Below are 49,521 nucleotides of genomic sequence, written 5' to 3'. Positions count from 1 at the left end.
CCGCTTGCGCAGGTCCCCCACCACCCGCACCAGGTGTGGGTTGCCAGCCAACCCCACCAACTCCAGGTGAAACCGGTGGTCCGCGTCCACGTACTTGATCACATCACGCCGCCGCGCCGCCGCCACGATCGCCTTCGCCAACGGCCGCAACGGCTCCAACTGCTCCCTGCTCGCCGTCCGCGCGATCCGCGCCACCGTCGGCACCTCCACCAACGCCCTGATCTCAGTGAAGTCGTCCAGGTCCGCCTCCGACAGCTCCGTCACCCGGAACCCCTTGTTGCGCACCACCTCCACCAGGCCCTCCTTGGCCAGGTTCAGCATCGCCTCCCGCACCGGCGTCGCCGACACCCCGAACTCCGCGGCCAACAACGGCGCCGAATACACGATCCCCGGCCGCAACTCACCAGCCACCAACGCCGCCCGCAACGCGTGCGACACCTGCTCACGCAGGCTCCGCTGCTCCTCGACCGACCTCAGCTTCAGGCCGCTCTGGGCGTCCGCCAGCACTCCACGCTGTCGATCGACGGTCACTCAAGGCCTCCCGGGTCCGGCCGGTCGTTGGCCCGAAGTCTAGGCCGAGCGCCAACCACGAGCGCCAACCAGCCGACGCCGACGCGCAGGTCATTCCGGCTGAAGCGGAAATGACCGCGCTCTGATCGAGGCGTGCGCATCATGCGTCATGAACGGCTGCCGAGTCGACACCCAGGTGCCCCACGAGCTGGCGGACGTCCTCCAGTACACCGTTCGGATGGTGCTGCTCGACCGGGGCGAGCCCGGCCTGCGCGAACTGTTCCACGGCTACCGCCGCGCGCACACCTACCAGCCGAGGGTGCTGCGGGAGGCCGCCGACTTCGTGGCCTACCTCGCCGAGCACGCCGCCGACATCCCGCACCTCGCCGAGGTCGCCGAGTACGAGCTGGCGCTGCACCGGATCGCCGACGGCGGGCCCGCGCAGCGAGTGCGGTTCAGCTGCGAGCCGACCGCTCTGCTCACCGCCCTGGCCGAGCTGCGGCTGCCGGACCGGCTCCAGCCGGGCGACTACGAACTCGTGGTGATGCCGTAGCGCTCACGGACGCGGCGTGACCCAGCCGAGGTGCGCCGCGCGCAGGCCGGCCTGGAACCTCGTCTTCGCGCCCACCCGCGCCAACAGGGCGTGCAGGCGGCGCTGGAACGTCCGGTGGCTCAGGCCCATCTGCTTGGCGATCGACTCGTCGGGCATCCCGGTGGTCAGCAACGCCAACAGCCGCCGCTCCTCCAGCGTCGGCCCCGCCGGGCTGTCCGCCACCGAGTTCAGCGGCAACGGCATCGCCTGGTCCCACAGCGTGTCGAACAGCGCGCACAACGCGTCCAGCAGCGCCGACCGGTGCACCACGATGATGCTCTCGATCGCGGGCGGCGCGGCCTGTAAGGGAATGAGGCCGAGCCGGTCGTCGGCGACGCACAGCTTGATCGGCGCGTCGGGCAGCACCCGCGCCTGCTCGCCGTGCGCGAGGCTGATCTCCAGTTCGGTCGGCAGGTCGTGGAACCGCTCGAGGCCGCTCGGGTCGTAGATCACCCGATAGGAGATGCCGCGCCGCAGCATCTCCAGTTCCACCGGGTGGTTGGCCAGCGGCCCCGCCGCGTACGGCGGTTTGTCGATCGCGCGGATCTCCCTGGTGGCGCTGCGCTGGATCTGTTCGAAGTGCTGGGCGATCGCGGCCGGGCCGCTGATCACCTCGACCAGTGTCGCGGGATCTCCGGTCGCACTGGCCTGGTGGTAGATGGCGGTTAGTTGCTCGGCGAACAACCGGCCCCGCCGGATTCGCTCCTCTTGTTCCAGGAAAAGCACCTCCAACGCGACGTTCGGGGTCGTGGTGGCCCAGCGCACCGGGGATCCCGGCACGCGGCTGACCAGGCCACGAGCCATCAGGCGATCCAGCACGACGGACAGTCGGCCGTTGTTGATCGCCAGGGCCGAGGCGATTTCGTCGTGGGTGCACGGGGACGCCGAGACAAGGTGTTCATAGAGCGCCTGTTCCGTCGGATCGAGTCCTATGACGTCAAGCATGGCGCAACGTTACGCCCGGCATGACATAGGCACTGGCGGGAACTCGCCAACGGCCACTTTTCGCCGCGACAAAGACTTTCGGACCCGGATCCGGACACTCATCCTCATTTCTCACCACCACATTTCACCCTCGCCCGTATTCCTGTCGTCCGCTCCGAGAGGAGGGTCGTCATGACCCTGCACGCACGCCATCACTGGCGACGCACGTGGTTCGCCGTGGCCGCCGTCGCCGTCACGACCGTGGCCGTGACCGTCGGCGCTCCGGCCACCGGCGCGCCGGCCACCGCCACTGGCGCGACCGCGACACCCACGCACTCCGTCACGCTGATCACCGGCGACCGGGTGTCCTACGGCGAGCGGCCGGGAGCCTCGCCGCTGGTCGAGGTCACGCCGGCGGACCGGTCGGACGGCTCGACCCCGTACTTCCTCACGATGCGGACGGCCGACGGCGTGTACGTGCTGCCCTCCGACGCGCGCCAGCAGGTGGACAGCGGCGCGCTGGACCGGGAGTTGTTCAACGTCAAGGAGTTGGTGCGGGAGGGCGTGGCCGACAACGCCACGAGTGTGCCCGTGATCGTCACCTATCGGGACGCGAGGTCGTCGGCGCGGCAACGGTCCTCGGCCCTCGCGGCCACCACCTCGGTCCGGGAGCTGCCGTCCGTCAACGGCGCGGCGATGCGCGTGGACACCGCGCGCGCCGCGCAGTTCTGGGCCGCGCTGCACTCCTCGATCCAGGCGCGCAGCGCCACCCTGCCGGTGGCCAAGGTGTGGCTGGACCGCAGGGTCTCGGTGCGACTGGACCAGAGCGTGCCGCAGGTCGGCGCGCCCGCCGCGTGGCAGGCGGGCTACGACGGCACCGGGGTCACCGTCGGCGTGCTGGACACCGGCATCGACGCGACGCATCCCGACCTGGCCGGCAAGGTCGTCGCGGCCCAGGACTTCACCGACGAGGGCACCATGGCCGACGGGGTCGGGCACGGCACGCACGTCGCGTCCATCCTCGCGGGCACCGGGACGGGTTCCGCCGGCAGGTACAAGGGAGTCGCGCCCGGCGCGAGGCTCGTCGTCGGCCGCGTGCTCGACAGCAGCGGGTACGGCCTCGACTCCTGGGTGATCGCCGGCATGGAGTGGATCGCACCCCAGGTGCCGGTGGTCAGCATGAGCCTCGGCGAGGACTCGCCGACCGGCGGCGGCCCGGTCACCGACGCGGTGAACGACCTGACCGCGAAGACCGGCACGCTGTTCGTGGTGGCGGCCGGCAACAGCGGTCCCGCAGTCTCCATCGCCAGCCCGGCCGACGCGGACGGCGCGCTCGCCGTCGGCGCCGTGGACAAGAAGGACCAGTTCGCGCCGTTCTCCAGCCGGGGACCCCGGTTCGGCGACGGCGCGGTGAAGCCCAACATCAGCGCGCCGGGCGTCAACATCGTGGCGGCCAGGGCGGCCGGCACCTCGATGGGCGACCCGGTCAACGACCTGTACACCTCCGCGAGCGGCACCTCCATGGCGACCCCGCACGTGGCGGGGGCCGCGGCGATCCTGGCCGAGCAGCATCCCGGCTGGCACGCGGCGGACCTGCGCCAGGCGCTCGTGTCCAGCGCGCAGGACGTCGGCGGGCCGTGGCACGAGGAGGGATCCGGGCGGCTGGACGTCGCAAGGGCCGTGCGGCAACAGGTGCGCGCCACCGACGCGGTGTCCTTCGGGCGACTGTCCGGCGACGCGGCCCCGGTGACCGCGCAACTCAACTACACCAACGACTCCCCGGACCCGGTCACGCTCGCCCTCGCGCCGTCGCTCGCCGCGTACACCGGCGCCGCGCTGCCCGCCGGGACGGCCGTGCTCGCCGCGTCGAGCGTCACCGTGCCGGCGCACGGCGCGGCCGCCGTCGGGCTGACCGTCGACGCGCGCACCGCCTCGGTCGGCTCCCTCGGCGGTGTGGTCACCGCGCGCACCGCCGACGGCTCGGTGCAGCTCCGCACGCCCGTCAGCGCCTACCGCGCGCCGGACACCGTGGCGCTCACCCTGCGGATGACCGACTTCCGGGGCAAGCCCGTCGCGGACGGCCTGGCCACCCTGCTCGACCTCACCGCGCAGCCGAGCGCCTCGGCCGACCCGTTCGCGGTGGTCGGCTACTCGGTGCCGATCCAGGCCGGTGTCGGCACGGTCCGAGTGCCAAGGGGCGACGTGTACTCGGCGATGATGTGGACTGCGGCGGTCGGCGTGGACGTGCGCCGGTACGACGTGTTGGTCAGCGACGAGATCACGCCGACGACAGACGCGACGCTGTCCGTCGACGGCTCGACGGACGTCCCGCTCGGGGTGTCCGACCGGCAGCCGACCGACCAGCTGTTCCATCTGGCGCAGGTGATCCGCGGCGGGGCCGAGGTGGAGGCGAGCATCGGCGCCGGCACCAACGCGGAAGGCAGCCTGTTCACGCCGGGCTACCGCTTCTACGTCACCCCGGTCGGCCCGGCGCGGACGGGTTTCCTCACCCTCCAGGAGAAGTGGGTGTTGGCCGATCCCGCGCTGACGGCCCGCACGAGTCCCGCCGGCACGGTGCTGCACCCCGACTACCGGCCGTTCGCGGTGCGCGCCGCGCTGCCCGGCTATCACGAGCTGCCCGTGGTGCTCGCGGGGCAGGGTGCCGACGTGCGGGGCAAGCTCGTCCTGGTGCCCATCCAGGTCCCCGCCGGGATGGATCCGGTGAGCTATGCCAGCACGACCGCCGTGCAGGCCGCCGCCGACGCGGCCGCGGGCGGCGCGTTGGCCACCGCGCCCTACGTGCAGCAGGCCGGCGCGCTGCCGATCACCGGGCTGCGCGACCAGCCGTTGGCGCAGCTGTCCCTGAGCGACGCGGAGGGCGAGGCGCTGCGCGCCCAGCTCGACGGCAGGACCGTCACTGTGCAGCTGAACAGCCAGAGCGCACCGGGGTCGATGGTCGACCTGTTCTACCACCAGGAGAACACCAGGGCGGTCGAGCATCCGGTTGACCGGTCGCGGCTGGTGCGGATCCCGACGACCTACCACGCGAACAGCCCGACGACCTACGTGCACTCGTGGTTCGCGTTCGGTCCGCACGCCGCCGTCGACTTCAGCCCGCTGACCAGGTTCACCGCGCCGGCCGGCATGGTCGAGTTCGTCGGCCCTGCGGACAACACCGTGCTGTGGCACCGGGAGACCGGCGCCGTCGGCGGCGGCCAGCAGTTCGCCATGGAGACGTTCGACCGCTATCCGCCAGGACAGGACGCGCGGCCCGACGAGCACTGGTTCCGGTCGCCGGTGTTGCAGTACGCGGTGGAGTCCGCGTCGTCGGGCAATCCCATCGGGATCCCGTGCGGGCTGTGCCGGAGCGGGCCGGACGGCAACCTGTTCATCCCGCCGTGGTTCTTCCAGGACAGCGACCCGAGCCACTACATCCAGTCGTGGCCGGACTACCAGAGCACGGTGCGGATGTTCCAGGGCGGCAAGGAGATCGCGGCCAACCCGATGACGGTCACCAGGCCATACCCCACCTTCACGCTCGGCGCGGGCCCCGGTGTCTACACGCTGGTCGACGACGGTCCGGTGCCGGCACAGCCCGGGGCGGTGCCGCTGCCGCAGCGGGCCAGCACCACGTGGACGTTCCACTCCGACCAGCCGACCGCCGCCCAGCACCCCGACGCGTCCTGCCAGACCGAACAGGGTTCGCTGTGTGTGTTCCAACCGCTGCTCCAGTTGCGCTACCAGCTCGATCTCGGCCAGGACAACACCACGCCGGGCGGCCGCCCGTTCACCTTCGGGGTCACCGCCGGCATGCACTCCGGCGTCCCGAATCCCGCTCCGGTGACCGCGCTCCAGGTGTCCGCCAGCACTGACAGCGGCGCCACCTGGCAGCCGGCGCGGGAGGTCTCGCTCGGCGACGGCCGCTACGACGTCACCGTGGCGCAGCCAGACCTGCCCATCGCGCAGGTGTGGCTGCACGTGCGGGCGTCCGACGCGGCCGGGAACACCGTGGACCAGACCGTGCAGAACGTCTACCGGCTCACCCCGGCCGGCAGCACCCACCACGGCCGGGAGAGGTAGCGGGACACCGGTCGGGCCGGGTCGTCCGCTCGGACGACCCGGCCCTCTGTGCGGCCATGCGGTGAGTCGATATCCCGTGGTGCGAGGAACGATCAATCAGTGACTAGCCGACCGAGCTCTGGTTGCGCTGGAAGGTCGACGGGCCGTAGAGGACGAAGTCCTGCTGGTTCACGCCGGTGTTCTGCACCCGCAGCGAGGCCTGGTCGAGGTTCGCGTTCTGCGGCACCGCAGGCGTCCTGGACGCGCACGCGTTGCTGGAGAAGCCCACCGAGTCGATCTTGCTGCCGAACTGGTTGGCCAGCATCACGCCGCCGGAGTCGGGGATCGTGATGAAGAAGTCGGCGTCCTCGCCGACGGCCCTGCTGTATCCGGTCGGGTTGACCAGCAGCAGGTACGAGCTGATCTGACCCTGCGGCTGGAGCATCGTGCCGGCCGGGAACGTCAGTTCGGTGACGACCTGGGTGCCGGCGAGGCATGCCTTGACGGACCAGTTGGACAGCGACACGGGCTGCGCGCTGATGTTGTGCAGTTCGATGTACTGGTCGTTCTGACCGGCCGGTCCCCTGGTGGCGATCTGGCTGATCGTGATGGTGCTGGAGACCACCTTGGGGGCGATCTGCTGTTCGCTGGCCGAAGCCGCGGGGCCGCTGAACATGGTGCCCAGCGCCAACACCGCGAGTGCGGCGGACGCCAGCATTCCCTTGCGCATTAGCCTTCTCTTTTCTCATTCGGAGAAACACAATTGGGGACACCGTTTTTGGAGTGTCCACTCCGACCCACTGTCGGAACCTTTTCGGCCCTCGTCAGCGGCTTTCGGAGTCGTTGCCAAGCATGGACCGACCGCAGCGGAACCGGACAGTGCCCGCATTCCCGGACCTTCCCCCGACCAGCGCCAACAGGCCCTCCCATCAGGCTTCACCCAATCTGTGGAAGATCTTCGAAATATCGCTGTCAGACAGTAGTGTGCGCAGTTCAATTGCGTTTCAGAAAGACGTCGAGAAGCGAACAGGATGGCAGCTCGAATTGGCCACGGGGCCGCTTTCTTGGGTTCCATCGGACGATACTGGCAACCTCCGCCCGGGTGGCGCGTCCTCGTCTTCGGTACGACGAACGGCCGACGGCGACGCGCTTTGGGGGAGACGGACTTGATCACACGCAGGAGGCTGCTCATCGGCGGCCTGGTCGCCGGCGTCGGCGCGGTCGGCGCGGGAGTCGCCGTGATCGAGGACGTGCTGCCGGGCGGGCCTGCGCTGCGGCGCAGGCTCGGCATGACCGGTGAGGACGGCGCGGTGCCCGACGTGCCGCCGGTGCCCATCGCCGAGCACACGATGCGGTCGGCCGCGCGGGGCCGCGACGTGAACGTGGTGACCGCGGCGCCGACGGGTGTCGACCCGGCGACGCTGCCGGTGTGCCTGGTGCTCTACGGCAGGGGCGGCAACGCGCACGTCGCGGTCGACACCACCCTGGCGAAGTTCCTCACCGCCGCGCTGGGGGCAGGCGTGCCGCCGTTCGCGCTGGTCGCCGTCGACGGCGGCACGGACTCCTACTGGATCGCCCAGGACAAGGGCGACGACCCGCAGGCGATGCTGCACGACGAGCTGCCCCGGTGGCTGACCTCGTTGGGGCTGACCAGGTCCGGCGGCGTGCCCGCCGCCGCGCTCGGCACCTCCATGGGTTGCTTCGGCGCGCTGGTGTACGCCAGAAGGCGCGCCGCGGCGCCGCCGGTCACCGCCCTGCTGAGCCCGGCGCTGTTCCGCGAGTGGGGCGACGCGAGCACCGTCAACGCGTTCCACACCGAGGCGCTGTGGGCCGACAACGAGCCGCTGCGGCACCTCGACCAGCTCGACCCGACGCTGGCGCTCGGCGTGTGGTGCGGCCAGGAGGACCCGTTCTACCCCTCCGCGCGGCAGCTCGCCGACCGCGCGCGCCCCGAGGTCGCCTCGTTCGACCACGGCGACCACAACGCGGGCTACTGGAACCGGGTCACCCCGGACGCACTGCGGTTCGTCGGCGAGCGGGTCCGGCGGGCCTGAGCGGGGCTGGCCTGAGCGCGGCTGGCAGTCAGCTGCCCGGCCGGATCAGGCCGCTCTCGTAGGCGAACACCACCGCGTGCACCCGGTCGCGCAGCTCCAGCTTCGCCAGCACCCGGCCGACGTGCGTCTTGACGGTGCTCTCCCCCAGGTACAGCTGGCTCGCGATCTCCGCGTTGGACAGTCCCTTCGCGAGCAGGCCGAGGACGTCGCGCTCCCGTTCGGTCAGCGCGTCGAGGCGGCCGCGGTCCACCGGCTCCGCGCCGATCACGAAGCGCTCCAACAACCTGCGGGTGACCGAGGGGGACACCATCGCGTCACCGCGCAGCACGCCCCGGATCGCGACGAGCATCTGTTCGGCCGGCGCGTCCTTCACCAGGAACCCGCTCGCGCCGGCCCGCAGCGCCGCGTAGGCGTACTCGTCGAGGTCGAAGGTCGTCACGATGAGGATGCGCGCGTCGGGCAGTGCGGCGCCGATCCGCGCGGTGGCCTCGATGCCGTCAAAGCCCGGCATCTGGACGTCCATCAGGATCACGTCGGGCCGCAGGGCGACGGCCTTCTCGACGGCGCTGGCGCCGTCGCCCGCCTCGCCGACCACGGTCAGGTCGGGCTGGCTGTCCACCACCATGCGCAGCCCGACGCGCATCAGCTCCTGGTCGTCGCAGATCAGCACCCCCGCCGGGGCCGACTCGGTCACGCGGCGCCCTCGTCCGAGGTGATCGGCAGCATCGCCCGCACCACGAAACCGCCGTCCCGGCCGGGACCCGCGTCGAGCGTGCCGTGGAACAGCGCGACGCGCTGCCGCATGCCGGCCAGCCCGTGTCCCGAGGACGGCAGTCCGCTGCCCGCGGACCGGGCGCCCGCGTCGTTGACGACCTCGATCCGCACGACCCGCGCCCGCCCCGGCAGGCCGAAGTCGATGCCGACGCGCGCGCCGGCGTCGGGCGCCGCGTGCTTGATCACGTTCGTCAGCGACTCCTGCACGATGCGGTAGGTCTGCAACGCCGCGCTCGCCGGCAGGTCCTCGGGGTCGCCGACGATGTCCAGCGCGATCGCGGAACGCCCGGCGCCGGCCCGCGCGACGAGTTCGGTCAGCTCGGCAAGGGACGGCTGCGGGCCGCGGGTCGTCTCGTCGTCGTGCAGCACCTCGAGCAGCCTGCGGAGCTCGCCGAGCGCGGCCCGCCCCGTCCTGCTCACCGTGTCCAGCGTGCGGTCCACCGCGCTGGGATCGTTGTGCCGCATGAGTTTCGCTCCCTCCGCGTTGACGACGATGACGCTGATCGCGTGCGCGACCACGTCGTGCAGCTCGCGCGCGATGTGCGTCCTCTCCTCGGCAACAGCGGCCCTGGCCAGCGCCGCCCGCTCCGACTCGGCGAGCGCGGCGCGGCGCTCGAACTCCTCGACGTAGTCGCGCCTCGCGCGGATGAACTCCCCGAGCAGCCAGGCGATGGCGGCCTCGGCCACCACCGAGACGACCAGCAGGTACCAGCCCTGCGGCAGCTCCCTGAACCAGGTGAGCGACCAGGTCACGGCGAGCACGAGGCCGACCGAGGTCAGCAGGGCGGCCTGGCGCCGCCTGCCCTGCACCACGAGGGTGTACAGCGCCACCGCGACGACGAGGTCCGTGCGGTGCCAGTCGCTGCCCCACACCATGGCGAAGTACTGCGCCCAGGCCACGGCCATGATGACCGCGGCGGCCCCGAACGGATGCCGCCGTCGCCACAGCAGCGGCAGCACCAGGCAGAGACTGAAGGCCAGCTGCACCGAGACCGGCTGGTAGTCGGGCCGGTCGGTCAGGCCGGGCGGCACGAGCAGCACCAGGTACAGCGGCAGGTCCGTGAGCCACGGGTGCTCGCGCAGCAACAGGTTCAGCCGGTGCACCAGGCGACCCTACGGCGGCCCGACGTGCGCCGACGTCCTCCCGGAGTCCTTTTTCGATCATCCCTGCGGAGGATGCGCTCGGCCGCGTCGACGGATGTGCGGCCACCCGGCGGATTCCTAGCGTCGAGTCATGTCGATCACCGCAGAGTTCTTCCGCCATCCCCTGCTGACCGGCGCGATCGCGGCCAGCTCCCCGCAGTTGGCCGAGGCGATGACCAGCGATCTCGGCCTGGAACGCGCGAAGGTCGTCGTCGAGCTCGGTCCGGGCACCGGCGCGTTCACCTCGGCCATCCTGGACCGCATGGCCCCGGGCGCGCGGCTGGTCGCCGTCGAGCTGAACGCCGTGCTCGCCGGCGAGTTGACGCGGCGGTTCCGGGGCAGGCCCGTCGAGGTGGTGCGGGGCTCGGCGGCCGACCTCGGCAACCTGGTGCCCGACCAGGTCGACGCGATCGTGTCCGGTCTGCCGTGGACGGTGATGTCCGAGCAGCAGCAGCACCGAATCCTGGACGCGATCGGCGGCGTGCTGACCGACTCCGGCCGGTTCACCACCTTCGCCTACGTGCACGCCGCGTGGACGCCGCCGGCCCGCCGGTTCGCCGCGCAGCTGGCCGCGCGGTTCGCCGTCGTCGCGCGCGGCCCGGTGGTGTGGCCGAACCTGCCGCCCGCGTTCGTGCACCGGGCCGCGCTGCCGAGGGTTCGCGCCGCGCACCCCTCGACCGTGCACCCCTCGACCGCGGCCTGACCCGGCGGGGCCGGCAGCACCCGCCGCCGGCTCCGCCCCGGGGTCAGCCCGCCGAGTCTGCGCGGTTGGGTCCGCCTGCCAGCTGGCGCAGCGACCGGTCCCGGCAGCCGGGGACGGCCGATCCCGCGACGGCGGATTCCACGGCAGAGACCGACTGCTCGGCCGCGTCGACCAGCGACGCGGTCAGCCGTTCCCGCGCGTAGGCGCGGAACAGCCTCGGCATGCAGTAGGCGTCGTTGGTGAGGGTGGTCTGGAGCAGGCCGCCGTCGAGCAGGACCTCGAGCAGGTCCTCGGCCGCGTCGACGGGAATCTCCAGCAGCAGCGCCAACTGGCTCGCCCGCACGCCGGGGCCGGGCAGCTCGGCGAGGTGCCGGAACGCGCGCTGGGCGAGGCCGGAGTCCAGCCGCCGGTAGCCCCGGCGCAGCCTGGACCGCAGGCCGACGTCCCCGGTGCGGATGCGGTCGAGGCGGTGCGCCGGATCGCGCAGCTGAGACACGGCGTGCGCGACGGTCCACCCGGGATGCGCCGCGATGCGGGTGGCCATGATGCGCAGCGCGAGCGGCAGATGGTCGCAGAGCTCGGCCAGCTCGATGATCGCGTCGGCCTCCTCGACCGCCCGGTCCGGGCCGATCACCGCGCCGATCAGGGCGAGCGACTCCTCCGCAGGCAGGGTGTTCAGCACCAGCCGGCAGACGCCGTCCAACCCGGTCAGCCTGCCGCAACTGGTGATGATGACCTGGCTGGCCGGCGCCTCCGACAGCAGCGGGCGGACCTGCCGTTCGTCGGCGGCGTCGTCGAGCACCACGACCACCCGCCGCTGCGCGAGCAGCGAGCGGTACAGCCCGGCGCGCTGCTCGCAGTCCGACGGCACCCGCTCGGGCTGCACGCCGAGGGCGCGCAGGAAGTCGCCGAGCACGTCGTAGGCCGACACGCTGGCGCCGAGCGCCGCGTAGAGCTGGCCGTCGGGAAAGTGCGTGCGCAGCTGCTGGGCGAGGCGCACCGCGAAGGCGCTCTTGCCGATCCCCGCAGGGCCGCTGACCACCACCGGGGCCCGACCGGCCGGGCCTGCCGGCTCCGTGAGCACCCGCATCCGGGCGAACTCGGCGTGGCGGCCGACGAACTCGCGGGTTCCCGCCGGCAGCTGCGCGGGCCAGGACAGGTGCGGCGGCTGGCTGCGGGCCGCACCGCTCGGCCGCTCGCCGGTGCGCGCGCCCTGCTGCGGCACGACCACCTGCGGGCCCGCCGGCATGCCGATGATCTCGGCGACGGCGTGCCACCGCCGTTCCCAGCCGGCCTGGTCGCCCCCGCACGCCTCCACGAATGCGAGGGTGACCCGCAGCGTGGGCAGGCCGAGGCCGCCAGCGGCGGTGGACAGCACCGACGGCGAGAACAGCGCCCGCTGGGCGAGCTCTCGGTAACTCGGATTCCCGGCTCCCTGTCGCAGCTCCCGCAGGTCCATCGCGAAGGCCGCGACCGGACCGGACGCTGGATCCAGTGGTCGTTCGGGTCGCCCCATCTCAGCTCTCCCCCAAGACTTCTCCGTGCTTGCTTCAAGCCGGTCGCATAATTTGAAGTTTGACCGGACAAAAAATCAACCCGGGCAGCCGGATCCCCTCCGTCCGGAGCCCTGGACCCACTTTGTCACAGTGCCCTGTCAAGGCAACGGGAGACAGCTCACAGCTGCCGTCCCCAACAAATCTGCCAACACTGTCGAAGCAGGTCAGGGCGATTGTTCGAACATCGTGCGACAACCGGTCGCGCGCCGCCCATGATCCACGATACCCCGATCTCGCGCCGCACAGTGTAGGCGAATTGAGCTTATCGGCCGACTCGGTACGCCCACCCGGACCAACACGAAAGTCAGCACCAAAGGGCAGCTGCTCGCCTGAACGGCGCTAACGCCACAAAGCCACTCGGCGCACGGAACTTACCCGGCATTCGGTCTACGCGATTATCTCGACGGTCGTTACGGCGATCGGCAATATTACCGAACCAAGAGGCTCGCACTGCGACATAGTCCAGACTTATTGTCCAGGCAAATACCGCCTTGACATCAGTCGCGTCGGTGGTTTCCCCCGGCCGGCCGCACCCGATCCAGCTCCAGCGCGGCGTCCAGCCACGGGACGCGGGCGAGCCCGTCCACCTCGTCGAGACCGAACCACGCCGCGGTGTCCGTCGAGCCGTCCACCTCGTCGCGCAGCTCCCCGCCGACGACGCGCGCCGCGTAGACGATCCGCACGCTGTGCAGGTCGCGCGGCGGCTCGTCGCCGTCGGAGAAGACCCGCTGGTCGCTGTGCACGCCGACCAGCCGCTCGACCTCGACCGTGTGGCCGGTCTCCTCGGTGACCTCGCGCCGCACCGCGTCGTACGGGTCCTCGCCGTGGTCGACGCCGCCACCGGGCAGCGTCCAGAGCTTGCCCTTCGGGCCCACCCAGCGGGCGAGCAGCACCCGGCCGTCCCGCACGCACACGGCGTAGGCGGCGACCCGCACCTTCCTGGTGGCCAACGACGCGTTCGACTCGCCCGGCATCGACATCTGAGCACTCCACATCACACGACGGCTGAGTCGATCACGGTAGTCAGTCGGCGGGGCGGCACCCAACCACGAAAGGCCCGGATTTTCCGCTTCGCATGGTCGCGCCGCGACCCGTGCCCACAAAGATCACCCGATAGGGTTGCCGGGTGTCGAGCCCCCGGCCGGCGAACCGCCGGGTTCGCCTCGTGTTCGCCCGGCTGATGCTCGTCGGCGCGCTCGCCACGGCGGGGATCAAACTCGTCGACACGCAGGTCGTGCAGGCGCAGTCGCTGTCCGAGCAGGCCGCCAAACAACGCGACACCCATCTGGTGATCCGGGCGCAGCGCGGCGCGATCCTGGACCGCTCCGGCGCGCGGCTGGCGTTCAGCGTCGAGACCAGGATGCTCGACACGCAGCCGGCGCAGATCCGCCGCGACTGGGCGCAGGAGCACCCGAGGACCGACGACAGCTTCGAGGCGCGGGCCGGGCAGATCGCGGCCGGGGTCCGCGCCGCGCTCGGGCCCGCCGTCGACGAGCAGGCGCTGCTGCGCCAACTCCGGTCCGACGGCGCGTACCTGCGGATCGCCGAGGACGTCGACCCGGTGAAGGCCAGGGAGATCACCGGCAGGTTCCCGGAGATCATCGCCCACCAGACCAGGATGCGGCGGATCTACCCCAACGGCCCATTGGCCTCGAACATCGTCGGGGCGGTCAACTGGGACCCCGACCCGGCCGCGCCGCCGGAGCATGGCCTCGCCGGACTGGAGAGCGCGCGGGAGACCGCGCTGGCCGGCAAGGACGGCTGGCGGGAGGTGGACACCGAGCGCGGCGGCGAGGCGATCATCCCCGGCAGCCAGCGCGGCGGCGACCCCTCGGTGCCCGGCAGCGACCTCCAGCTCACCGTGGACACCGACACGCAGTACCAGGTGCAGCGGCTGCTCACCGACTACCAGCGGCGCACCGGAGCCAAAGCCGCGCGGGCCGTCGTGCTGAACGCCAGGACCGGCGAGGTGTTCGCGCTGGCCAACGACCGGCCCTACGCGCCGACCGAGGTCGCGACGACCGGCGACGACCGGCTCGTCGACGCGACCGTGCAGACGCCGTTCGAACCCGGCTCGGTGGCCGGCATCGTGGCGGCGTGCGCGTCGGTGCAGCGAGGATCGGCCGACCAGGCGCTCAGCCAGGCGGTGACGGGACTCGTGCTCGACCCCGGCAGGCCCTCCGGCGGCGGCTCCGCGGCGGCCCTGCGGGCGGCCGCGCACGACGCGGGCGAGGACGCCTTCGCCGACCTCCTCACGAAGTTCGGCCTCGGCACCGTGACCGACGTCGGCCTGCCCGGCGAGGCGCCGGGCCACGTGCCCGCGCGCGGCCAGTGGTCGAGGGACACGCTCGATGCGCTGGCCACCGGCCAGGGCATGTCGGTGACCCTGTTACAGCTGGCCGGCCTGTACCAGGCGATCGCGGCGGACGGCGTGCGCACACCGCCCCGCGTCGTGCGCAGCACGATCGGGTCGGACGGCGCGCGCCACGACGAGCCCAGGCCCGCCGGGGTGCGGGTGCTCGCCGAGGACACGGCACGGACGGTCCGCGCCATGCTGCGGTCGGACGCGCTGTTACCGGGCTATCAGGTCGCCGGCACGTACTGGCACACCCCGGAGCGGAGCACGTTCGCCGGCATGCTGCCCGCCGCGGCGCCCCGGTTCGTGGTCGCGCTGACGGTCGAGGGCCCGCCCGCCGACGACGGAGTCACGGGCCTGGCGCGCGGCATGCTGTCCGCACTCGCGACCCGGTACGACCTACCGCTGTCATAAGACGCGATACGACCTGCCACTGTCCTGAAGGGACTCTTCGTGACGTGTCAGCGACCGGCGGCCAGGGTGTCGAAGTCCGGGAAGTCCTCGGCGAGGCGGTTGCCGGTGAAGTTGCCGACCCAGCCGTCGTCGTCGTGGAAGAACCTGATGGACACGTAGTCGGGGCGGGTGCCCATGTCGAACCAGTGCGTCGTGTTGGCCGGCACGCTGAGCAGGTCGCCCGCCTCGCAGAACACGGCGTGCACGCGGCCGTCGACGTGCAGGTAGAACACGCCGGCCCCGCGCGCGAAGAACCGGTCCTCGTCGTCGTCGTGGGTGTGCTCGGCGAGGAACCGCTGCCGGGCGGTGGCCGCGTGGTCCGCCCACTCCGCGTCCTCGCGCGGGGTCATGTGCATGGCGTCGACCAGGACGTAGCCCTCGGCGCGCACCACCTCGGCGACCCGCTCGCGGTAGGCGGCCAGCACCTCCTCGGAGGTCGGCTCCGCCGGCAGCCCCTCGACCAGGTCCCAGCGCTCGAAGCGGACGCCGAGCCGCTTGAGCTCGTCCCGGATCTGCTCGGGGTCCTCGGTCCTGGTCAGGACGGTGCCGGAGTCGGTGTCCGGCCAGACGGTCAACAGGGTCATCGCGTCCTCGTCCTCTCGATGGTGAAGCGCAGCAGCCATTCCAGGCACTCCAGGCGGTGCCGCGCCTGCGTCAGGTCCGCGCCCCACACGTACACCCCGTGCCTGGCGACCAGCAAGGCCGGGGTGTCCGCGCGGTAGCCCGCCTCGAAGGCGTCGCCGAGCACGCGCATGTCCTGGCCGTTGGGGACGACCGGCACGGTGACCAGGTCGTCGTGCGCGGCCCGCCCGAAACCCTTGAGCATCTCGAGGTCGCGCAGTTCGACGCCGTCCGGCCAGTACTCGGCGGCGAGCACCGGGGACAGCGCGTGCACGTGCACCACGGCGCCCGCCCCGGACACCTCGGCGATCCGCGCGTGCAGGCCGGCCTCCGCCGAGGGCGCGCGGTCCGGGCGCGGCTGGTCCGGCACTGCCGTGCCCGTCCGGTCGACGACCACGACGTCGGCGGCGGTCAGCTCGGCCTTGTCCAGGCCGCTCGCGGTGACGGCCAGCCGCAGCGGGTCCGCGTCGAGCACGACCGAGAGGTTGCCCGAGGTGCCGCGCATCCAGCCGAGGCCCGCGTACCGCGCGGACTCCGCCGCGAGCGCGGCACCCGCCTCGGCCAGCGTGGTCACGCCGGCTCGATCTCGACGAGGGCGAGGCTGTCGACCACGCGGTGCGCGCCGAAGTCCGCGTCCGCGTAGGGCTCGCCGGCGCGGGCCAGGCCGACGGTCCGCCAGCCGTCCTCGGCGGCGGCGTCCAGCTCGGCCGGGACGTCGGACAGGAACACCAGGTCGCCAGGCTCGGCGGCCAGCGCGGTCGCGATGGCCCGGTAGGAGGACGCCACCCGCTTGGGACCGGCGTTGACCGTGTCGAAATGGTGCTCGAACAGGCCGGTCAGGTCCCCGTCGGTGGTCTTCGAGAAGAAGGCGACCTGGCCCGCGACCGAGCCGGAGGAGAACACGGCCAGCCGCAGCCCGGCCGCGTGCCAGCCACGCAGCGCGGGCACCACGTCGGGGAAGAACTCGGCGACCAGCTCGCCGTCGGCGTAGCCGCGCTGCCAGATCAGGCCCTGCAAGGTCTTCAGCGGCGCGATCTTGCGGTCGGCGGCCATCCACTCGTGCAGCACGGCCACGACGCGGTCGGTGCCCGCGTCGGCGGGCAGCTCGGCGAGCTCCCTGATCTCCCGCACCGCGTCGCGCACCACGGGGTCGTCCGCGTGCTGTTCGATCCACGGGCCGAGCCGTGGCCTGGCGTAGTCGTAGAGCACCACGTGGACCTGGCTGGTCGCGGTGAGCGTGCCCTCGATGTCGACCACGACCCATTTCGCCGACAGCGTCACTGGTTGGCTTCTCCTTCGCGGTAGTAGGCGGCGACCCCGTCGGGGGCGAACGGGCCCCGGTCGGTCACGATCGAGGTGACGAACCGGGGCGGGGTGATGTCGAACGCCGGGTAGTGGCCGCGCACCCGGTAGCTTGCCGTGCGGTGGCCGAGGGTGCTGAGCACGTCCTCGCCCGGCCGGTACTCGATCGGCACGTCCGCGCCCGTCCTGGCCAGTTGGTCCGGGGCGTGCACCATGGCGAGGAACGGCACGTCGAAGGCGTTCGCGGCGATGGCCAAGCCGAGCGTGCCGACCTTGTTGACGACGTGGCCGTCCATGGTGACCCGGTCGGCGGCGGTCACCAGCGCGTCGATCTCGCCGGAGCCGAGCACGGCGGCGCCCATGCCGTCGGTGATCAGGGTGGTGTCCACGCCCATCTCGGCCAGGGTCTCCGCGGTCAGCCTCGCGCCCTGGAGGTAGGGGCGGGTCTCGGTGCACACGAAGCTGAGCCGCTTGCCGGCGCGCTGCGCGGCGACCACCGTGTCCACCAGGTAGAGGTCCGCCCAGCAGTGCGTGAGCACGCGGCCGTCCTCGGGCAGCAGGCCCGAGGTGAACTCGCCGAGCGCGCGGCTGCGCGCCCGGTACGCGCGGTCGCCCGCCTCGGCGCCGCCCAGCGCCGCGGCCACCAGCTCCGTGCCGGCGACCGAACCGACACCGTCCACTTCGGACAGTACGAAGTGGACGGCCTTGCGCAGATGATTGTTGGTGCGTCGACTGTTCGAGAGTCGCTCGCCGGCGCGACCGAGGTAGGCGCGCGCGTCCTTGGCCGGCAGCCCGGCGGCCTCGCGGGCCGCGAGCACCATGCCCCACAGCGCCGCGAAGTACGGCCCCGACGACTGGGTGACCATGTCCTCGACGGCCTTCGCCACGTCCTCCGCCGTGCGGCACAGCACCCAGTCCTGCTCGAACGGGAACACGCGCCGGTCCAGGATGCGCACGCCGTTCTCGGCGAGCCGCACGCTGTCGGCCAGCACCGGCAGGATCGGCTCGGTCATCAGCTGTACCCCGTGATCTGGGGCCTCACCCCGGTCAGGAAGTACTCGCCGACCTCGCGCGCCTTGTACACCACCGGATCGTGCAGGGTGAGCGTGCGGGCGTTGCGCCAGAAGCGGTCGAAGCCGAACTCGTTGGCGGTGGCCCGCGCGCCGATGAACTCGAAGATCTTCGAGGTGGTCTCGTTGACCACCCTGGTGGCGACGACCTTGGCCGCCGAGACTGTGACGGCGGCCTGGCCGCGCTGCTGCTCGGTGAGGTCGGACCCGGCGGCGAAGGCCGCGTGCAGCCCGAGCGCGGCCTGGTCGGCGACGAGCTTCGCGGCCTCGGTGGTGCTCACCAGTTCGCCGTAGCCCGCCAGGATGTAGGGGTCCTCGACGGCGCGCTCGACGCCGCTGAGGAACCAGGCCCTGCCCCGCCGCCTGGTGAACTCGGCGGCCTCGGCGAGCGCGCCCTCGGCGGTGCCGACGTAGATCTGCGCGAGCGCCAGCTGGAAGCCCAGTGCGGCAAGGGAAAGCCGCAGCGTGCGCGGGTCGTCGAGGCTCTCGGGCTGGTCGCCGAGGACGTCGGCGGCGGCCACCGGCACGCTCTCGAACACCACTCCCCCGCTGGCGGTCAGCCGCTGGCCCAGGTTGTCCCAGTCGTTGAGGTAGGTGATGCCGGGGGTGGCCGCGTCGACGACGAAAGTGAGCTTCTCGCCGTCGTCGATCCTGGTGCCGCTGACCACCAGCCGGTCGGCAACGCTGGCCCCGGTGGCGAAGGTCTTGCGCCCGTCGACCAGGAAGCCGTCGCCGGTCGGGGTGAGGCGCAGCGCCGCGTCGAGCGGGTTACTCACTCCGGCCCAGAACCAGCCGTGCTCGACGGTGTCCCGGCGCAGGCGGTCGGCGAGCTCGGGCCGGTCGAACAGCCCGGTCCGCCACAGCTGGAGGTAGTGGTAGCCGAGCAAGTGGCCAACCGAGGCGTCCGCCGAGGCGACGATCCTGGTGATCGAGTTGGCCGTGACCCACTCGTCGACACCGGCCCAGGCCGGCAACGCCAACAGGCCGGACTGGCGCAGCCAGTCGACCTCCTGCGTCGGCGGCTGCGCGGCCCGGTCCCGCGCCGAGGCGTCGGCGCGGAGCTTGTCCGCCAGCTCCTCGGCCGCAGCCAGCCAGTCCAGCCCTGGGCTCATCGTGCGACTCCCCGTTCCCCGACCGTCACGAACACCAGCCCGAATTGTCCCCGATCATCGCGTGGCGCCTGCCGGAATTCCAGTCACTGGGACGCGACACACCCGCCCGTTCCCCGTCACCCCACCGGTGCCGGCAACGCCTGCCGGTCGACCTTCCCACTCGCCGCCAACGGCATTTCCGCGAGCACCACGATGGCCGATGGCACCATGAAGTCCGGCAGCACACCGGCCGCCCGCGCCCGCTCCGCCTCCGGCGACACCGTGCGCCCCCTGGCCGCCACGACGTACCCGACCAGGCGGCTCCCGCCGCCCGACGCGTCGGTGCGCGCCACCACCACCGCCTGGGCCACGTCCTGACTGTCCGCAAGCACCGCGGCAACCTCGCCGAGCTCCACGCGGTACCCGCGGATCTTGACCTGCTCGTCGATCCGGCCGAGATAGACCAGCTGTCCGTCGGAGGACCAGCGCACCAGGTCGCCGGTCCGGTACATCCGCTCGCCCGGCCGGCCGAACGGGCACGGCAGGAACCGGTCCGCGGTCAGACCCGGCCGCCGCAGGTAGCCCCTGGCCAGGCCGGCGCCGGCGAGGTACAGCTCTCCCGCCTCCTCCGGTCCCGGCACGGGACGAAGCCGGTCGTCCAGGACGTACACCTCGGTGTCGTGGATCGGCCGACCGATGGGCACCGGCCCGCTCGGCACCGGGACGCCCGGCTCGATCCGGTACTCCACGCAGCCGACGGTCGCCTCGGTCGGCCCGTACTCGTTCACCACCGTCACCCCAGGATGCCGGCGCCGCCACTGCGCCAACGCCTCGCCCTGCAAGCCCTCCCCGCCCAACAGCAGTTCGCTGGTCGGCGAGAACTCCGCTGGCAGGATCTCCAGCAGCGGCAGGTAGCTCGGTGTCGCCTTGAGGAACGTGCACGGTGTCCGCCGCAGTTCGGCTCGACCGGTCGAGCCCGTGCCGCCGACCGTCGCGAGGTGAATCCGGCCGCCCACGATCAGCGGCGTGTACACCGACGTGACGGTGAGGTCCACCGAGATCGGCGAATGCAGCAGGGTCACGCCCCGGCACCCGGGATACCGCACGGTCCAGGCGAGGTAGTGGAGCAGCGAACTGTGCCGGACGACCACGCCCTTGGGGCGTCCCGTCGAACCGGACGTGTAGATGACGTACGCCGGGTGCTCGGGGTGCAGCGGGCGGACCCGCTCCTCGGCGGAGAAGCCCGCGCCGGGAACGCGGTCCAGCAGCGCCGCCGTGTCCGGCCGATCCAGCGCCAGCGTCGGGACGCCGGACTCGGGTAGCGCCTCGGTCGCCTCGTCGACCGTGAGCAGCAGCGCCGGCCCGGAGTCGGCCAGCATGAACCCGATCCGGTCCGCCGGATACCCGGTGTCGACCGGCAGGTAGGCCGCGCCGGCCCGCAGCACCGCGAGTAGGGCGACGATCATCGTCGCCGACCGGGGCACCGCGAGCGCCACCACGTCCTCCGGCCCCAACCCCAGGCCGATCAGGTGCCGCGCCAGCCGGGTCACCCTGGTGTCCAGATCCCGATAGCTCAGTTCGGCGCCGCCGGACACCACCGCCACCGCTTCCGGGGTCCGCTGGACCTGCTCCGCGAACAGGTCCAGCACCGTGGCGGCCGACCCCGTCGTCACGCTGGTCCCGTCGCGAGCGTCGCCCGGACGATCTCCACCGCCTTGGTGACGTCCGCCGCGCTCACCCCGGCATGGGTGACCGCGCGCAGCCTGCCGTGGCCGAGCTCCGCGATCGACAGACCGCGCACTCGAGTACTGTCCACAAAGGACTGCCAGGTGAACCGGGGGTCCTTCACCCGGAACATCAGGATGTTCGTCCGCACCGAGCTCGGGTCGATCTCGATGCCGGGAACGTCCGCGAGCCCGTCCGCGAGCAGCCGCGCGTTGGCATGGTCCTCCGCGAGCCGGTCCACCTCGCCGAGTGCGACGATCCCGGCGGCCGCGATGACGCCGGCCTGTCGCATCCCGCCGCCGAGCATCTTGCGGACGCGGCGGACCGAGGTGACGAAGTCCCGGGTGCCCGCGGCGATCGAGCCGATCGGCGCGGACAAACCCTTGGACAGACAGAACTGAACCGAGTCCGCGTACCGCGCGATCTCGCTGGCCGGCACCCCAAGCGCGACGGCCGCGTTGAACAGCCGCGCGCCGTCCAGATGCACCGGGACGCCGCGCTCGTCGGCGAACCGCCGCACCTCGGCCAGGTAGTGGAACGGCAGAACCGCGCCACCGCAACGGTTCTGCGTGTTCTCCAGGCAGATCAGCGCCGGAAGGGCGAACTGCGGGTCGTCCGGGTCGTCCGGGAAACCACGACGCAGGTCGGCCAGCTCGATCGTGCCGTCGGGCTGGTTGGGCAGCGGCTCGTAGGCGACACCGCCGCAGACCGACGCGCCGGCCGCCTCGTAGACGTAGATGTCGCTCTCCGCACCGACGAGCGCCTTCGAGCCTCTCGGGCAGTGCACCAAGATGGACGCCAGGTTCGCCATGGTCCCGCTCGGCAGCAGGCAGGCCGCTTCCTTCCCGAGCACGTGCGCGGCCCGTTCCTCCAGCTCGCGGACGGTCGGGTCCTCCCCGTACACGTCGTCGCCGAGCGGGGCCTCGCCCATCGCGCGCAGCATCGCCGATGTCGGCAACGTGAACGTGTCGCTCCTGAGCTCGATCACCGTGCCCGCCCTTCCACTGCCTGTTCCTGACGCCGTGTCTCGGTGGCCGCGTCCTCGACGACCAGGTGGATCTCGCCGACGGCCAGGTCGAGGGTCCGCTCGACCGCGCCGGCCTCGGGGTGCCCCGCGATGACGTGGCCGAGCCGGTCGTATGCGTTGCGGGCCGGCCGCACCTGCGCGCCGGGTCGACCGGTGACGGCGACCCGTTCCACCCCGGGGACCGACTCGGCGGCCGGCACCCCGTCGACCCGGCGCAGCACGCCGGGCCGATCGGCGAGCAGGAACTGGATGCCAGCGTGCCGCGCGTGCTCCCGGACGAGCCTGGCCGGCAGCCCTGCGGCGACCCGAAGCTGTTGCGCCAGCAGGTCGATCCCGGTGGCGTGCCTGACCAGTTCGGGGATCATCCCGCCGGCCAGCCGGGGGTTGATCTCGATGATGGCCGGGCCTGCGTCGGTGAGCCGCACTTCGGTGTGCGTCGCGCCGAGCCGCACCCCGGTCGCGTCGAGCGCCAGCCGCACGACGTGCTCGATCTGCTCGGCTGTCTCCGGTGGGAGCGGGGCAGGGAAGACGTGCCGGCTCTCCACGAAGTACGGGCTGCCGGTGACGGACTTCGCCGTGATGCCGACGCAGTGCGCCGCGCCCGCTGCCGAGAACATCTCCACGCTGAACTCGGGGCCCTCCAGGTACTCCTCGACCAGCACGGTCCCGGCCGTCGGCAGGCCGCGCACGTTGACCAGCACCGCGAGGATCCGCGCCGCCTGTTCGGCGGCCTGCGCGACGGTGTGGCAGAGCAGCACGTCATTCGAGCCGGAGTCGTCGGCGGGCTTGACCACGCAGGGCAGGCCGACCTCCTCGACCGCGGCGGCCAGGTCGGCGGAGTCGGTCACCGAGGCGAACCTCGGCTGCCGGACACCCGCCTCGCGCAGCCGGACGCGCAGGGCCGACTTGTCGCGGCAGGTCGCCGTCGCCTCGACCGGGTTTCCCGGCAGCCCGAGCCATTCGGCCAGGTCGGCGACGATCGGCACGTAGAACTCGCTGGTCGTGGTGACGCCGGCCAGCTCCTCCCGCCGGAACCGCAGTTGGATCGCCGCCCGCAGCGCCGCGATGGAGTTGGTGTCGCACAACAACAGTTCGCAGTCCATCTCGGCCAGGCCCGCGTACCGCTCCGGCTTGCTGGTGGCCAACACCGGGCGCAGGCCCAGTTCCCGCGCCGTGCGCAGCGCGAGCATCCCGGTTCCCGAGGTGTTCGACTCGACGAACAGCAGGTGTGCCTGGTCCACTGCGCGGCCGGTAATCTCCGCGCGGGACCACGTGGACACCACCGTGCCGTAGGCGACGGGCTCCGGTGTCGCCGCCGTGGCCATCGCGGCGAGATCGTGCTCCGCCCAGTGGTCGTCGCCGTACACGGTGTCGGTGTACCGGTCTCCCCGGTCGGGGAAGATCCCCACGACGCGGTCGCCGGGCGCGGCGCGGGCGGCGAGGTCGCCGAGCACGCGGTACACCGAGCCCGCGGTGTTGCCCGCGAAGATCTGCTGCTCGCGCGCGAGATCCCTGGTCGCGGCGAACGCCTCGTGGTCGTTGAGCCAGTGCACCTCGTCGATGAGCCTGCGGTCCAGGTTCTGCGGCAGCAGACTGTTGCCGAGCCCGCTCTGCAACCGGCGCGGCACGTCGGGCTGGTCGAACAGGGCGCTGCCGACGCAGTCGACGCCGACCACCCGCAGTCCAGGGAGCGACTCACGCAGCGCCCGCGATGAGCCGCACAGGGAGCCGCCGCTGCCGACGGAGCCGACCAGCACGTCGATCCGGTCGAGATCGTCGAGGATCTCTCTGGCCAGGTCGCGATAGGCCCCGGGGTTGTCCGGGTTGCGGTACTGCTGCGGCCAGAACGCGCCGGGCAGGTCGGCCATCAGCTGTTCGAGGCGCTCGATGCGGGCGCTCTGCCAGCCGTGGCTGGACATGGCTTGCACCACGTGCACGTCGCAGCCGAGCGCCCGCAGCTTGGCCATGGTGATCCGGTCGATCCTGGGGTCGGTGACGATGTGCACCTCGTGCCCGAGCGACCGGCCGACCAACGCGACGCCGAGCGCCATGGTCCCCGAGGAGCTCTCCACGATCGGCGCGCCGGGCAGGAGAGCCCCGGTGCGCCGCGCCGACAGGATGATGTTCCTGGCCACCCGGTCCTTCATGCCGAACGGGTTCTGCATCTCCAGCTTCGCGTACACCTCGACGTCCGCGAACTGGTCGAACCGCAGACGCACGAGCGGTGTCCGCCCGATGACGTCCCGGACACTGTCGAAAAGCACCCTCTACCCCCAGTGTGGTGATGACTCAGACGGCCGGGTGCGACCGCAGCAGGCGGTCCACCGCCTTCGGTCCCTCGTGTCTGGCGGTCGCGCGGGCCGACCACTCCTCGCGCAGGCGCCGGTACTCCTGCTCCTGCTCGTCGAGCACGGCGCGCACCGCGTCGGGTCGGGCCGAGCCCGACGAGGACATCCTGGCCAGCGCGCGATCCACGTCGAACGCCTCGGCCAACGCCCGTTCCGGTTCGGCCAGCTCGAAGCCGTGGTCGCCCGCGATCGTTCGCAGCAGCTCGGCATCGATCTGGCGCGGTGTCCTGCCGGCCTCGATCGCGGCGAGGATGTAGGCGCCGGCGATCACCTGCGCCCGCCGCCACGGCACGCCCTCGTCCAGGGTGAGCGCGTTGGCCAGGCTGAACCCGCCGAAGTACTCCTGCTCGCACGCCCTCGCCATGCGGTCGGCGCGGAAGGCGAGCCCGTCGAGCACCGCCGTGAACAGGCGCAGCACGGACCGGCCGGTGGTGAACGCGTTCAGCAGGTTCGCGCCGGCCTCCTTGGAGACCTCCACGAGGTTGGTGTACGGCGTGTTGCGCTGCCCGAGCAGCACATCGAGATGGTATGCGGCCAGATGTGCCGTCCTGCCGCGAATCCGCTCCAGCACCGGGAAGTTCTTCTTCTGCGGCATGGCGGAGGAGATGCCGGACAGCGCGTCCGGCAGGTCGACGAACCCGTGCTCGCTGCCGGCCCAGGTCAGCAGGTCGGTGCAGAACCGGCTCAGCGCGCCACCGAGCAGGCCGAGTTCCGCGGTCACCTCGGCCACCCAGCCCCGCGAGGCGACTGAGGTGAGGGCGAGCGGCTGGACCCGTCGAAAACCCAGCAGCCGAGCCATTTCCGCGCGGTCCCAGGCGAGTTCCTGCCCGGCCATCGCGCCGGCTCCCAGCGGGCAGGCGTCGATGCCGTCGTAGGTCGCCAGCATTCGCCGCGCGGTGTGCAGCGCCTGCTCGGACAGCGCGGCGAGGTAGAAGCCGGGGGTGATGATCTGCGCGGCCTGGAAGTGCGTGTACCCCGGCATCGGGAGGTCGGCCGACTCCCCCGCGCGCCGGTGGGCCGCGACACCGAACCGCAGCAGCGCGTCCGCGGTGGCGGCCAGCTCGTCGCGGCCGAACAGCAGCTGCGCACAGGACTGGAGGTCGTTCCTGCTGCGGTCGACGTGCCAGACCGGGATCGGGCTCGGCAGCCGCTGCTCGACATACCGTTCCAGCGCGAACGCGATGTCGGACATGTTCTGCTCGCGCCACGAGTCGATGGTGTGCGCGTCCACCGACGCCAACGCCGCGCCGAGGTCCTCGGCCTCCCGCGCCGTGATCAGCCCGAGCCGCAGGTACTCGGCGGCGAGCACCCGCTCGATCTCGACATACCGCGGCAGCAGGTGCTCGGCCTCGTACCGGAACTGGGGGTCGAGCACCTCCTCGCGCAGCAGCTCGCTCGGGCCGTCCGCGATCCGCCCGCTCAGCGGGGGCGCGGTTCCGTCGGCCGTCGACGGCTCGTTCTCGTTCAGGACGCGGCCTCCGCGTCGGCGGCCATCTTCCTGCGCAGGCTCAGCGGTCGCATGTCCGTCCACACCTCGTCGATGTGGGCGAGGCAGTCGGCCTTGGCGCCTCGGGTGCCCTCCGCGCGCCACCCGGCCGGGATGTCCTTGTCCCCCGGCCAGATCGAGTACTGCTCCTCGTCGTTCAGCACGACCGCATAGGTCCTGGTGTCGTCGTCGTCCGATGTGGACATGTCACTCTCCCTCGTGTCGTCGTTGCCGGGATGCCGGGCCGCTCACGCGGTGACCTCGTTGGACTCGGTGGATCCGGTGGACTCGGTGGACCCGTCGGAGTCGTCCTCGCTCGGCCCGTCGGGCTCGGGCGACTCGGCGGGCCGCACCACCTTGCGGATCCGCGAGAAGCCGATCACCCCTGCGGCGCTGAGGATGCCGAGCGCGGTGATGATCAGCGCGAACTGGATGCCGACCCAGCCGCCGAGCAGGCCGCCGAAGATGGCGCCGAGCGGCGACATGCCCATCACGACCGTCCGGATCGACGCGGTCATCCTGCCCTGCATGTTGTCCGGCGTGATGGACGTGCGGTAGCTGCGCAGGTTGATGTTGCAGACGATGATCGCGGCGGCGTCGATGATGTGCATGGCCACCAACAGGATGACCGCGATGAGCGTGGGCATGAACGTGGCCAGCGGGGTCAGCAGCGAGGCGAGGCCGACGACGATGGAGGTCAGCACCAGCAGCTTGCCGAGCGGGATCCGCCTGCTCAGCGGGCCCGCGATGAGGGCGCCGACGAACGCGCCGAGACCGGAGGAGGACAGCACGAGGCCGATGTAGAACGGCGCGAGGTGCAGGGTGCGGGTGATGTACACCAGGAACACCGGTTCCAGCGCCATCGCGAAGAAGTTGGCGACCAGCGTGGCGAGGGTGAGGGTCCGGATGGTCACGTTGTTGACGACGAACGCCGCGCCCTCCGCGATGTCCCGCCAGATCGACCGCTCCTCGTCGGTGGCCTCCGGCGTCGGCTCCTTCTTCTTGATCAGGGCGGTGAACAGGCCCGACACCACGTACAGCACCGCGTTGAACATCATCGCGAACGGCGCGGTGAGCGCCTGCACGATCGCGCCGCCGATCGCGTTGCCGCCGATGTTGGACACCGAGCTGCTGAGTTCCAGCTTGCTGTTGGCGTCGACCAGCTCGGTGCGCTCGACCAGGCTCGGCAGGATCGACGAGCCGGCGATGTCGGAGACCACGCTACAGAAGCCGACCAGCACGGTGATCACCAGCAGCAGCGGGATGGTCAGCATGTGCTGCCACCACGCGAACGGGATGAGCAGCAGCAGCACGCCCCTGGTGACGTCGGCGACGATCAGGAAGGGCCGCTTGGGTTTGCGGTCCAGCCACGCGCCGGCGAACAGACTCATGAACAGGTACGGCAGGTACGCCACCGCGCCGAGCAGTCCCATCTGGAACAGCGACGCCGACAGCATGATGGACGCGATGATCGGGATCGCGACCTCGGAGATGTTCGCGCCGAGCATCGACGCCGTCTGGCCAGCCCACAGGTTGCGGAAGTCCGCGTGCCTCCACAACCCGCTGGATGTCTTGTTCGCCACGTAACCCTGTCCTTTTCCAGTCAATCGGAGACGGCTTGCCCCGAGGTCACCGCGGCGCGTGTCAGGCCACGGTCGAAGACGTCCAGCAGCGACTCCGGTGCGCTGAGGAAGGTGTGGTGCTCGCCGGCCAGCACCGTCCTGAACAGCCGGTCCTCGGCCGCGTACTCCTGCCAGCCGCCCATCTGGTCGGGGCGGATCTCGACGTCCCCGCTCCAGCCGATGGCGTGCAGGTCGGTGCTGATCATGACAGGCGCGGCGAGTTGGTACTTCTGGTTCGCGGAAATGTCCGCGCGCAGGATGTCCAGTCCGAAGTCCAGCGCGTCGGGGTGCGGGCGCCCGCCCATGGCGATGGTGAGCAGGGCGAGTTCCTCCCGCAGTTCGTCGCCGGTCATGGTGAGGAACCGGCCGTAGGGCGGTTGGTGCGGCGCCACCTGGGAGGACACGAACAGGCACGCGGGCAGGTGCCCGCCGAGCCGTTGCAGCCGCAGCGCGGTCGCGAACGCGGCCAGCGCGCCGCCGCAGTGGCCGAAGAACCCGAACGGCCGGTCCAGGTACGGTTCCAGCGCCTCGGCGGCCTGCTCGGCGAGGACGTCGTAGGTGCCGTAGTGCGGTTCCCTGATCCGGTTCTCCCTGCCGGGCAGCTGGACCGAGCAGATCTCGACCGACCCGGTGCGGCTCGGCCACCTGTTGTACATCGACGCGCCGACGCCGGAGTAAGGGAAGCAGAAAAGCCGGGCCGGCGCGTCGCTCGACGGCTTGCGCAGCAACCACTTGCGGGACTCGCCTGCCATTCGCCACCTCGTGGTCAGTGTCGGTCGGACTCATTCGGACGGGATGGGATCGGTCGGACTCAGACGGACGGGATCGGGTCGGACGGATCGGCTCAGACGGGATCGGGTCGGACGGATCGGCTCAGACGGACTCAGTCAGACAGGATTGGGTCGGACGGGATCGGGTCGCCGCCGGCGTCCCGCAGGGTCGCCGCGGCGTGCTCGCGCAGCCGGACGGTGATCGGCATCCGCCGGATGCCCGCGGTGAAGTTGGAGCTCAGGTGCTCGACCGGGCCGGCCAGCTCGAAGCCGCTGGCCAGCGCGACCAGTTCCCCGAAGAACAGGCGCAACGCGATCCGCGCCAGCGGCGCCCCGACGCAGTAGTGCGGGCCAAGCCCGAACGCGAGGTGCCGGTTGGGTTGCCTGGCCACGTCGAACCGGTACGGGTCGGTGAACACGCGCTCGTCCCGATTGGCCGAGCCGAGCCAGGTCACCAGCGCCTCGCCCGCCCGCACCGGCACGCCACCAAGTTCGGTGTCCGCCACCGCGTACCGCATGAAGTGGTTGGCCGGCGAGGACCAGCGCAGGCCCTCCTCGACGGCGTCGGCCACCGCGTCGGGGTCGTCGCCGATTCGCGCGTACTGGTCCGGGTTCTCCACGAAGGCCAGCACGGTCGCGGCGATCGCGTGCGGGGTCGTGACGTTGGCCCCCAGCAACAGGCTGTAGCAGTTGTAGACGATCTCGTCCAGCCGCATCCGACGCTCGCCGAGCTGCATTCGCGCGAGGAACCCGATGAGGTCGTCCCGGTGCGTTCTGGACTGGATGCGCTGGGCGAAGTACTCGAACAGCTCGTGGTGCGCGGTGACGAGATTGCCGTGGCCCGCGCCGTCCACGAACGACGCGTCCTCCGGCGCGATCGCCATCGTCGTCAGCTCGGTGAGGTAGGGCCAGTCCCGCTCCGGCAACCCCATCAGCGCACCGGTGAAGGCCATCGGAAAGCCCGCGACCGCCTCGGCCAGGTCCCACGGCCCGCCATCGGCGACCGGCGCGAGCAGGCGGCGCACCACCAGGCGAATGTCGGGCTGTCTGGCCCGGAGAGCGCCGTAGGACAGTACCTTCGCCAACGGCTCACGCATGGCGGTGTGTATCGGAGGGTCGCTCGCCGCCATCATCTTGTCGCCGGCCGGGTCGGCCTCGCCGAGGATGGACAGCAGCGTGCCGCGCCGGGAGGTGAACCGTCGGTGGTCGCGCAGCACCGCGCCGACGTCCGCGTGCCGCGTCACGGACAGGAACGAGCGGCCGTCGGGCAGTTCCTGTCGGTGCACAGGCGACTTGGCGCGCATCGCCCGCCACACCGCGTGCGGGTCCCCGGTCGCGTGGAACACCGGGTCGCGGAGGTCCACCGCGTCGAGGTCGACCGCGTCGAGCGGCCCGTCGGGAACGGTGATCCTCACGCGCGTGCCTCCTCGACATCGGCGGCGGGAGCGTCGGCGAGGGCCGCGACCTGGACGGCGAGCTCGGCGATGGTCGGGTTCTCGTAGAACGTCCGTGCCCTGACGAACACGTCGAACTCGCTGGCGATCTCGCTCGTGACGCGGGTGGCCAGCAGGGAATGGCCGCCAAGCTCGAAGAAGTCGTCGTCGACGCCGACCGGGTCGATCTCCATGACCTCCTGCCACAGGCCGGCGAGCCAGGACTCCAGCCGCGTGGTCGGCGCCCGGTAGTCGCTGCCGATGTCGGGGCGCTGCCGGTTCCTGCGGGCCGCGAGGGCGGCCCGGTCGGCCTTGCCGACGGCCGTGAGCGGCAGGGACTCCAGCCAGGTGAACGTGGCCGGAACCAGATAGCCGGGCAGGGTCGCCGACAGGCTCCTGCGCAGCTCCGAGGAGGGGATCGCGAACTCGCTCTCGTAGAACGCGGCCAGCCGTCGCCCGCCGACGCTGTGGTCCTGCGCAACGACGACGGCGTTGCGCACGTCGGCGAGGCCGCGCAGCGCGGCCTCCACCTCGCCGGGCTCCACCCGGTACCCGCGCACCTTGACCTGCCCGTCGGCCCTGCCGACGAACTCCAGCACGCCGTCGTGCCATCTGGCCAGGTCGCCCGTGTCGTACATGAGCGCGCCCCGGCTGGTCGCGAACGGGTTGGGCAGGAAGCGTTGCGCGGTCAGCGAAGGCCGGTTCAGGTAGCCGCGCGCCAGGCCCGCGCCCGCCGCGTGGAGCGTGCCGACCGTGCCGTCGGCGACCGGTCGCAGGTCGTCGTCAAGCAGGTACACCTCGGTGCCGTTGACCGGCAGGCCGATCGGGACGTCCCGCCCGGCCAGGGGCGCACGCACGGGATGCCAGCAGGTGAAGGTGGTGTTCTCGGTCGGCCCGTAGCCGTTGACCACGACGCAGTCGGGCAGCGCGGCCACGGCCCGATCCACGTGCGCGGCGGAGAGCACGTCGCCGCCCGCGATCAGCCGACGCAGCGCGGGCAGATCCGTCAGGCCTTCGTCGACGACCTGGTGGAACAGCCCGGCGGTCAGCCACAGCACGGTGACCCGCTCGCGGCGCACCAGCTCGACGAGTTCGGCGGGGCCGAGCTCCCCTGGCGGCGCGACGACCAGGGTGCCGCCGTTGAGCAACGGTCCCCAGATCTCCAGGGTGGACGCGTCGAACGCGACCGGCGCGTACTGGAGGAACACGTCGGTTCGCCGGGCCGCGACCAACTCCTGACCGAGCACGAGCCTGACGATCGCGCGGTGCGGCACGCAGACACCCTTGGGCGTCCCGGTGGAGCCGGAGGTGTAGGCGAGGTAGGCGAGATCCGCCGGATCGCCCTGCCGCACAGGCAGGTCACCGGTCGGCGCCGAGTCCAGCTCCGGCGCGAGCAGCGCGATGACGTCGCCGCCGACCAGGTCTCGATGGGCTCGCTCGGTCAGCGCGACCCGGACGCCGGCGTCGGCCAGCAGGGCGGCGATCCGCTCTGGCGGATCCCTCGGGTCGAGGGCCACATAGGCTGCCCGCACGCGAAGCACGGCCAGCAGCGACGCGATCAGGTGCGCCGACCGGTCCAGCAGCACGCCGACCAGATCGCCGGCACGAACGCCCTCAGCCGCCAGGTGTCCGGCGATCTCGTCGGCGCGGGCGGACAGGTCGCCGTAGGACAGCCGCTCGTCGCCGAACACGACCGCGGTGGCCTCGGGGGTGGTCCGCGCGATGTCCGCGAACCGGTCGTACACGGTGGTCACCGTGCCGTCGTCCGCTGTGCCCATGGGTTGTTCACCTGCTCCTTCCCCGGAAATGGCCGGTCAGCCACGGTCAACGGCCGTCCACAGCGCGGTGGCGCTGGCCACCAGGACACCCGCCGCGTCATACAGCGCGGTCAGGTTGACCGAGGTTCGCCCGTGCTCGGTGTCGCGGCGCGCCACCACCACGTAGGACTCGTTCGTCCACACTGGACTGTGTAGTTCGGCGACCATGCGGCTGAGCACCATCGGACTCGGGCGCGGGTCGACCGTCCAGCCGCCGGGGCAGTCGAGCACGCTCCACACCACCTCGGCGGGGACCTCCCCCGCGCCGTGGTCGCGCGGCGTCCACCGGCAGGCCACCACGGCGTCCCTGCCGCGCACCGGTCCCGGCGCGAGCCGGAGGCCGTCCACCCGGTCGGGGCCGCAGGCGAAACAGGTCGGGAACGGGTGCCCCCGGCGGCCGAGGAATCGTCCTGCGCAGTCCGCCGCGATCTCGGCGGACACCGGGTCGACCACCGGAATCGACCCGGTGGCCACGGTCGTCACCGTGGCGACCAGCTCCTCGCCGTGCCACAGCCCCGATCTGCGCTGCCCGGGACGGAACTCCATCGCGGTGTCCAGCGGGGCGGGGGCCAGCAGCGTCACCGCCGCCGTGCTTCCCTGCGCAGGCGCGGCGAGCGCGGCCAGACCGCCGCAGAGGTACCCGCCCTGCGCGGACCCCGGCGGCCCGTTGTACCGCGCTGGCACGGTGAACTCGCGAACCTGGCTCATCGGTTCGGCCCGCCGAGGGCCTCGTTGACGATCCTGGCCGTCTCGCGCACGTGCGGCGCCTGGAGGATGTCGTAGTGGTGCGCGCCGACGGTGTGCGACCGGAACTCCCCGTCGACCACCTTGCCCCACATCTCGGCGCTGTCGATCGACCCGCCGTCGAGGCCCTCGATGTAGGTGACATCGCCAGGGTACCGGTCCGGCTGGTAGTTGTTGTGCGCCATCAGGTTGGTGCTGAAGACCTTGAAGTAGGCCTCCCACTGCTCCAGCTCGCCGCCGTGTCCGGAACCCTCCGCAGGCAGCCGGCCGACCAGCCAGCGCATCTTCTCCTGGAGGGTGTCGAACCCCGCGAGCACCTCGGCCCACTCGTCGTCGACGTCCTCGGGCACGGCCATGCCGGCCGCCCTGAGCACGTCCACGAACAACAGCAGGGCGATGTCCTCATCGCGCAGGCTGTCCTCGAACTGGCCGGGGTAGGCGGCGTCGATCATGCACAGCAACGCCACTTCCTCGCCGCGCCGAACCAGCTGACTGGCGACCTCGAAGGCGAGCACCGCGCCGAAGGACCAGCCGCCGACGTGGTAGGGGCCGGTCGGCTGCTTGTCCACCAACAGTGTCAGGTAGCTGGCGGCGATGTCCTCGACCGTCGCGTTGAGCACCGTTCCCGACACCAGTCCTTCCGAGATGACGCCGTACACCGGGTGTTCGGCGGTCAGCTCGGCGACCAGCGGGAGGTAGCAGAAGACACCGCCGCCGACCGGGTGGATCAGCGACAGTGGCTCGCGCTCGCCGGCCGACCGGATGGGCAGCATCCTGGCCGCGTCGCCCGGCGCCTTCTCCAGGCGCGCCAGGGCTTCGGCGAGCTTGGCGACGGTGTCGTTCGCGAGCAGGTCCGCGACCGGGAACTTCCGGCCGAACTCCTTCCTGATCAGCATCACCAGCCGGAGCGCAAGCAGCGAGTGGCCGCCCAGCTCGAAGAAGCCGTCGTGGATACCGATCGGGCGCACGCCGAGCACGTCCTCCCACAGCACCACGAGTCGCCGCTGCGCGTCGGTGGTCGGCGGGGCGTGGTGGGCCGTCCGCTCGGGCGGACCCGCCTCCGGCAGTCGACCCCGATCCACCTTTCCGTTGGCGGACAACGGAAGTTCGTCCAGCGCCAGCCACGCGGACGGGATCATGTGGTCGGGCAGCCGCGTGGCGAGCCAAGCCCGCAGTCGCGGGGTGTCGACCTCGGCGCCGAGGGTGGGGACGACGTAGGCCACCAGCCGATCCTCGCGAAGCGCCACCACGCATTCGCGCACGAACTCGTCCTCGGCCAGCACCGCCTCAATCTCGCCGAGCTCGATCCGGAAGCCACGGATCTTCACCTGCTGGTCGGCTCGGCCGAGGAACTCCAGTTCGCCGTCCGGCAGCCACCTGACCAGGTCCCCGGTCCGGTAGAGACGTTCGGTCTGCCCGCCCGGCCAGGCGTGGTCGACGAACCGCTCCCCGGTCAGCTCCGGTTGACCGTGGTATCCGTCGGACAGGCCGACGCCGCCGAGGTGGAGCTGTCCGGTGACGCCGACCGGCACGGGTGTCATCGCATCGTCGAGCACGTGCGTGCGGAGGTTGGCGATCGGGTGGCCGATCGGCACGATCCGCCGGTCGTCCTGGCGGCAGCGCCAGCAGGTCACGTCGACGGCGGCCTCGGTCGGGCCGTACAGGTTGACCAGTTCCGCCCGGTGCCCGGCGAGAAACCGTTCCTGGAGGTCGTGGCCGAGCGCCTCGCCGCTGGAGATGACCAGCCGCAGGCTCGCGTGCTCCTCGGCGGGGTCGTGGTCGAGGAACGCCCGGAGCATCGACGGCACGAAGTGGATCGTGGTGACGGCCTGGTCGCGGATGAGGCCGGCGAGGTACTCGGGGTCGCGGTGGCCGCCCGGTCGGGCCAGCACCAGCAGGGCGCCCTGCATCAGCGGCCAGAAGAACTCCCACACCGAGACGTCGAAGGAGTACGGGGTCTTCTGCATCACCCGGTCGTCCGGCCCGAGGCCGAACTCGTCCTGCATCCACAGCAGCCGGTTGCAGATCGCCCGGTGCGAGATCACCACGCCCTTCGGGCGGCCCGTCGAGCCGGAGGTGAACATCAGGTAGGCGGGGTCGTCCGGGGTCGCCGTGCCGGCGGGGCGCGTCTCGGGATCCGGCTCGGCCGCGATTTTGGCCAGTTCAACGGTTTCCGCCGACGCTCCGCACGTCCGGAGCCGGTCGAGCAGCGCCGGTGCGGTCAGGACGACGGCGGCCCCGACGTCAGCGACCATGGTGTCGATCCTGGCCACCGGGTTGTCCGGGTCGATCGGCACGTACGCGCCACCGGCCTTGAGGATCGCCAGCAGGCTCAGCACCAGCTCCGGCGATCGTTCCAGGTACACGCCGACGAACTGCCCTTGTCGGACGCCGAGGTCGACGAGCCGAGCGGCCAGTCGATCGGCGTACGCGTCGAGTTCCCGATAGGTGAGCGTGCCGCCCTCGAAGGTCACGGCGGGCAGCTCGGGGGTCTCCCGCGCCTGCTGTTCGACCAGCCGGTGCAGCAGGTGCGGTCGGGGGTAGTCCGTGTCGGTGTCGTTCCAGTCGGCCAGCTCGGCCAGTTCGGTCTCCGACAGCAGTGCGGCCGTGCGGTGCGCGGTGTGCGGGCCGGTGACCATGGCGCGCACCGCAGCCAGGTAGTAGCCGTGGATGCGGTCGATGTCCGCTCCGGTGAACAGTGCGGCGTCGTAGCGCAGCCCCACGCCGACCCGCCCGGTGAACGTGTCGCGGGAGAACTCCACGCCGAACGGGAAGCTGGTCGGCACGTCGCCGTCCTCGTCGAGCACGGTCAGCTCGCCGGTCGGGCGCTCGTCCTCGACGTGGAAGTGCGTGTAGTTGAAGTAGGTCTCGAACAGCGCCGTCGAGCCGAGTCGTCGCTGGATCTCCGGCATCGGGAACCTGCGGTTGGGCTGGATCGCCAGGTCGGTCTCGGCGACCCTGCCGATCAGCTCGACCCAACTGCCCTCGTCGAGGCGGCACCGGAACGGCAGGGTGTTCAGGAACAGCCCGGCGACCCGGTCGCCGTCGGTCTCCTCGACGCGCCCGTTGTAGACGACGCCGGTCACCACGTCGGAGTCGCCACCGAGCATGGCGAGGACCCGAAGGTGCACGGCGAGCAACACGATCCGCACCGGGACGGCCAGCGCCCCGGCGAGCCGGACCACCTCGGCGGACAGGTCCGAGGGCAGGTCCCGCCCGCTGATCGCCATGTCCGGCGCGCCGGACCCGGCGTTCGACGAGCGGGGCACCGTGGTGACGGGCGCGCCGTCCAGTTGGTCGAGCCAGAACTGGCGCTGTTCGGCGCTGTCGAGCGCCTCCCGTTCCAGCCGCACCAGCGAGCGGAAGCGGGAGGCCGGTGGCGGCGGCGTCGTCGGGTCGCCGCCGAGCGCGTCGAGGTAGCGGGTCAGCAGTTCACCGAACAGGGAGCGGGCGCTCCAGCCGTCCATGATCGCGTGATGCTCGACGATCCACAGCTGCACGGCGTCGTCGGCGCGGCGCTGCACGTGGAACCGGATCAGCGGCGCCCGCTCCCAGTCGAACGGATGCTCGCGCTCCCAACGGAACCGGCGCGCCACCTCAGCCGCCTGCTCGGCCGGGGCGACCGACCGGATGTCCTCGAAGGTGATCGGCGCGGTCACCTCGTCGCGCACGAGCTGGAGGGCCTCGCTGAAGCCGTGCATGGCGAACGAGGTTCGCAGCACCTCGTGCCGGGACAGCAGGGCTTCGACGGCCGAGCGCCACGCGTCCTCGGAGTACGTGGCGCGGATGTGGTACCCGGCGACGTTGTGGTAGATCTGGTGCGCCGCAGTCAGTTCGCTGTGGTAGAGCATGCCGGCCTGGAGCGCGGTGAGCGGGTAGGCGTCCGCGACGCCGGCGGGCAGCAGCGCGCGGTCGGCCGCGCCGATCAGATCGAACGGCTCCCAGGTCTGCTCGCCGTCCTGCGGGTCGATCGGCGTGACCAGCGGCGCAAGTTCCCGGATGGTCTGGTTGAGCATCAGGTCCGGCAGCCGGATCGCCAGACCGTGTTCCCGTGCCCTGGCAAGGATCTGGATGCTGCGGATGGAGTCGCCGCCGACCTCGAAGTAGTTGTCGTCGATGCCGATCTCGGCGCGGTTCAATGTCGCCGCCCAGATGTCGGCGAGCGCCCGCTCCACATCGTCGCGCGGGGCGACATAGGGAGTCGCGTCGTCGTCGACGGGGCCGGGCCGCTCGGTCTCGGCCGGCCGGTCCGCGCGTTCCGCCACCGGTGCCGGGAACGCGTCGGCGACCGCCAGGTCCGGGCGCGCGGCGACGGCGGCGACGGCGGTGCGGTAGTGCCCGGCGAACCGCTCGGCCCAGGCCGGCGAGAACAGGTCGGACCGGTACTCGAGCACGGCGGTCGGCTGGGCGCCGTGCTCGTCGACCTCGAGGGACACCTGGAACTTGGCCGTGCTGGTGTCGTGGCCGACGGGGATGATCTCCAGCTCTCCAACGGAAAGCCCGGCCTGCGCCGCGTCGACCATCATGAACAGCACCTGGACGATCGGGTCGTGGTCGGCGGCGCGGGCCGGGCTCACGTGCTGCACGACGGTCTCGAACGGCACCTCGTGGTGGTCGTGCGCGCGCAACGAGGCGCGCCGCACGCGGTCGAGCAGTTCGCGGAAGCTCGGGCGCCCGCCGAGGTCGGTGCGGATCGGCACCAGGTTGACGAACACCCCCACCGTGCGCTCGAACTCCGCGCGCTCGCGGTTGGCCATGGGGACGCCGACGATGACGTCGTCGAGCCCGGTGTAGGCGCCGAGCACGAGGTGGAAGACGGCGAGCAGCGCGGTGGAGACGGTCGTGTCGGCCGCCTTGGCGATAGTCCGCAGGGCGTCGATCGCGTCGCCGGGCAGGTCGAACCGCAGGCTGCCGCCGCCGGTCGTCTCGGCCCCGGCCGGCAGGTCCGCCGGCAGCTGCACAACCGGGAGGTCGCCGCCGAGCGTCTCGGACCAGAAGTCGAGCTGTCGGGCGGCTTCCGCGCTGGCCAGCCACTCCTGTTGCCAGGACGCGTAGTCGCCGTACTGGAACTCGGGTTCTGGCGGGGCCTGCCCGCCGCCGCCGATGTTCGCGCGGTAGCCGGCCAGGATGTCCTCCAGCAGCACCGTGACCGACCATCCGTCGCAGATGATGTGGTGCATGGCCAGGACGAGGGTTGCGGTGGTGTCGTCGCGGCGCAGCAGTGCGGCCCGGAACAGCGGGGCGCGCTCCAGGTCGAAGGGCCTCGTCGCCTGGGCCGTCATCCAGGCCGTCAGTTCGGCGTCGTCGAGGTGGTCGCCGACCCGCCAGTCCAGGCGCCACCGGGTGTCGATGACCTGCCGAAGGCCGCCGTCGACGAGCGCGAAGTGGGTACGCAGCGCCTCGTGCCGCTCGCCGGCCTGCTGGATCGCGCGCCGCAGCGCGTCCTGGTCGAGTGGCCCGCGCAGCGTGAAGAACAGCGGCACGTGGTAGGTCGGCTCACCGTCAAGCAGCTGCTGGATGAAGAACAGCTGCTGCTGCGCGATGGACGCGGGCGCCACGTCGTACCGCGCCGTCTCGACGGTCGGGCTCTGCTCGCTCGTCACCGGGGCACCGCCACCCCTGCGGCGATGGCGGCGGATGACCGCGCGCGTCCGAGACCATACAATTTTTGCCCCCAGGCAAATCGGATGACCATCAAGAATGGGGTGCGATTTCCCCCGGTGCATGGCGCCCATAAATTGGCAGCTCGACGCCCCACGCTAGCATTCGGGTCACCGGGCAGCGATGTGGCGTAGATCACATTTACACACTACGGCACTCTTGCTGTATCAAGGTTTCAACAGTCTGCCGATCGCGCGCAGGCACCGGTCGAGACGTCCGACGAATATAGATGAAATATAGATACTCGTTTCACGTCTCGATCTCCGGAAATCTCCCCACGAGAGGTATCGGTTGTGGCGCAAGCATGGGACGACCGCTTCGAAAAAGTGTTGAGAGAGGCCGTGCCGGCTCTGCCCGCGGACACGCCTTTGCTTCCCGACCTGCAACTCATCGCGGCGGGGCTCGACTCCGTCGGAATTGTGAAGCTGATGATGCGCCTTGAGCAGGAGTACCGCACGGAATTCGCGTTCGAGCTGCTGAACTTCCAGATCTTCTCGACACCGGCCACGCTGTGGGACGCGGTGTCCGGCGCGCTCGCGCGGACCGGGACAGCGGGGACGGACGCGTGACCGCGCCGACGGCCGACCTGCTGGCGAAGGTGCTGCCCGTGCTGCGGGACAACGCCGCCGCCGCGGACGAGCAGGCCGCCTTTCCGTCAGACTCCTTCCAGGCACTGCGGGACAACCACCTGCTCAGCCTGGTGGTGCCTCGGGAGTACGGCGGCGGCGGAGCCTCCCTACAGACCTTCCTCGAGGTGACCGGGGAGCTCGCCGGGGCCTGCCTGTCCACCGGCCAGCTCTGGGCCATGCACGGCTCCCACGTCGACACGATCGTGCGGCACGGCTCCCCGGAGCTCAGGGCCGACCTGTTGCCGCGCATCGCCGAGAACGAGCTGTACATCGCGTCCGCGACCAGCGAAAAGGGGCGCAGCTCCAGCCTGTTCGTCGCGCACAGCCCGCTGGCCGCCGACGGCGACCGGGTCGTGGTCGACCGCGCGGCGCCCGTGGTCAGCGGGGGCGCGCACGCCGACGGCTACCTGATCACCATGCGCGCCTCCGCCGAAGCCTCGGAGCACGACGTCTGCCTGGTCTACGCGGACCGCCACGACCTGCGGACCGAGCTGGCCGGCGAGTGGAACACCCTCGGCATGCGGGCGACGGAGAGCATCGGCATGCGGCTGACGGGCGTCGTGCCGGCGAGCAACGTCATCGGCGCCGGCGGCCAGTTCGCCGCGCTGGCCCGCGAGAGCATGATCCCGATCTCTCATCTGAGCTGGTCAGCGGCCTGGTTGGGGGCCGCGCGCGGCGCGTTCCGCGAGCTGGTGCGCTGGTTCGCCAAGTCCGGCGCGCCGGACATGTCGGACCTGTTCCACGAGCGCCTCGCCCGCGTCCGGCTCGATCTCGAGCTGGTCAGCGCGTACCTGACGCGGGTCCGCGAGGAGGTGGACCTGGCCAGGATCGAGGGCGGCTCGGTGGCCCACTCGCGCGCCCAGTTGCAGATCAACGCGCTCAAGGTCGTCGCGTCCGACCTCTCCTTCCGCGCGGTGGACCACATGGTGCAGCTGGCCGGGCTGCGCATCGGCTACGCGAAGAACTCTCCGATCGCGCTGGAACGATGCTTCCGCGATCTCAGGTCGGCGAGCCTGAATCACGCGAACGACGGGCTCCGCGTCGGCATCGGCGCGCTCTGCCTGCTGGACCGGTCCGTCTCCCTGATCTGATTCGACTTCCGCCATCTGTGTCATTACTGTTTGAGGAGAACCACAAATGAAGCGCACACCGCTGAGCACCCCGGACGCACCGGCGCCTATCGCGTGTTATTCGCAGGGCGCGCGGGTCGGCAATTTCCTCCAGGTGTCCGGACAGATGCCGGCCGACCCGGCGACGGGCGAATTGGTCGGACCGACGGTCAAGGAGCAGACCCGGCAGTCGCTGCTCAATGTTCAGGCCGTTCTGACGGCGGCCGGGGCCACGTTCGACAATGTGCTGATGATGCGCGTCTACCTCACCACCTACGACGACTTCTGGACGATGAACGAGGTCTACAGCACGTTCTTCGAGAATGTGGCACCACCGGCCAGGATGACCTTCTACTGCGGCCTGCCGCCGGGCATGCTGGTGGAGGTCGACGCACTCGCGGTGCTCGCCGACTGAACTGAGGTCACGCGGGGCGGGATTCCACTACGGAATCCCGCCCCGCGTCGTTTCTAGACCATCGCCCCCAGTTCCTTCCTGTCCACCTTCCCGTTCCCGGTCAGCGGCAGGTCGGGCAGTTCGACGAACTGGTCGGGCACCATGTACTCGGGCAACGCCCCGGCGCAGGCCGCGCGCAGTGCCTCCTCGGTCACCGCCGTCTGCTGCTCGCGGACGTAGTAGGCGACCAGCCGGACGGTCCCGCTCCGTCGGATCCCCACCACCGCGGCGACGCGCACACCTCGCACGCGATGCAGCACGGCCTCGATCTCCCCCGGTTCCACCCGGTAACCCCGGACCTTGAGCTGACCGTCCACTCGCGACAGGAAGTGCAGCCACTGCCCGTCGAAGCGCACTAGGTCCCCGGTGAGGTAGCACCTGCGCTGGTGACCGTCTCGTGGCGCGAGAGCGCGGAACTTCCGCGACGTCAGGTCGTCGTCGCCGAGGTAGCCGAGCGCGACGCACTCGCCCGCGACGACGAGCTCCCCCACTTCGCCCGGCTCGAAGGGCCGCAGTCGCCCGTCGATGAGCCCGAACAGCTCGGCTCCCGCGACCGCGCCGCCGATCGGCGGGCGATCGGGCCACGTCCCGGGATCACCGGTCAACCGGTACGCGGTGACCACCGCGGTCTCGCTCGGCCCGTACTCGTTGATCAGCGCGACGTCCCGGCCGGCGCAGAAGCTCCGCACCTCCTCGTTGATCACCAGCTGCTCGCCCGCGGTCACGATCTCGCGCAGCGCGGGCAGCTCGGCGTCGTCGACTGCGGCCACCATGGCCAGCGCGTGCAGCGTCGCGACCGGCACGAACAACCGGGCAACCTGATTGGCGCGGATGATCGGGATCAGCTCGAAGGGATCGCGCCGCTCCTGGTCGTCGACCACCACCAGGGACGCGCCCGCCAGCCAGGTCGCGACCATCTCCTCGTAGACCACGTCGAACTCGACGGACGCTGCGTGCAGGGTGTGCGGCGGCACGTCGTACTGCCACCGCTGCGCCACCCAGCCGCCGAGGTTCGCCATGACCACCGGCGGCACCGCGACGCACTTGGGGTCCCCCGTCGTGCCGGACGTGGGGATCACGTAGAGCAGGTCTCCGCCGGTGACGTCCCCGTGCGAATCCCCGCGCAGACCGGCGAAGGTCACCTCGGGGACACCGAGCGAGACCTCCGGCGCCTCGTCCCCGCGCACCAGCAGCGAGGCGCCCGCGCCGACGAGGATCTTGCGGACCCGCTCATCCGGCTGCCCTGGGTCGATCCCGAGCACCGTCGCGCCGATCCGCCAGGCGCCGAGCAGGGCCGCGCACCGCCACCAGTTCCTCGACGAGTAGACGCAGAGCACGTCGCCCCGCGCGACGCCGTGCCGCGACAGGCCGCCGGCCACCTCGGTGGACAACCGGTCCAGCTCCGCGTAGGTCAGCCGACGCTCGTGGTCGACGACCGCGACGGCGTCAGCGTTGCGTTCCAGCGTTTCGACAAGTGCCTCGACCAACGACATGCCAGCGTCCTTCTTCTTTCCTGTCAACGGAGTCCATGCCGGTCAGCCCACCTGTGCTTGCAGTGGACCGCATTCGTCGTCGACGCACAGCGAGCGATGCACGGACACCGGACCGCCGAGCGCCCGGCAGCGTGCCGTCGCGTGCTCGATCTTCGCCAGGTAGTCGGGATCGGCGTCCGCGACGAGGATTCCCGTCACGGTTCCGCTGTGCGCCAGCACCAGACCGAGACCGTCGATGTCCGCGCAGACCCTGCGCAGCGCGTCCAGTCGTGGTCTCTGCCAGTACCGCGCGTCGAGCTGCACGCTCCTCGACGACACCGCGCCGACGGCCGCGAGGTCGCGCGCGCGGACCGCGTCGGACAGCACCGACAGCAGCCGCGCGTACTCCCGCTTGTCCTCGGCCGTGTAGGGCTTGGGGATTCGGTTGTAGCCGACCGTGTCGACCTCGCCGCCCTCGTCGTGCGCGACGATCGTCAACGGGGGCAGGCAGCCCAGCCACTCTCGCAGGCGGACCTCGCGGTGGTAGAAGGACACGATCCCGTCGTGCATCACGCCGTCCGATGGCTCGATCCTCCTGAGGAAGTCCTCGATCGCGACCGCGTCCAGCGCGATCCCCAGCGCCCCGCCGACCGCCCGCGCGGTGGCCACCAGGTCGGCCGACGAACTCGCAAACCCCTTGCCCTCCGGCAGGGTGCTGACCAGGGTGAGCACCCCGCCGCCGCGCCGGCCGTGCGCGCGCAGGATGTCGCCGACCAGCCGCTGCGACTTCCGCTTGTGCGCAGGCACCACCCTGATCTCGTCGCGCTCCGGGGTCGACACGAACGTCGCCGTCGACGACTGGGTGATCGGCAGCGTCACCAGGAAGTCGAGGTCGTCCCCAGGCAACCGGCCCTGGAGCAGCTCGCCGAACGTGCCGTTGGCCCTGCCCACCCCGGTGACGCCGCCAAGGTCGATGACCTCGACGGCGGCCTCGTCACCTGCCATGGACCCCGTTCCGCCCTTCCGCCGCTGCCTGGCCTGCGGGCTCGCCACCCTCACTCCGCTCGTTGGACCGGTGCGCGTAGCGGCTGTCGCTCGCGTCTGGACACCCTCGGCCCCTCGTCTGCCGGCCGCGCGGTCCGGTCGATCTCGGCAGCCAGCTCCGCGATCGTCGGATACTCGAACACCTGACTGAGCAACACCTTCGTGCCGACCGCGGACCGGATCCTGGCGATCGCCCTCGTCGCCAGCAGCGAGTGGCCGCCGAGGTCGAAGAAGTTGTCGTGCTGGCCGATCTCGGTCGTCCTGAACAGGTCCTGCCAGATCTTCGTGAGTGCCACGGCCGTGTCGGACAGCGGCTCGTCCGGCCGCGCCGCGGCGACCGGAGCCACCGCGTCGACGGGCAGCGCGGCGCGGTCCAGCTTGCCGCTCGCGGTCAACGAGAAGGCGTCGACCGCCACGTGCGTCGAGGGAACCATGTACTCGGGCAGCCGCTCCCCGACATAGGCCCGGAGTTCCTCGTTGCCTGGCGCCCTGGCGGGATCCCTGGCCACGACGTAGCCGACGAGCCGCCTGCCAAGGTCGTCCTCGCGCACCGCGACGGCGGCCTCCTGCACCTCGGGATGGGACTGTAGGCAGGACTCGATCTCGCCGAGTTCGATCCGGTAGCCGCGCAGCTTGACCTGGTTGTCGATCCTGCCGAGGAACTCGAGCACGCCGTCGGCGCGATGCCTGGCGAAGTCGCCCGTCCGGTAGAGCCTGCGGGCCGGCACACCGCCGAACGGGTCCGGCACGAAACGCTCGGCGGTCAGCCCCGGCCGGTTGAGGTAGCCCCTGGCCACGATGTCGCCGCCGACATAGACCTCGCCGGTGGCGCCGACGGGCACCGGCCCCATCGAGTCGTCCAGCACGTAGACGTCCGCATCGGTGATCGGCCGCCCGATGGGCGGCAGTTCCGGCCACGTCGTCGGGTCCCCGCGCAGCCAATGGGTGGTCGCGACGCTCGTCTCCGAGGGGCCGTACCCGTTGCGCAGCGCGCAGCCCGGCAGCTGCGCCAGCCACCGGACCAGGTCGGGGGCCATCAGCAGCTGCTCGCCGCCGGTGACGATCGTGCGCAGCCGCAGCGACCGGTTTCGGCCGTGGTGCACGGCCCAGTAGGCGATGTTCAGCAGGCCGGAGTACGGCGCCTCGAGGTGCTCGATCTCCTCGCGCTCCAGGAGATCGAGCAGCGCCTCGGCGTCGCGCCGCAACTCGTCGCGCGGCAGCAGCACCACCCGCGCGCCGGCATGCCAGCCGCCGAAGATCTCGCAGAACGACGCGTCGAAGCCGAGCGAGCTGAACTGCAACAGGCGCGCTCCCGGCGCGATGCCGGTCTCCGTCGTGTACCAGTCGATGATCCGCAGCAGGGCGCCGTGCTGCATGGCGACCCCCTTGGGGCGCCCGGTCGATCCCGAGGTGTGCAGCACGTACACCAGGTTCTCCTCGTGCAGCGAAACGCCGGGATTCGCCGTGGGGCGCAGGGAGATTTCGGCGTCGAGCGCGTCCATCGCGAGCACGGGGGCGTGGTCCTGCCCGGTGATCTCCGCAAGCGCCGGGGCGAACCGGCTCATGGTGAGGAACACGCGCGGGGACACGTCCGCGATGATGTCGCGGATCCGTTGCGCCGGATAGGACACGTCCAGCGGCACGTAGTACCCGCCGGCCTTGAGCACGCCGAGGATGCCGACCATCGCCTCGATGGAGCGGTCCACGTAGAGCGCGACCCCCGTGTCCGGCCCGACACCGCGCTCGCCGAGCCAGTGCGCGAGCTGGTTCGCGCGGGCATTGAGGTCGCGATAGGTCAGCCGGACGTCCTCGTGCACCAGAGCGACGGCGTCCGGGGTCGCCTCGGCCCAGGACTCCACCATCTCGTGCACGGCCGCGAAACGCGGGGTGGACCGTCCTGTCGTGCTCCACTGCGTCAACAGCAACGACCGCTCGTCCGCCGGCAGCAGCGGCAGCGTCTCGACCCGCTCGTCCGGGTTCTCGACGATGCCCTCCAGCAGGACTCGCCAGCGCTGCAACCAGCGTTCGACGGTCTCGCCGGAGAACAGGTCGTCGCGGTACCTGACGCCGACGTGCAGGCCGTCGACGGTGTCGATGACCGCCATGGTCAGGTCGAAGTGCGCGCTGTCCGCCCCGATGTCCACCGGGCGGACCGGATGGTCGGCGAGCGCGAGCTTGTCCGGCTCGTCGGTCTGGAAGTCGAACAGCACCTGGAAGATCGGCGTGCGGTGCGTCGTCCTGTCGGGCCTCAGCTCGTGCACCAGCCGTTCGAACGGCAGGTCCTGGTGCGCGAACGCGCCGAGAGTCGCCTCGCGCACCCGCGCGAGCAGCTCGCGGAACGCCGGGTCGCCGGTCAGGTCCGCGCGGAGGACCACGGTGTTGACGAAGAAGCCGATCAGCGCCTCCTCCTCCACCTCAGTCCTGGTCGCCATGGTGGTGCCGACCAGCACGTCGCGCTGCCCGCTGTGCCGCATCAGCAGCACCTGGAACGCGGCGAGCAGCGTCATGTACATGGTGGTGTCCGACTCGCGGCTCAGCTTCTCCAGCCGGGCCGCGAGTTCCCTTGGCAACAACGCGGTTCGGGTGCCGCCGGTGTAGGACGGCGTGGCCGGGCGGGGGTGGTCGGTCGGCAGCTCCAGCACGGCGGGTGCGTCGGCCAGCGTCGTCCGCCAGTAGTCCAGCTGCCTCGCGAGCACCTCGTCGGTCAGCCGCCCGCGCTGCCACAGCGCATGGTCGCCGTACTGCACGGGGAGTGCGGGCAGCGCCGCCTGCGCGCCGGTGAGCGCCGCCCGGTACAGCTCGGACAGCTCCCGGAAGAAAATCTGGCTCGACCAGTCGTCGATCACGATGTGGTGCAGCGCGTAGACGAGCAGGAACCGCTGGTCCGCCAACCGATACGCGGTGGCCCGCAGCAGCGGACCGCGCGCCAGGTCGAACGGCGTCTCGGCCTCCCGGCGCGCCAGCCGCGTGGCCTCGGCGAATCCGTCCTCGGCCGACAGGTCCGAGAGGTCGAGCACGGTGAGCGTCAGGTCCGAGGCCGGCGCGACCACCTGGATCGGCCGGTCGTCGACCACCTGGAAGGTGGTGCGCAGCATCTCGTGCCTGGCGACCAACGCGTTCAGGGCCTGTTCGAGCGCCGCGGGGTGGAGCGCGCCGCCGACCTCCATCGCGAACACGACGTTGTAGCTGGTGTCCTCGGGGTCGTACTGGTTGAGGAACCACAGCCGTTCCTGCCCGAAGGACAGCGGCGTCTCGGCGGCCCCGGCGCGCACGGCGATCGTGGCGGTGTCCGGTTCCGGCCGACCGATCCTGCGGTCGATCTGCTCGGCGAGCTCGTGCAGGACGGGCGTCTCGAACACCAGCCGCACGGTCGCGTCGACGCCCCATCGCTTGCGGATACGGATGACTGTCCTGGTGGCCAACAGGGAACCGCCGCCGGAGCGGAAGAAATGGCTCTGCCGGGTGACATCCGGTGTCTCGAGCACCTCGGACCAGATCTCCGCCAGCGCCAGCTCGGTCGGCGTGGCCGGCGGGTCGTCCTCGGTGTCTGGTGCGACGACGGCGTCCGAAGTGGACGGTGCGACGGTCAGCGGCCTCGACGGCGGCCGGCCGACGTCGAGCGCGTCGACGCGGCGACCCGGATCGTTCACCAGGTCGCCGAGCACGGCGCGGTAGTCGGCGGCCAGCCGCTCGACGGTCGCTCGGTCGAACAGGTCGGTGGGGAACTCGAACGCGCAAGCCAGTCCGGACGCGTCGTGGTCGACGTTCAACTGGAGGTCGAACTTCGCCGTGTGGGTGCCCAGTTCCTTGAGTTCCGTGGTGAGCCGGGCGAACGCGGGTGCCGGCGCGGCCTCGTTCACCACGCACAGCACCTGGAAGATCGGGTTTCGGTCGGGCTCGCGCGGCGCGTCGACCGCGTCCACGACCCGGTCGAAGGGCACCTCCTGGTTGGCCGCAGCCTCGGTCAGCGCGGACCTGGTCTCGCGCAGCACATCGCGCAGCGACGCGCCGTCCGCGACGGTGACCCGCAGCGCGACCGTGTTCACGAACTGGCCGAGGACCGACTCCCACTCGTGGCGCGTCCGGTTGGCCACCGGAACGCCGACGACGATGTCGCGCTCGCCGGTGTACCGGTGCAACAGGACCGTCAGGGCGGCGATGGCCGCGGTGGACACCGAGAGGTCGTCCCTGCCACCGCCGTCCCCGGCGCGGTGCCCGCTCAGCAGGTCGCGGGGAACGGCACAGCCGACCGATCCGCCCGCGCGCGTGGCACGAGTCCCTGGTGGACGGTCGAACGGGAGGGCCAGCGGCGCGGCGGCCCCCGCGAGGCGGTCCCGCCAGTAGGCCAGCTGCGACTCGAACCGGCCACCGGCGACCTGCTCGGCCTCCCACCTGGCGTAGTCCGCGTAGTGCAGGCGCTGGTCCGGCAGGGGCGAGGCCGTGCCGGTGACCCGCGCCGAGTACAGGACGCCGAGCTCGTGGAAGAACACGCCCTCCGACCAGCCGTCGGTGATGATGTGGTGGAGGTTCACGAACAGGTAGTGGTCGTCGTCGGCGAGGCGAAGCAGTTCCCACCGCACCAGCGGCTCGCCGTCCAATCGGAACGGTGTGTTCGCCGAGGCGTCCAGTGCCCTCGCCGCCAGTTCCTCGCGCGCCTCGACCGGCGCCTGGCGCAGGTCGGTGAGCGGCAGGTCCAGGTCCGCCGACGGCGCGATGATCTGCACGACGTCGTCGTCGGTCTCCGCGACAGTCGTGCGGAGGCTCTCGTGCCGCGCGACCAGGTCGCGCGCGCCCGCCCGGAGCGCGCCGACGTCGAGCGGCCCCCGCAGCCTCAGCGCGAACGGCGAGTTGTATGCGGCGTCCGCACCGTGGAGTTGCTCCAGGAACCACAGCCTCCGCTGAGCGGAGGAGGCACCGATCGACCCGTCTCTCGGAAAAGGTTGAATTCCAAAGTTCTCGACGCCGGAAGTGTCCGTTTCGAGAAGCTTGCGAAGCAGATCTGTCTTTGCGGGAGATAAATCGTCCCCAAAGCGTGCCGAGCCCATACGGCTCCTCCCCAGAAGCGGACGGGACTTGCGCGCCTCCCCAGTCGATCAGACGCGACAGTCCTGCCGGAGGTGACGCTATCAAGTGGACTTGTTCGCATTTCAACACGTTGTGACCTTCATCACATTCATTGTCAGTAACGCCTCTCGCCCGTAAAAGTGGTGACCTGCACGCCGCAGTCAAGTCGGCGCCGGTACTCGCGCAGCCACCCATGGGACAACCGTTGGTCGGCGCAGCTAAATTTCTCTGCGCGTGAACATTCCAAGGAGCATCTTCGTGCGCTTCAGATATTTCCTCATGACCGAGAACACATTTCACGCCAGCTATCTGGTCACGAAATGGATCGATACCTTTGCGGGATCACCAGGCAACGCCGGCGTGGTGCTCCGCGAGGCACCGCTCTCGGCGGAGCTGCGGCGCGCACGAGCCGAGTTCCACCGACAGCACCAGGGCCGGCGCGAGCTGACGTCCCAGGCATGGCGCGACCTTGAGCAGCTCTACCCCGGTCTGAGCGAGACGGAGCGGGCCATGGTGGCGGCCTTCGGCGTGCCGGCGCACACCGTCGCCGAGGAGCCGAACACCGTCTTCATCGGCAGGAAGGCCAACGACGCGAGCGTCAAGGAGTGGCTCGCGGACCAGTGCTCCGGGCCCGTCAAACCCTTTTTCTTCATCTTCCTCGACCGCATGCTCGCGCCATGGTGGATCGACCTGACCGGATCGCGGATCATCAATGCACACTCGGCCGTGCTGCCCATCGCGCGCGGCGCGCACGCAATTGAGCAGATCGCCGCGGCACAGGATGTCAAGCGGTTCTCCGCCTCGGTCGGCGCGACGGCCCACTACGTGGACACCGGGGTTGACAGCGGCCCTATAGTCGCGGGCGCGCGATTCAATGACCCATTTCAGTTCGACTCGATATGGGACTGTAAGGCGCACCTGTTCATGTTGGCGTTCGACGTTCTCGCCAATGTCGCGAAGCAGTTGACGGAGCGACCATCGATTAGTCCGCTCGGAATAGTTCCCGACTTGACCGGATCGTGCCGGGACTTCAAGTTCGCCGAGTTCACCGAGGAACGACGGCGGCAGGCGGAGCTGGGGTACCTCGCCATGCGGGAGAACGCCGACCGTTCCTGACGGGCAAATATATATATTTTGTAGCTACGGACGGTGGGGTGGGCTCTGTGGTGAGTTCGGTGGCCGGGTTCAACGACACGACGGTGGCATACCCGTCGGACGCATGTCTGCACGAGCTGTTCGAGGACCAGGCGGCGGCCAACCCGGACCGCATCGCCGTCGTGCTCGGGGACACCGAGCTGACCTACCGGGAACTGGACGAACGCGCCAACCAACTCGCGCACCTGTTGCAGGAACACGGAGTCCGCCCCGACAGCGTCGTCGGCCTGTGCGTGGAACGGTCACTGGAGATGGTGATCGCGCTCATCGCGATCCTCAAAGCCGGCGGCGCCTACCTCCCGCTCGACCCCGAAGCCCCCGCCAACCGGCTCGCGGGCATCCTCACCGACTCGCGGGCCACCGTCTGCCTCACCCTCGACCGGATGGGCGTCCCCATCCCGGACGACGTGCCGAGGCTCGCCCTGGACACCGACTGGCCCGACATCGGCCGTCGCCCCACGACGAAGCCGGCCACGACGGTCTCCCCGCTCAACCTGGTCTCGATCTACTACACGTCCGGATCGACCGGGATGCCCAAGGGCGTGGCCAACACCCACACCGGCTGGGTCAACCGCATGACCTGGATGCAACGCCAACACCAGCTCAAACCCGGCGAGACCATCCTCCACAAGACCACCCTCACCTTTGGCGACGCCGCGCTGGAGATCTTCTGGCCGTTGGCGAACGCCGGCACGACCGCGCTGTTGGCACCCCTGCTGCATCGTGATCCTCGCGCGATCATCGACGCCGCCG

36 protein-coding genes are annotated in these 49,521 nt (G+C 71.1%); 10 read left to right on the top strand and 26 right to left on the bottom strand.

What is annotated here, in order from left to right; translation table 11 throughout:
- On the bottom strand, positions 1-531 hold a 531-nt coding region (locus F0L68_RS29985), incomplete at its 3' end, for a GntR family transcriptional regulator (RefSeq protein WP_223199260.1).
- Between the two features lie 148 nt (positions 532-679).
- Between F0L68_RS29985 and F0L68_RS29980 the strand changes: the two genes are divergently transcribed.
- Positions 680-1,063: a hypothetical protein gene (locus F0L68_RS29980; RefSeq protein ID WP_149853208.1), complete on the top strand. Its 384-nt coding sequence runs from the start codon at positions 680-682 to the stop codon at positions 1,061-1,063.
- 3 nt (positions 1,064-1,066) lie between these two features.
- On the opposite strand, the gene F0L68_RS29975 is transcribed toward F0L68_RS29980, so the two are convergent.
- The gene (locus F0L68_RS29975; RefSeq protein WP_149853207.1) at positions 1,067-2,047 is read right to left on the bottom strand and encodes a helix-turn-helix domain-containing protein; all 981 of its coding nucleotides are present in this window, start codon (positions 2,045-2,047) and stop codon (positions 1,067-1,069) included.
- Positions 2,048-2,218: 171 nt separating this feature from the next.
- Here F0L68_RS29975 and F0L68_RS29970 point away from each other — a divergent pair, with 171 nt between their 5' ends.
- Positions 2,219-6,106, top strand: coding sequence for a S8 family peptidase (locus F0L68_RS29970; protein ID WP_149853206.1), 3,888 nt, complete (start codon positions 2,219-2,221; stop codon positions 6,104-6,106).
- A gap of 103 nt (positions 6,107-6,209) precedes the next feature.
- On the opposite strand, the gene F0L68_RS29965 is transcribed toward F0L68_RS29970, so the two are convergent.
- On the bottom strand, positions 6,210-6,815 hold the full coding sequence (locus tag F0L68_RS29965) for a lamin tail domain-containing protein (RefSeq protein WP_149853205.1): 606 nt from the start codon (positions 6,813-6,815) through the stop codon (positions 6,210-6,212).
- A 436-nt stretch (positions 6,816-7,251) separates the two neighbouring features.
- Between F0L68_RS29965 and F0L68_RS29960 the strand changes: the two genes are divergently transcribed.
- Complete coding sequence (locus F0L68_RS29960; RefSeq protein WP_188316905.1) at positions 7,252-8,139, top strand: alpha/beta hydrolase; 888 nt, start codon at positions 7,252-7,254, stop codon at positions 8,137-8,139.
- Positions 8,140-8,167: 28 nt separating this feature from the next.
- On the opposite strand, the gene F0L68_RS29955 is transcribed toward F0L68_RS29960, so the two are convergent.
- A complete protein-coding gene (locus tag F0L68_RS29955) occupies positions 8,168-8,833 on the bottom strand; it encodes a response regulator (protein WP_149853203.1) in 666 nt (221 codons plus the stop codon).
- Positions 8,830-10,017: a sensor histidine kinase gene (locus F0L68_RS29950; RefSeq protein WP_223199259.1), complete on the bottom strand. Its 1,188-nt coding sequence runs from the start codon at positions 10,015-10,017 to the stop codon at positions 8,830-8,832. The genes F0L68_RS29955 and F0L68_RS29950 overlap by 4 nt, the downstream gene beginning before the upstream one ends.
- 130 nt (positions 10,018-10,147) lie before the next feature.
- Between F0L68_RS29950 and F0L68_RS29945 the strand changes: the two genes are divergently transcribed.
- Positions 10,148-10,759 (top strand): class I SAM-dependent methyltransferase, encoded by a 612-nt coding sequence (locus F0L68_RS29945; protein WP_149853202.1) that lies wholly within the window; start codon positions 10,148-10,150, stop codon positions 10,757-10,759.
- 43 nt (positions 10,760-10,802) lie between these two features.
- Here F0L68_RS29945 and F0L68_RS29940 read toward each other — a convergent pair whose 3' ends face one another.
- Both F0L68_RS29940 and F0L68_RS29935 read right to left on the bottom strand, forming a co-directional pair.
- On the bottom strand, positions 10,803-12,275 hold the full coding sequence (locus tag F0L68_RS29940; protein ID WP_149853201.1) for an AAA family ATPase: 1,473 nt from the start codon (positions 12,273-12,275) through the stop codon (positions 10,803-10,805).
- Between the two features lie 537 nt (positions 12,276-12,812).
- Positions 12,813-13,295, bottom strand: coding sequence for an NUDIX hydrolase (locus tag F0L68_RS29935; RefSeq protein ID WP_223199258.1), 483 nt, complete (start codon positions 13,293-13,295; stop codon positions 12,813-12,815).
- A 146-nt stretch (positions 13,296-13,441) separates the two neighbouring features.
- On the opposite strand from F0L68_RS29935, the gene F0L68_RS29930 reads away from it, so the two are divergent.
- Positions 13,442-15,085 (top strand): peptidoglycan D,D-transpeptidase FtsI family protein, encoded by a 1,644-nt coding sequence (locus F0L68_RS29930; protein ID WP_149853200.1) that lies wholly within the window; start codon positions 13,442-13,444, stop codon positions 15,083-15,085.
- Positions 15,086-15,132: 47 nt separating this feature from the next.
- Here the strand turns inward: F0L68_RS29930 and F0L68_RS29925 are convergent, their stop codons facing one another.
- The 16 genes from F0L68_RS29925 to F0L68_RS29850 all read right to left on the bottom strand — a co-directional run bounded on the left by F0L68_RS29925 (position 15,133) and on the right by F0L68_RS29850 (position 37,783).
- Positions 15,133-15,708 carry a 1,2-dihydroxy-3-keto-5-methylthiopentene dioxygenase gene (locus F0L68_RS29925; RefSeq protein WP_149853199.1) on the bottom strand — a complete coding sequence of 192 codons (576 nt, stop codon included), beginning with the start codon at positions 15,706-15,708 and terminating at the stop codon, positions 15,133-15,135.
- Entirely contained in the window at positions 15,705-16,319 is a 615-nt protein-coding gene (gene mtnB / locus F0L68_RS29920; RefSeq protein ID WP_149853198.1) for a methylthioribulose 1-phosphate dehydratase, read from the bottom strand. The genes F0L68_RS29925 and mtnB overlap by 4 nt, the downstream gene beginning before the upstream one ends.
- Positions 16,316-17,026, bottom strand: a complete 711-nt coding sequence (mtnC, locus tag F0L68_RS29915; protein ID WP_149853197.1) for an acireductone synthase — start codon at positions 17,024-17,026, stop codon at positions 16,316-16,318. Before mtnC ends, mtnB begins: the two co-directional genes overlap by 4 nt.
- A complete protein-coding gene (locus tag F0L68_RS29910) occupies positions 17,023-18,060 on the bottom strand; it encodes a translation initiation factor eIF-2B alpha/beta/delta subunit family protein (RefSeq protein WP_149853196.1) in 1,038 nt (345 codons plus the stop codon). The genes mtnC and F0L68_RS29910 overlap by 4 nt, the downstream gene beginning before the upstream one ends.
- Complete coding sequence (locus F0L68_RS29905; protein WP_149853195.1) at positions 18,060-19,229, bottom strand: acyl-CoA dehydrogenase family protein; 1,170 nt, start codon at positions 19,227-19,229, stop codon at positions 18,060-18,062. The genes F0L68_RS29910 and F0L68_RS29905 overlap by 1 nt, the downstream gene beginning before the upstream one ends.
- Before the next feature lie 116 nt (positions 19,230-19,345).
- Positions 19,346-20,881: an amino acid adenylation domain-containing protein gene (locus F0L68_RS29900; RefSeq protein ID WP_149853194.1), complete on the bottom strand. Its 1,536-nt coding sequence runs from the start codon at positions 20,879-20,881 to the stop codon at positions 19,346-19,348.
- Positions 20,878-21,921 (bottom strand): low-specificity L-threonine aldolase, encoded by a 1,044-nt coding sequence (gene ltaE, locus F0L68_RS29895; RefSeq protein ID WP_149853193.1) that lies wholly within the window; start codon positions 21,919-21,921, stop codon positions 20,878-20,880. Before ltaE ends, F0L68_RS29900 begins: the two co-directional genes overlap by 4 nt.
- Positions 21,918-24,179 (bottom strand): pyridoxal-phosphate dependent enzyme, encoded by a 2,262-nt coding sequence (locus F0L68_RS29890; protein ID WP_240543019.1) that lies wholly within the window; start codon positions 24,177-24,179, stop codon positions 21,918-21,920. Before F0L68_RS29890 ends, ltaE begins: the two co-directional genes overlap by 4 nt.
- A 70-nt stretch (positions 24,180-24,249) precedes the next feature.
- On the bottom strand, positions 24,250-25,839 hold the full coding sequence (locus F0L68_RS29885; protein ID WP_223199257.1) for an argininosuccinate lyase: 1,590 nt from the start codon (positions 25,837-25,839) through the stop codon (positions 24,250-24,252).
- Positions 25,773-26,000, bottom strand: a complete 228-nt coding sequence (locus tag F0L68_RS29880; protein WP_149853191.1) for an MbtH family protein — start codon at positions 25,998-26,000, stop codon at positions 25,773-25,775. Before F0L68_RS29880 ends, F0L68_RS29885 begins: the two co-directional genes overlap by 67 nt.
- A 42-nt stretch (positions 26,001-26,042) precedes the next feature.
- Positions 26,043-27,377 (bottom strand): MFS transporter, encoded by a 1,335-nt coding sequence (locus F0L68_RS29875; RefSeq protein ID WP_223199256.1) that lies wholly within the window; start codon positions 27,375-27,377, stop codon positions 26,043-26,045.
- Positions 27,378-27,397: 20 nt separating this feature from the next.
- Positions 27,398-28,168, bottom strand: a complete 771-nt coding sequence (locus F0L68_RS29870; RefSeq protein ID WP_149853190.1) for a thioesterase II family protein — start codon at positions 28,166-28,168, stop codon at positions 27,398-27,400.
- Positions 28,169-28,299: 131 nt separating this feature from the next.
- A complete protein-coding gene (locus tag F0L68_RS29865) occupies positions 28,300-29,601 on the bottom strand; it encodes a cytochrome P450 (protein ID WP_149853189.1) in 1,302 nt (433 codons plus the stop codon).
- Entirely contained in the window at positions 29,598-31,397 is a 1,800-nt protein-coding gene (locus tag F0L68_RS29860; RefSeq protein WP_149853188.1) for a non-ribosomal peptide synthetase, read from the bottom strand. Before F0L68_RS29860 ends, F0L68_RS29865 begins: the two co-directional genes overlap by 4 nt.
- A gap of 36 nt (positions 31,398-31,433) precedes the next feature.
- On the bottom strand, positions 31,434-32,144 hold the full coding sequence (locus tag F0L68_RS29855) for a hypothetical protein (RefSeq protein ID WP_149853187.1): 711 nt from the start codon (positions 32,142-32,144) through the stop codon (positions 31,434-31,436).
- Positions 32,141-37,783 carry a non-ribosomal peptide synthetase gene (locus F0L68_RS29850; protein ID WP_188316904.1) on the bottom strand — a complete coding sequence of 1,881 codons (5,643 nt, stop codon included), beginning with the start codon at positions 37,781-37,783 and terminating at the stop codon, positions 32,141-32,143. The genes F0L68_RS29855 and F0L68_RS29850 overlap by 4 nt, the downstream gene beginning before the upstream one ends.
- Before the next feature lie 351 nt (positions 37,784-38,134).
- Here F0L68_RS29850 and F0L68_RS29845 point away from each other — a divergent pair, with 351 nt between their 5' ends.
- From F0L68_RS29845 to F0L68_RS29835, 3 genes are read left to right on the top strand one after another with little or no spacing between them, the layout of a single operon-like run.
- Complete coding sequence (locus F0L68_RS29845) at positions 38,135-38,410, top strand: acyl carrier protein (RefSeq protein WP_188316903.1); 276 nt, start codon at positions 38,135-38,137, stop codon at positions 38,408-38,410.
- Positions 38,407-39,561, top strand: coding sequence for an acyl-CoA dehydrogenase family protein (locus F0L68_RS29840; RefSeq protein WP_149853184.1), 1,155 nt, complete (start codon positions 38,407-38,409; stop codon positions 39,559-39,561). Before F0L68_RS29845 ends, F0L68_RS29840 begins: the two co-directional genes overlap by 4 nt.
- Before the next feature lie 46 nt (positions 39,562-39,607).
- Complete coding sequence (locus F0L68_RS29835; protein WP_149853183.1) at positions 39,608-39,994, top strand: Rid family detoxifying hydrolase; 387 nt, start codon at positions 39,608-39,610, stop codon at positions 39,992-39,994.
- 53 nt (positions 39,995-40,047) lie between these two features.
- Here F0L68_RS29835 and F0L68_RS29830 read toward each other — a convergent pair whose 3' ends face one another.
- Genes F0L68_RS29830 through F0L68_RS29820 form a run of 3 tightly spaced genes read right to left on the bottom strand, consistent with a single transcriptional unit; the run spans position 40,048 to position 47,594 of the window.
- Positions 40,048-41,526, bottom strand: coding sequence for an AMP-binding protein (locus F0L68_RS29830; protein ID WP_149853182.1), 1,479 nt, complete (start codon positions 41,524-41,526; stop codon positions 40,048-40,050).
- Between the two features lie 42 nt (positions 41,527-41,568).
- Positions 41,569-42,510, bottom strand: a complete 942-nt coding sequence (locus F0L68_RS29825; RefSeq protein ID WP_149853181.1) for a GHMP family kinase ATP-binding protein — start codon at positions 42,508-42,510, stop codon at positions 41,569-41,571.
- Positions 42,511-42,560: 50 nt separating this feature from the next.
- A complete protein-coding gene (locus F0L68_RS29820; protein ID WP_149853180.1) occupies positions 42,561-47,594 on the bottom strand; it encodes a non-ribosomal peptide synthetase in 5,034 nt (1,677 codons plus the stop codon).
- A 277-nt stretch (positions 47,595-47,871) separates the two neighbouring features.
- On the opposite strand from F0L68_RS29820, the gene F0L68_RS29815 reads away from it, so the two are divergent.
- Together F0L68_RS29815 and F0L68_RS29810 are read left to right on the top strand one after the other, a co-directional pair.
- Positions 47,872-48,729 carry a formyltransferase family protein gene (locus F0L68_RS29815; protein WP_149853179.1) on the top strand — a complete coding sequence of 286 codons (858 nt, stop codon included), beginning with the start codon at positions 47,872-47,874 and terminating at the stop codon, positions 48,727-48,729.
- Positions 48,730-48,788: 59 nt separating this feature from the next.
- Positions 48,789-49,521 (top strand): AMP-binding protein (locus tag F0L68_RS29810; protein ID WP_149853178.1); only part of this gene is annotated, 733 nt, incomplete at its 3' end.

This window comes from Solihabitans fulvus (assembly GCF_008386585.1).
GTDB lineage: Bacteria > Actinomycetota > Actinomycetes > Mycobacteriales > Pseudonocardiaceae > Solihabitans > Solihabitans fulvus.
The sequence above is the reverse complement of the archived record's forward strand: the minus strand, read 5'-3'. Positions and strand labels throughout refer to the sequence as shown.

What these genes read in the sequence shown, in the direction of transcription:
- F0L68_RS29975 (WP_149853207.1), bottom strand. Translation starts at nt 2,047, where the DNA reads ATGCTTGACGTCATAGGACTCGATCCGACGGAACAGGCGCTCTATGAA.
- F0L68_RS29825 (WP_149853181.1), bottom strand. Translation starts at nt 42,510, where the DNA reads ATGGCAGGTGACGAGGCCGCCGTCGAGGTCATCGACCTTGGCGGCGTC.
- F0L68_RS29855 (WP_149853187.1), bottom strand. Translation starts at nt 32,144, where the DNA reads ATGAGCCAGGTTCGCGAGTTCACCGTGCCAGCGCGGTACAACGGGCCG.
- F0L68_RS29870 (WP_149853190.1), bottom strand. Translation starts at nt 28,168, where the DNA reads ATGGCAGGCGAGTCCCGCAAGTGGTTGCTGCGCAAGCCGTCGAGCGAC.
- F0L68_RS29830 (WP_149853182.1), bottom strand. Translation starts at nt 41,526, where the DNA reads ATGTCGTTGGTCGAGGCACTTGTCGAAACGCTGGAACGCAACGCTGAC.
- F0L68_RS29910 (WP_149853196.1), bottom strand. Translation starts at nt 18,060, where the DNA reads ATGACCGAGCCGATCCTGCCGGTGCTGGCCGACAGCGTGCGGCTCGCC.
- F0L68_RS29980 (WP_149853208.1), top strand. Translation starts at nt 680, where the DNA reads ATGAACGGCTGCCGAGTCGACACCCAGGTGCCCCACGAGCTGGCGGAC.
- F0L68_RS29820 (WP_149853180.1), bottom strand. Translation starts at nt 47,594, where the DNA reads ATGGGCTCGGCACGCTTTGGGGACGATTTATCTCCCGCAAAGACAGAT.
- F0L68_RS29925 (WP_149853199.1), bottom strand. Translation starts at nt 15,708, where the DNA reads ATGACCCTGTTGACCGTCTGGCCGGACACCGACTCCGGCACCGTCCTG.
- F0L68_RS29965 (WP_149853205.1), bottom strand. Translation starts at nt 6,815, where the DNA reads ATGCGCAAGGGAATGCTGGCGTCCGCCGCACTCGCGGTGTTGGCGCTG.
- F0L68_RS29935 (WP_223199258.1), bottom strand. Translation starts at nt 13,295, where the DNA reads ATGTCGATGCCGGGCGAGTCGAACGCGTCGTTGGCCACCAGGAAGGTG.
- F0L68_RS29880 (WP_149853191.1), bottom strand. Translation starts at nt 26,000, where the DNA reads ATGTCCACATCGGACGACGACGACACCAGGACCTATGCGGTCGTGCTG.
- F0L68_RS29905 (WP_149853195.1), bottom strand. Translation starts at nt 19,229, where the DNA reads ATGAGCCCAGGGCTGGACTGGCTGGCTGCGGCCGAGGAGCTGGCGGAC.
- F0L68_RS29860 (WP_149853188.1), bottom strand. Translation starts at nt 31,397, where the DNA reads ATGGGCACAGCGGACGACGGCACGGTGACCACCGTGTACGACCGGTTC.
- F0L68_RS29835 (WP_149853183.1), top strand. Translation starts at nt 39,608, where the DNA reads ATGAAGCGCACACCGCTGAGCACCCCGGACGCACCGGCGCCTATCGCG.
- F0L68_RS29970 (WP_149853206.1), top strand. Translation starts at nt 2,219, where the DNA reads ATGACCCTGCACGCACGCCATCACTGGCGACGCACGTGGTTCGCCGTG.
- F0L68_RS29940 (WP_149853201.1), bottom strand. Translation starts at nt 12,275, where the DNA reads ATGGGGCGACCCGAACGACCACTGGATCCAGCGTCCGGTCCGGTCGCG.
- F0L68_RS29945 (WP_149853202.1), top strand. Translation starts at nt 10,148, where the DNA reads ATGTCGATCACCGCAGAGTTCTTCCGCCATCCCCTGCTGACCGGCGCG.